49 protein-coding genes, 7 tRNA genes, 2 other RNA genes and 2 pseudogenes (2 of these 60 running past the window's edge) are annotated in these 56,765 nt (G+C 54.7%); 34 read left to right on the top strand and 26 right to left on the bottom strand.

Translation table 11 applies throughout. The features are described from left to right. Positions 1-735 carry the 3' portion of a LysR family transcriptional regulator gene (locus ROR01S_RS03285; protein ID WP_004865428.1) on the top strand. The gene continues 192 nt to the left of window position 1, outside the view, so 735 of the gene's 927 nt are visible here — the last part of the coding sequence; its start codon lies off the left edge, out of view; its stop codon occupies positions 733-735. Positions 736-791: 56 nt separating this feature from the next. Here ROR01S_RS03285 and ROR01S_RS03280 read toward each other — a convergent pair. The 6 genes from ROR01S_RS03280 to ROR01S_RS03255 form a co-directional block, all read right to left on the bottom strand. Beyond that, a non-coding RNA gene (locus tag ROR01S_RS03280) (RtT sRNA) lies at positions 792-916 on the bottom strand. A 26-nt stretch (positions 917-942) separates the two neighbouring features. Further along, positions 943-1,079: non-coding RNA, RtT sRNA (locus ROR01S_RS03275), on the bottom strand. A gap of 43 nt (positions 1,080-1,122) precedes the next feature. Further along, positions 1,123-1,198: transfer RNA gene (locus ROR01S_RS03270), tRNA-Lys, on the bottom strand. Between the two features lie 4 nt (positions 1,199-1,202). Continuing rightward, a tRNA-Val gene (locus ROR01S_RS03265) sits at positions 1,203-1,278 on the bottom strand. 46 nt (positions 1,279-1,324) lie between these two features. After that, a tRNA-Val gene (locus ROR01S_RS03260) sits at positions 1,325-1,400 on the bottom strand. 42 nt (positions 1,401-1,442) lie between these two features. Next, positions 1,443-1,518, bottom strand: a tRNA-Val gene (locus ROR01S_RS03255). Between the two features lie 259 nt (positions 1,519-1,777). On the opposite strand from ROR01S_RS03255, the gene gltX reads away from it, so the two are divergent. Then, positions 1,778-3,196 carry a glutamate--tRNA ligase gene (gene gltX / locus ROR01S_RS03250; protein ID WP_064359102.1) on the top strand — a complete coding sequence of 473 codons (1,419 nt, stop codon included), beginning with the start codon at positions 1,778-1,780 and terminating at the stop codon, positions 3,194-3,196. Between the two features lie 60 nt (positions 3,197-3,256). Here the strand turns inward: gltX and ROR01S_RS03245 are convergent, their stop codons facing one another. Both ROR01S_RS03245 and ROR01S_RS03240 read right to left on the bottom strand, forming a co-directional pair. Then, positions 3,257-3,649 (bottom strand): YfeC-like transcriptional regulator, encoded by a 393-nt coding sequence (locus ROR01S_RS03245; RefSeq protein ID WP_064356792.1) that lies wholly within the window; start codon positions 3,647-3,649, stop codon positions 3,257-3,259. Positions 3,650-3,653: 4 nt separating this feature from the next. Then, positions 3,654-4,007 carry a YfeC-like transcriptional regulator gene (locus tag ROR01S_RS03240; protein ID WP_004865414.1) on the bottom strand — a complete coding sequence of 118 codons (354 nt, stop codon included), beginning with the start codon at positions 4,005-4,007 and terminating at the stop codon, positions 3,654-3,656. A gap of 219 nt (positions 4,008-4,226) precedes the next feature. On the opposite strand from ROR01S_RS03240, the gene ROR01S_RS03235 reads away from it, so the two are divergent. The 3 genes from ROR01S_RS03235 to ROR01S_RS03225 all read left to right on the top strand — a co-directional run bounded on the left by ROR01S_RS03235 (position 4,227) and on the right by ROR01S_RS03225 (position 6,810). Continuing rightward, positions 4,227-4,302 (top strand) — tRNA-Ala (locus tag ROR01S_RS03235). Positions 4,303-4,342: 40 nt separating this feature from the next. Then, positions 4,343-4,418: transfer RNA gene (locus ROR01S_RS03230), tRNA-Ala, on the top strand. Positions 4,419-4,629: 211 nt separating this feature from the next. Beyond that, positions 4,630-6,810: a sensor domain-containing phosphodiesterase gene (locus ROR01S_RS03225; RefSeq protein ID WP_015583741.1), complete on the top strand. Its 2,181-nt coding sequence runs from the start codon at positions 4,630-4,632 to the stop codon at positions 6,808-6,810. A gap of 42 nt (positions 6,811-6,852) precedes the next feature. On the opposite strand, the gene ROR01S_RS03220 is transcribed toward ROR01S_RS03225, so the two are convergent. Further along, complete coding sequence (locus ROR01S_RS03220) at positions 6,853-8,055, bottom strand: NupC/NupG family nucleoside CNT transporter (RefSeq protein WP_004865408.1); 1,203 nt, start codon at positions 8,053-8,055, stop codon at positions 6,853-6,855. Positions 8,056-8,401: 346 nt separating this feature from the next. On the opposite strand from ROR01S_RS03220, the gene ROR01S_RS03215 reads away from it, so the two are divergent. Next, complete coding sequence (locus tag ROR01S_RS03215; protein ID WP_004865403.1) at positions 8,402-9,640, top strand: Nramp family divalent metal transporter; 1,239 nt, start codon at positions 8,402-8,404, stop codon at positions 9,638-9,640. 49 nt (positions 9,641-9,689) lie between these two features. Here the strand turns inward: ROR01S_RS03215 and ROR01S_RS03210 are convergent, their stop codons facing one another. Both ROR01S_RS03210 and mgrA read right to left on the bottom strand, forming a co-directional pair. Further along, on the bottom strand, positions 9,690-10,040 hold the full coding sequence (locus tag ROR01S_RS03210) for a DUF2502 domain-containing protein (RefSeq protein ID WP_004865399.1): 351 nt from the start codon (positions 10,038-10,040) through the stop codon (positions 9,690-9,692). 153 nt (positions 10,041-10,193) lie between these two features. Further along, a complete protein-coding gene (gene mgrA / locus ROR01S_RS03205; RefSeq protein WP_048023293.1) occupies positions 10,194-11,186 on the bottom strand; it encodes an L-glyceraldehyde 3-phosphate reductase in 993 nt (330 codons plus the stop codon). Between the two features lie 177 nt (positions 11,187-11,363). Between mgrA and ROR01S_RS03200 the strand changes: the two genes are divergently transcribed. Beyond that, a complete protein-coding gene (locus tag ROR01S_RS03200) occupies positions 11,364-13,025 on the top strand; it encodes an alpha-keto acid decarboxylase family protein (RefSeq protein WP_004865393.1) in 1,662 nt (553 codons plus the stop codon). Here the strand turns inward: ROR01S_RS03200 and ROR01S_RS03195 are convergent. Next, positions 13,022-14,257 carry an ion channel protein gene (locus tag ROR01S_RS03195; protein WP_004865391.1) on the bottom strand — a complete coding sequence of 412 codons (1,236 nt, stop codon included), beginning with the start codon at positions 14,255-14,257 and terminating at the stop codon, positions 13,022-13,024. The genes ROR01S_RS03200 and ROR01S_RS03195 overlap by 4 nt on opposite strands. Positions 14,258-14,521: 264 nt before the next feature. On the opposite strand from ROR01S_RS03195, the gene glk reads away from it, so the two are divergent. After that, a complete protein-coding gene (glk, locus tag ROR01S_RS03190; RefSeq protein WP_064359101.1) occupies positions 14,522-15,487 on the top strand; it encodes a glucokinase in 966 nt (321 codons plus the stop codon). 68 nt (positions 15,488-15,555) lie between these two features. On the opposite strand, the gene ROR01S_RS03185 is transcribed toward glk, so the two are convergent. Further along, a complete protein-coding gene (locus tag ROR01S_RS03185; protein ID WP_015583744.1) occupies positions 15,556-16,299 on the bottom strand; it encodes a LytR/AlgR family response regulator transcription factor in 744 nt (247 codons plus the stop codon). 11 nt (positions 16,300-16,310) lie between these two features. Then, entirely contained in the window at positions 16,311-18,008 is a 1,698-nt protein-coding gene (locus ROR01S_RS03180; protein ID WP_015583745.1) for a sensor histidine kinase, read from the bottom strand. Between the two features lie 381 nt (positions 18,009-18,389). Here ROR01S_RS03180 and alaC point away from each other — a divergent pair, with 381 nt between their 5' ends. Beyond that, positions 18,390-19,628 carry an alanine transaminase gene (gene alaC / locus ROR01S_RS03175; protein WP_004865380.1) on the top strand — a complete coding sequence of 413 codons (1,239 nt, stop codon included), beginning with the start codon at positions 18,390-18,392 and terminating at the stop codon, positions 19,626-19,628. 74 nt (positions 19,629-19,702) lie between these two features. Here the strand turns inward: alaC and ypdK are convergent, their stop codons facing one another. The 3 genes from ypdK to ROR01S_RS03165 form a co-directional block, all read right to left on the bottom strand. Beyond that, on the bottom strand, positions 19,703-19,774 hold the full coding sequence (ypdK, locus tag ROR01S_RS26945) for a membrane protein YpdK (RefSeq protein ID WP_099130696.1): 72 nt from the start codon (positions 19,772-19,774) through the stop codon (positions 19,703-19,705). Positions 19,775-20,151: 377 nt separating this feature from the next. After that, positions 20,152-21,348: a cyanate transporter gene (locus ROR01S_RS03170; RefSeq protein ID WP_064359100.1), complete on the bottom strand. Its 1,197-nt coding sequence runs from the start codon at positions 21,346-21,348 to the stop codon at positions 20,152-20,154. Continuing rightward, positions 21,345-21,803 carry a nucleoside deaminase gene (locus tag ROR01S_RS03165; RefSeq protein ID WP_064359099.1) on the bottom strand — a complete coding sequence of 153 codons (459 nt, stop codon included), beginning with the start codon at positions 21,801-21,803 and terminating at the stop codon, positions 21,345-21,347. The genes ROR01S_RS03170 and ROR01S_RS03165 overlap by 4 nt, the downstream gene beginning before the upstream one ends. Before the next feature lie 141 nt (positions 21,804-21,944). On the opposite strand from ROR01S_RS03165, the gene cynR reads away from it, so the two are divergent. Next, positions 21,945-22,844, top strand: a complete 900-nt coding sequence (gene cynR / locus ROR01S_RS03160; protein WP_064359098.1) for a transcriptional regulator CynR — start codon at positions 21,945-21,947, stop codon at positions 22,842-22,844. A 10-nt stretch (positions 22,845-22,854) separates the two neighbouring features. On the opposite strand, the gene ROR01S_RS03155 is transcribed toward cynR, so the two are convergent. Further along, positions 22,855-23,655 carry a MipA/OmpV family protein gene (locus tag ROR01S_RS03155; RefSeq protein WP_004865368.1) on the bottom strand — a complete coding sequence of 267 codons (801 nt, stop codon included), beginning with the start codon at positions 23,653-23,655 and terminating at the stop codon, positions 22,855-22,857. A 208-nt stretch (positions 23,656-23,863) separates the two neighbouring features. After that, positions 23,864-24,346 (bottom strand): WbuC family cupin fold metalloprotein, encoded by a 483-nt coding sequence (locus ROR01S_RS03150; protein ID WP_015583750.1) that lies wholly within the window; start codon positions 24,344-24,346, stop codon positions 23,864-23,866. Between the two features lie 455 nt (positions 24,347-24,801). On the opposite strand from ROR01S_RS03150, the pseudogene ROR01S_RS27440 reads away from it, so the two are divergent. Both ROR01S_RS27440 and ROR01S_RS03145 read left to right on the top strand, forming a co-directional pair. Further along, positions 24,802-24,945, top strand: a pseudogene (locus ROR01S_RS27440) (type VI secretion system baseplate subunit TssE); the annotation flags it as partial. Positions 24,946-25,028: 83 nt separating this feature from the next. After that, positions 25,029-26,410: pseudogene (locus ROR01S_RS03145) on the top strand (VasL domain-containing protein). Positions 26,411-26,846: 436 nt separating this feature from the next. Here ROR01S_RS03145 and ROR01S_RS03135 read toward each other — a convergent pair. Together ROR01S_RS03135 and ROR01S_RS03130 are read right to left on the bottom strand one after the other, a co-directional pair. Then, positions 26,847-26,921, bottom strand: a tRNA-Arg gene (locus ROR01S_RS03135). Between the two features lie 74 nt (positions 26,922-26,995). Further along, entirely contained in the window at positions 26,996-27,901 is a 906-nt protein-coding gene (locus ROR01S_RS03130; RefSeq protein WP_004865281.1) for a formate/nitrite transporter family protein, read from the bottom strand. 268 nt (positions 27,902-28,169) lie between these two features. Between ROR01S_RS03130 and mlaA the strand changes: the two genes are divergently transcribed. Continuing rightward, complete coding sequence (gene mlaA, locus ROR01S_RS03125) at positions 28,170-28,931, top strand: phospholipid-binding lipoprotein MlaA (protein WP_015583753.1); 762 nt, start codon at positions 28,170-28,172, stop codon at positions 28,929-28,931. A gap of 68 nt (positions 28,932-28,999) precedes the next feature. Here the strand turns inward: mlaA and fadL are convergent, their stop codons facing one another. Further along, the gene (gene fadL / locus ROR01S_RS03120; RefSeq protein WP_103073039.1) at positions 29,000-30,328 is read right to left on the bottom strand and encodes a long-chain fatty acid transporter FadL; all 1,329 of its coding nucleotides are present in this window, start codon (positions 30,326-30,328) and stop codon (positions 29,000-29,002) included. 365 nt (positions 30,329-30,693) lie between these two features. Between fadL and ROR01S_RS03115 the strand changes: the two genes are divergently transcribed. The 4 genes from ROR01S_RS03115 to sixA all read left to right on the top strand — a co-directional run bounded on the left by ROR01S_RS03115 (position 30,694) and on the right by sixA (position 35,286). Further along, positions 30,694-30,978, top strand: a complete 285-nt coding sequence (locus tag ROR01S_RS03115) for a YfcZ/YiiS family protein (protein ID WP_004865274.1) — start codon at positions 30,694-30,696, stop codon at positions 30,976-30,978. A 158-nt stretch (positions 30,979-31,136) separates the two neighbouring features. Further along, positions 31,137-32,447 (top strand): acetyl-CoA C-acyltransferase FadI, encoded by a 1,311-nt coding sequence (fadI, locus tag ROR01S_RS03110; protein ID WP_032718007.1) that lies wholly within the window; start codon positions 31,137-31,139, stop codon positions 32,445-32,447. Beyond that, positions 32,447-34,591 (top strand): fatty acid oxidation complex subunit alpha FadJ, encoded by a 2,145-nt coding sequence (gene fadJ, locus ROR01S_RS03105; protein ID WP_064359096.1) that lies wholly within the window; start codon positions 32,447-32,449, stop codon positions 34,589-34,591. The genes fadI and fadJ overlap by 1 nt, the downstream gene beginning before the upstream one ends. 209 nt (positions 34,592-34,800) lie before the next feature. After that, the gene (gene sixA / locus ROR01S_RS03100; protein ID WP_015583757.1) at positions 34,801-35,286 is read left to right on the top strand and encodes a phosphohistidine phosphatase SixA; all 486 of its coding nucleotides are present in this window, start codon (positions 34,801-34,803) and stop codon (positions 35,284-35,286) included. 20 nt (positions 35,287-35,306) lie between these two features. On the opposite strand, the gene smrB is transcribed toward sixA, so the two are convergent. Continuing rightward, positions 35,307-35,858: an endonuclease SmrB gene (gene smrB, locus ROR01S_RS03095; RefSeq protein ID WP_015583758.1), complete on the bottom strand. Its 552-nt coding sequence runs from the start codon at positions 35,856-35,858 to the stop codon at positions 35,307-35,309. Positions 35,859-36,024: 166 nt separating this feature from the next. Between smrB and prmB the strand changes: the two genes are divergently transcribed. The 6 genes from prmB to ROR01S_RS03065 are packed head-to-tail and all read left to right on the top strand — an operon-like array spanning position 36,025 to position 40,565. After that, the gene (gene prmB / locus ROR01S_RS03090; protein ID WP_015583759.1) at positions 36,025-36,957 is read left to right on the top strand and encodes a 50S ribosomal protein L3 N(5)-glutamine methyltransferase; all 933 of its coding nucleotides are present in this window, start codon (positions 36,025-36,027) and stop codon (positions 36,955-36,957) included. 30 nt (positions 36,958-36,987) lie between these two features. Continuing rightward, entirely contained in the window at positions 36,988-38,073 is a 1,086-nt protein-coding gene (gene aroC, locus ROR01S_RS03085) for a chorismate synthase (protein ID WP_004865259.1), read from the top strand. A 3-nt stretch (positions 38,074-38,076) separates the two neighbouring features. After that, positions 38,077-38,901, top strand: coding sequence for a penicillin-insensitive murein endopeptidase (gene mepA / locus ROR01S_RS03080; protein ID WP_004865256.1), 825 nt, complete (start codon positions 38,077-38,079; stop codon positions 38,899-38,901). Then, the gene (locus ROR01S_RS03075; RefSeq protein ID WP_004865251.1) at positions 38,901-39,710 is read left to right on the top strand and encodes a sulfite exporter TauE/SafE family protein; all 810 of its coding nucleotides are present in this window, start codon (positions 38,901-38,903) and stop codon (positions 39,708-39,710) included. The genes mepA and ROR01S_RS03075 overlap by 1 nt, the downstream gene beginning before the upstream one ends. Beyond that, positions 39,710-40,258: an elongation factor P hydroxylase gene (locus ROR01S_RS03070; protein ID WP_004865249.1), complete on the top strand. Its 549-nt coding sequence runs from the start codon at positions 39,710-39,712 to the stop codon at positions 40,256-40,258. The genes ROR01S_RS03075 and ROR01S_RS03070 overlap by 1 nt, the downstream gene beginning before the upstream one ends. Before the next feature lie 31 nt (positions 40,259-40,289). Next, positions 40,290-40,565: a YfcL family protein gene (locus ROR01S_RS03065; protein WP_004865246.1), complete on the top strand. Its 276-nt coding sequence runs from the start codon at positions 40,290-40,292 to the stop codon at positions 40,563-40,565. A 108-nt stretch (positions 40,566-40,673) separates the two neighbouring features. On the opposite strand, the gene mnmC is transcribed toward ROR01S_RS03065, so the two are convergent. Beyond that, the gene (gene mnmC / locus ROR01S_RS03060; protein ID WP_064359095.1) at positions 40,674-42,662 is read right to left on the bottom strand and encodes a bifunctional tRNA (5-methylaminomethyl-2-thiouridine)(34)-methyltransferase MnmC2/FAD-dependent 5-carboxymethylaminomethyl-2-thiouridine(34) oxidoreductase MnmC1; all 1,989 of its coding nucleotides are present in this window, start codon (positions 42,660-42,662) and stop codon (positions 40,674-40,676) included. Positions 42,663-42,820: 158 nt separating this feature from the next. Between mnmC and fabB the strand changes: the two genes are divergently transcribed. Then, positions 42,821-44,038 (top strand): beta-ketoacyl-ACP synthase I, encoded by a 1,218-nt coding sequence (fabB, locus tag ROR01S_RS03055; protein ID WP_004865242.1) that lies wholly within the window; start codon positions 42,821-42,823, stop codon positions 44,036-44,038. 873 nt (positions 44,039-44,911) lie between these two features. After that, positions 44,912-46,087, top strand: a complete 1,176-nt coding sequence (locus ROR01S_RS03050) for an MFS transporter (protein WP_004865239.1) — start codon at positions 44,912-44,914, stop codon at positions 46,085-46,087. A 15-nt stretch (positions 46,088-46,102) separates the two neighbouring features. Here ROR01S_RS03050 and ROR01S_RS03045 read toward each other — a convergent pair whose 3' ends face one another. Then, positions 46,103-46,822: a GntR family transcriptional regulator gene (locus ROR01S_RS03045; protein ID WP_064359094.1), complete on the bottom strand. Its 720-nt coding sequence runs from the start codon at positions 46,820-46,822 to the stop codon at positions 46,103-46,105. Between the two features lie 196 nt (positions 46,823-47,018). Between ROR01S_RS03045 and ROR01S_RS03040 the strand changes: the two genes are divergently transcribed. From ROR01S_RS03040 to ROR01S_RS03025, 4 genes are all read left to right on the top strand, one after another. Further along, on the top strand, positions 47,019-47,333 hold the full coding sequence (locus ROR01S_RS03040; protein WP_004865232.1) for a PTS sugar transporter subunit IIB: 315 nt from the start codon (positions 47,019-47,021) through the stop codon (positions 47,331-47,333). A gap of 112 nt (positions 47,334-47,445) precedes the next feature. Beyond that, on the top strand, positions 47,446-48,768 hold the full coding sequence (locus ROR01S_RS03035; RefSeq protein ID WP_015583762.1) for a PTS sugar transporter subunit IIC: 1,323 nt from the start codon (positions 47,446-47,448) through the stop codon (positions 48,766-48,768). Between the two features lie 21 nt (positions 48,769-48,789). Then, the gene (locus tag ROR01S_RS03030) at positions 48,790-49,101 is read left to right on the top strand and encodes a PTS lactose/cellobiose transporter subunit IIA (RefSeq protein ID WP_004865228.1); all 312 of its coding nucleotides are present in this window, start codon (positions 48,790-48,792) and stop codon (positions 49,099-49,101) included. 59 nt (positions 49,102-49,160) lie between these two features. Further along, positions 49,161-50,834, top strand: a complete 1,674-nt coding sequence (locus tag ROR01S_RS03025) for a carbohydrate porin (RefSeq protein WP_044350099.1) — start codon at positions 49,161-49,163, stop codon at positions 50,832-50,834. 95 nt (positions 50,835-50,929) lie between these two features. Here the strand turns inward: ROR01S_RS03025 and flk are convergent, their stop codons facing one another. Then, complete coding sequence (gene flk, locus ROR01S_RS03020; protein WP_044023501.1) at positions 50,930-51,904, bottom strand: flagella biosynthesis regulator Flk; 975 nt, start codon at positions 51,902-51,904, stop codon at positions 50,930-50,932. Positions 51,905-52,012: 108 nt separating this feature from the next. Here flk and pdxB point away from each other — a divergent pair, with 108 nt between their 5' ends. The 5 genes from pdxB to accD all read left to right on the top strand — a co-directional run. After that, entirely contained in the window at positions 52,013-53,149 is a 1,137-nt protein-coding gene (gene pdxB, locus ROR01S_RS03015) for a 4-phosphoerythronate dehydrogenase PdxB (RefSeq protein ID WP_015583766.1), read from the top strand. A 62-nt stretch (positions 53,150-53,211) separates the two neighbouring features. Next, a complete protein-coding gene (locus tag ROR01S_RS03010) occupies positions 53,212-54,225 on the top strand; it encodes an aspartate-semialdehyde dehydrogenase (RefSeq protein WP_015583767.1) in 1,014 nt (337 codons plus the stop codon). Next, positions 54,225-55,037: a tRNA pseudouridine(38-40) synthase TruA gene (truA, locus tag ROR01S_RS03005; RefSeq protein ID WP_015583768.1), complete on the top strand. Its 813-nt coding sequence runs from the start codon at positions 54,225-54,227 to the stop codon at positions 55,035-55,037. The genes ROR01S_RS03010 and truA overlap by 1 nt, the downstream gene beginning before the upstream one ends. Before the next feature lie 149 nt (positions 55,038-55,186). Next, positions 55,187-55,846, top strand: a complete 660-nt coding sequence (locus tag ROR01S_RS03000; protein ID WP_015583769.1) for a DedA family protein — start codon at positions 55,187-55,189, stop codon at positions 55,844-55,846. Between the two features lie 200 nt (positions 55,847-56,046). Then, a protein-coding gene (gene accD / locus ROR01S_RS02995) for an acetyl-CoA carboxylase, carboxyltransferase subunit beta (RefSeq protein ID WP_015583770.1) crosses the window boundary here: on the top strand, positions 56,047-56,765 show its 5' portion. It continues 196 nt past the right edge of the window; the window shows 719 of its 915 coding nt (coding positions 1-719); the start codon lies at positions 56,047-56,049; its stop codon lies beyond the right edge, outside the window.

Genomic DNA, 56,765 nt, shown 5'->3' with positions numbered 1-56,765 from the left:
CAGCTGGCCGGTCGACTTGAGCGGCTGCTGGATGAACTGAACAGCACGCTGCGTGATGCCGGACGGGTCGGACAGCAGTTAACCGGAACCGTACGGGTGGCCGCTAGCCAGACGATTTCAGCGCATCTGATCCCGCAATGTATTGCGCATAGTAACCAACGTTATCCGGAGATCGACTTTGTGCTGCACGATCGTCCGCAGCAGTGGGTGCTGGAAAGTATCCGCCAGGGGGAGGTGGATTTCGGTATTGTTATCGATCCCGGTGCGGCGACCGATCTGCAATGTGAGACGGTGCTGGCGGAACCTTTTTTGCTTTTATGTCGGGAGGATCATCCTTTTGCCGAAAGAGTATCGGTGAACTGGCAGGAGCTTCACGGCCAGCGGCTGGTATTGCAGGATTACGCCTCCGGCAGTCGGCCGCTGATTGATGCCGCGCTGGCGCGCTTTGGCATTGATGCCAATATTGTGCAGGAGATTGGGCATCCGGCTACGCTGTTTCCGATGGTGGAGTCAGGTATTGGTATCAGCATTCTACCGGCGCTGGCGCTACCGCTGCCTCAAGGCAACCATTTGCGGGTCAAGCGACTCACTCCGGTTGTTGAGCGTCAGCTGATGCTGGCGCAGCGTAAAAATCGTTCACTCTCTACCGCCGCGCAGGCGTTATGGGAAGTCGTGCGTGAAGAGGGAAATACGCTGACCGCGGGCAGAACTGACGATCCGCTGTATCAGCGGTGAAGCGTGCTTCAGTGGCGGCGAGCGTGGCATACAGAAACTAAAGTGAGGGATAGGGCTGGTGGCTCGGGCAGGATAACGCGCTTTGCTCGCCCTTCGGGCCGTCGCCGCGAGCGACTCCGTTGTCTCGCTTGGCTCGACTCGAACCTGCACGGTCGGGCATGGTGCTCAGAAACGAAAAAAGCGCCTGGAGGCGCTTTTTTCTGAATATGGTGGGTCGTGCAGGATATCACTCGTCCCATCCTGAGACTCGCCCTACGGGTCGCCGCATGCGGCGATGCAAAATTGTTCCCGACGATTTTGTCGAACCTGCGGCAGGTTCTCATCCTGCACGGTCGGGCATGATGCTCAGAAACGAAAAAAGCGCCTGAAGGCGCTTTTTTCTAAATATGGTGGGTCGTGCAGGATTCGAACCTGCGACCAATTGATTAAAAGTCAACTGCTCTACCAACTGAGCTAACGACCCGAAGTGGTGGGTGATGACGGGATCGAACCGCCGACCCCCTCCTTGTAAGGGAGGTGCTCTCCCAGCTGAGCTAATCACCCACTTCGGTACTTCACATTTTAACAAGAAATCCAGCTGGCGAGAAAGTGGTGGGTGATGACGGGATCGAACCGCCGACCCCCTCCTTGTAAGGGAGGTGCTCTCCCAGCTGAGCTAATCACCCACTTCTCAATTTCTTGCTACACGGCGGAGACTACATAAGTAGTGGTGGGTGATGACGGGTTCGAACCGCCGACCCCCTCCTTGTAAGGGAGGTGCTCTCCCAGCTGAGCTAATCACCCCCGCTGTGTGGAGTCGCATTATAGGGAGAGTTGAAAATGAGTCAACGCCTTTTCTAAATAATTTGTTTGTTCGTCGTAAAATTAGCCAAAACGATCGCAAAAGCATCCGCGGAGCATGATTTATAAACAAAAATAGCAAAGCGTGACGTTCAGACCTGAACAACATTGAGGAATCAGCCCACGGTGTTAGAATATTCACCCATAAATACCCACGGACTCTGCCGGTTGTCGGCATCTTTATTAAACGTAAGGCCATTTCATGAAAATCAAAACTCGCTTCGCGCCCAGCCCGACAGGCTATCTGCACGTTGGCGGCGCGCGTACTGCTCTCTATTCCTGGCTTTTTGCTCGTCATAACGACGGTGAGTTTGTACTGCGTATTGAAGACACCGATCTTGAACGCTCAACGCCGGAAGCAATTGAAGCCATCATGGATGGGATGAACTGGCTGAATCTGGAATGGGATGAAGGTCCGTACTTCCAGACCAAACGTTTTGACCGCTATAACGCCGTCATTGATGAAATGCTGGAAGCGGGTACCGCTTATAAATGCTATTGCTCCAAAGAACGTCTGGACGCGCTGCGTGAAGAGCAGATGGCAAACGGTGAAAAGCCGCGTTATGACGGACGCTGCCGCCACGGCCATGAACATCATGCCGATAACGAACCTTGCGTCGTACGTTTTGCTAACCCGCAGGACGGATCCGTTATTTTTGACGACCAGATCCGTGGGCCAATCGAATTCAGCAACCAGGAACTTGACGATCTGATCATCCGTCGTACCGATGGTTCGCCGACCTACAACTTCTGCGTGGTTGTGGATGACTGGGATATGGAGATCACCCACGTGATCCGCGGTGAAGATCATATCAACAACACCCCGCGTCAGATCAATATCCTGAAAGCGCTGAACGCCCCGGTCCCGGTATATGCCCACGTTTCCATGATTAATGGTGATGACGGTAAGAAACTCTCCAAACGTCACGGTGCCGTGAGCGTCATGCAGTATCGCGATGATGGCTACCTGCCGGAAGCGTTACTGAACTACCTGGTGCGTCTGGGCTGGTCCAGCGGCGATCAGGAGATCTTCAGCCGTGAAGAGATGATCAAGCTGTTCTCCCTGGGAGCGGTAAGCAAATCGGCCAGCGCATTCAACACGGATAAACTGCTGTGGCTGAACCATCACTATATTAATTCGATGGCGCCGGAATACGTAGCGACTTATCTGCAGTGGCATATTGAGCAGGAAAATATCGATACCCGTAACGGTCCGCAGCTGGCTGAACTGGTTACTCTGCTGGGTGAACGTTGCAAAACGCTGAAAGAGATGGCGGCAAGCAGCCGTTATTTCTACGAGGAGTTTTACGAGTTTGATGCGGACGCGGCGAAGAAACACCTGCGTCCGGTTGCTCGTCAGCCGCTGGAAGTCGTGCGTGACAAACTGGCCGCGATCACTGACTGGACAGCAGAAAATGTTCACCATGCTATTCAGGCGACGGCGGATGAGCTGGAAGTCGGGATGGGTAAAGTCGGGATGCCGCTGCGCGTTGCAGTGACCGGGGCAGGCCAGTCACCGGCTCTTGATGTGACTGTACATGCGATCGGTAAATCCCGCAGCGTAGAGCGTATCAATAAAGCGCTGACCTTTATTGCAGAACGCGAAAGCCAGCAATCCTGATTCAGAATTGCTCCTCGAAGCGTAACGAAGCGGCAGGGTATATCCTGCCGTTTTTTTTACCTATTTCTGACTGGCAATACCGAGACGTGACAAGAACCCACTGATTCCTTCACGGGCGAGAAGGTCCCGCAGGCGCTGCTGCTCTTCAGTCGTCATCAGATGCAGCGTTTCGGCAATCTGTCGCCAGATAACGCCAGCATCGTTAACAAAATAGTGGCTGGACGGTTCTGCCAGCTGATGCTCGGTCAGCAGATGACGGAGTGCCGGAATATTGGCCAGAAAATCGAGGACCGGCTTATCAATAATGATCAGGCGAGCGCGGCCACCCTTTACGCCGGGAATAGTCTCGGTGCGCCATTTTTGTTCTCTGACCCAGCGGTTAATCGTTTGTCTGGCCAGACCAAGGCAATCTGCCAGCTCTGCCGGCGTCATTTTATCTTTTAGTTTCATCATTATATTACTGGTCACGAATATCCAGTCGCTGGAGCAACCCGCGAATACCTTCGCGCAACAGTAGCGACATCAGCTGTTTTTGTTCCCCGGGAGTCATCTCTTTACTGAGCGTCAGCAGCAAGGGTTCAAGGTCGTTTTCTGCCGGAGAATAAGAAGGGGAGGGTTCCGCCACGCGCTGTGCGCTGCGAATAAATTCTTTGACCTGCTCATTAACGTGTACGAGACGCGCCTTACCGCCCTGCACGCCGGGACGAGGTGATGTTTGCCATCCCTCCTTACGTACCCATTTATTGATCGTCTGCCGGCTGAACCCGGTAAGATGCGCAATTTCTTCAGGTGTCATTCGTTCCTTGAGCATACTATTTCCTGAGTAAAAATGTGGGAATTAGTTGCTCATGTTATAGCATCCTTTTACGCGAAAGAGTGACATGTTTAACGTCTACCTGCGATAAGGCTCGCAATGTCAGCGAGTTGCCTGCTTTTTCAGCGATCAAATTGCGAGGCTTCATTTTGCCGTTGACACCTGACGAAGGAATTCATATTATGCCGCCCGTCAACACGACACGTTTTACGGTTCGGGGCTATAGCTCAGCTGGGAGAGCGCTTGCATGGCATGCAAGAGGTCAGCGGTTCGATCCCGCTTAGCTCCACCAAACTCTGTTCCCATCAGGTTTGGTTCGTAAAACACTTTGTGGGGCTATAGCTCAGCTGGGAGAGCGCTTGCATGGCATGCAAGAGGTCAGCGGTTCGATCCCGCTTAGCTCCACCAAATTCAGAACCCTCGCTACGGCGGGGGTTTTTTTTTGCCATCGCGAATGTAAAGCACTTTCTGGTTAAGTCAGTAAACTTACAGTCATTAGAATTCTATGTAATTTAAGATTCTTCCTCAGGTTATTTTCTTGCCTGAATTTATTATCCCCTTTAGTATTTTATTTAATATAAAACAGCATTGCCCAGCGCCGGAGTTTTTATTAACAATAATGATTGATAACTTTAACATTAATATTAGAAAAACGTTACTTGCGTTGGTCGTTTGTTTAATTTCGATCCCAATAGCCAGATTTATTTCACCTCTGACTATTGTCGACGGAAATCAGGTTTTTCTCGCCTGGCTGCCATTAAGTATGATGTACGCTGTTATCTTTATTTTTGGCCGCTACGCAATCGCCCCATTAATTATTTCTTTTGCTATTACTAATCATATCATCCTTCCCCTGACGGTCTTACAGTCGGTGCTGCTGCTATTTTGCCAGCTATTCTCAGTGCTGGTGTCCTGCGCGATTGTCAGAATGCTGATTGGCAGAACCTGGCGCAGTGGGTTGACGGCAAAACATATGGGGACGCGGATTTTCTGGGGCGGTTTTTTTGCACCGATGTTAATGAAACTGACGATGTATCTGGTTGGTGTGTTTTTTTCATTTCCGCTGGCTATCTCTAGTTATTTCAAAGGGATGCCGGCTGTATATACCATTATTGATATACAAAGCCTGATCAGCGCTGCATTAATATTTACTACCTTCTTTTATTACCCAATGCGGATGATTATCAGTCCACGTTACGCTAAATTATTCTGGCGGCGTCATTGCCAGCCGTGGTTTACCCGTGAGCGTCGGGCATTTACTCTGTACTGGTTTATGGCGCTGGCGACTATATTACTGGTGCTTTGCGCCCCCTATGAAGCTGACTATATCGCAGGCTATTTAGTCCCACTTATTTTCATTCTCTATTTTATCGGCATTAGCCGCCTGGGCCATGTATTAATTCGTATTTCCTGGTCCGTTTCGGCGTTTTTACTCGTTGCCTATAATCGAAATTTTCTGCAGGGTGTCCAGACTGAATACTCTCTTTCATTTGTGCTTTCCGTGCTGATCTCATTTACCATCTGTTTGTTTTATATGGTAGATATTTACGGTCAGAACGAACGGATTAAACTCAGATGGCGGGATCAGGCCCAGGAAGATCCATTAACCGGGCTCCCGAATCTGCGTGCGCTGGAATGCTATCTACGCCAGGATGCTGATTTCGTCATCAGCAGCTTACGGATCGCTAACCTGGATTTTCTCAGTCGTCATTACGGCATGATGATGCGGGTGCATTGCAAACAGCAAATTGCCAGCAAGCTACGGCCGCTGCTGGGGGAAAGGGATGAACTCTTCCAGCTGCCGGGGAGCGAGTTATTACTGGTTTTAGGCGGGCCAGAGCCTTCCGCGCGGCTGGGCCATATGGTGGCGATGCTGAATCACAAGAAGTTCAGCTGGCATAATCAAACGCTGGAGCTGGAATTCGGCGCGGCGTGGGCAAGACATCGCGGTATCGAAGAAGACCTGCATCCCATGCTGGGCCAACTGAGCTGGCTGTCAGAACAGGCGGGGAACGGACGGCAGGTGCTGGCGCTGGACGCCGCGCAAGAGCAGGTTTCTGACCAAACCAGCGAGCAGGTTCGGATGTTAACCCAGGTGAAGCGGGCGCTGAATGAACGCGATATTGAGCTGTATGCTCAGCCCATCCAGAATTCGGCGGGCGAGGGGTATCATGAAATCCTGACGCGGATGCGATGCGGCCAATTGATGATGACGCCGGACCAGTTTATTCCGCTGATTGTTCAGTTCAACCTGAGCCAGCGTTTTGACATGCTGGTGCTGGAGATGCTTTTCAGCACGCTGTATCAATATCCGGGACAACATTTTTCCGTTAATTTGCTGCCTTACACGTTGATGCAAAATGATAGCGCCGCGCAGATTATCGCCTTGTTTAAACGTTATCAGCTGTCACCGGAGGCCATTACCATCGAGATTACCGAAGAGCAGGCGTTCAGCGATGCGGGAGGGAGTATGCATAACATTCAGCTGCTGCGCGATTTTGGCTGCGCTATCGCCATTGATGATTTTGGTACGGGCTATGCCAACTACGAACGCCTGAAGCGCCTGCAGGCGGATATCGTAAAGATTGACGGCTGCTTTGTTCGCGATCTCGAGAGCGACCCGCTGGATGCGATTATGATTAAATCCATTATTGAAGTGGCGAAAGTTAAAAATATGACGGTGGTGGCGGAGTACGTCGAGACGGAAGAGCAAAAAGAGAAACTGCTGGCATTAGGCGTCGACTATTTGCAGGGATATTTAATCGGCAGGCCGCGGCCGCTCAGTGAGCTGCAGACGTAAAAAAGCCGGGGCAAGCCCCGGCTTTTTTATTATCTTGTCAGCTTACAGAACCAGCGCGGCAATAGACGCCGAGAGCACGCTCACCAGAGTCGAGCCGTAAACCAGCTTCAGACCAAAGCGGGAAACCACGTTACCCTGTTCTTCGTTCAGACCTTTAATCGCCCCGGCAATAATCCCGATAGAGGAGAAGTTGGCGAAGGAGACCAGGAAGATAGAGATAATGCCTTCAGCGCGCGGAGAGAGCGTGCTGGCAATTTTCTGCAGATCCATCATCGCCACAAACTCGTTCGAAACCAGTTTGGTGGCCATAATACTGCCCACCTGCAGCGCTTCCCCTGCCGGTACGCCCATCACCCAGGCAACCGGATAGAAGATGTAGCCAAGGATCCCCTGGAAGGAGATGCTGTAGCCAAACCAGCCGGTAACGGTAGCGAACAGGGCGTTCAGCGCGGAGATCAAGGCGATGAAACCGATCAGCATGGCTGCAACGATAATGGCAACTTTAAAGCCTGCCAGAATGTATTCACCCAGCATTTCAAAGAAGCTCTGACCTTCATGCAGGTTGGACATCTGCAGGTTTTCTTCGCTTTCTTCGACGCGATACGGGTTAATCAGCGACAGGACAATAAAGGTACTGAACATGTTGAGCACCAGCGCAGCTACGACATATTTAGGCTGCAGCATCGTCATGTAGGCACCGACGATAGACATGGAGACGGTCGACATCGCGGTCGCAGCCATGGTGTACATCCGGTTGCGCGACATTTTGCCCAGAATATCTTTATAGGCGATAAAGTTTTCTGACTGGCCCAGAATCAGGGAACTGACGGCGTTGAATGATTCCAGTTTGCCCATGCCGTTAATCTTGGACAGCACGGTACCAATGGCGCGAATGACGATAGGCAGGATACGAATATGCTGCAAAATCCCGATCAGCGCAGAGATAAAGACGATAGGGCAGAGAACTTTCAGGAAGAAGAAAGCCAGGCCTTTGTCATTCATATTGCCGAAAACAAAGTTTGTCCCTTCGTTTGCAAAGCCGAGAAGTTTTTCGAACATCTCGGAGAAGCCTTTCACAAAACCCAGACCGATATCAGAGTTCAGGAAGAACCATGCCAGCAAAACTTCAATGACAAGTAATTGAATAACATAACGAATACGAATTTGTTTACGGTTATGGCTGACCAGAAGGGCCAGTATAGCCACCACTACGATCGCGAGGATAAAATGCAAGACGCGGTCCATATTTGCTCCAAATATGAGGCAGGTTAAATTTCTGTGCACATTCTATGTAACAAGACCAAAGAAAACGAGATCAAATCCACACTATTGCAATGAACTGTGACTAATCACCAAATTAGTGATCAAACATACATTTTTGTTATGTAGCGTAAAGGTTTTAAAAGTTGCTTAGATTGTACTAATCTGTGATCTGGCGAGATGCAAATTCATCAATGCCACTTTTTTCGTTGTTAGCCGCTATCGTTCCCCCCTATCAAAGCAATAATGATCATCTTCCTAAATGAACTTGATAATCATTCGCATTTTGATAACATAAAACATAGCAAAGGCTATATTTCAGAGGCAGAAAATGACTAGCAGTCGCGTTGAGAATAGCAGCGGTCGCGCAGCGCGCAAGATGAAGCTCGCTTTGATGGGGCCTGCGTTCATTGCTGCCATTGGATATATCGATCCCGGCAACTTCGCCACCAATATTCAGGCGGGCGCCAGCTTCGGCTATCAGCTGCTGTGGGTAGTGGTATGGGCAAATCTGATGGCGATGCTGATTCAGGTGCTATCGGCAAAACTCGGGATTGCTACGGGTAAGAACCTGGCGGAACAGATTCGCGATCACTATCCGCGTCCGGTGGTGTGGTTTTACTGGGTGCAGGCGGAAATTATCGCCATGGCGACCGACCTCGCCGAATTTATTGGGGCAGCCATTGGCTTTAAGCTGATTCTTGGCGTGTCGTTACTGCAGGGCGCAATATTGACCGGGATTGCCACCTTCTTAATCCTGATGCTGCAGCGTCGCGGACAAAAGCCGCTGGAAAAAGCGATCGGTGGTTTACTGCTGTTTGTTGCTGCGGCCTACATTGTGGAACTGATTTTCTCGCAACCGGCGCTGGCGCCGCTGGCGAAAGGGATGATCGTCCCGAGTTTGCCGAACGGTGAAGCCGTGTTCCTTGCCGCCGGTGTGCTCGGCGCGACGATCATGCCACACGTCATCTATTTACACTCGTCGTTAACGCAGAATCTGCACGACGGTACGCGAAAAGAGCGTTATCACGCCACCCGCTGGGACGTTGCGATTGCGATGACCATTGCCGGGTTTGTCAACCTGGCGATGATGGCCACCGCCGCCGCCGCATTTCACTTTAACGGCCACACGGGGATTGCCGACCTGGATCAGGCCTATTTGACGCTGGAACCGCTGTTGAGCCACGCGGCCGCCACCATTTTTGGCCTCAGTCTGGTGGCCGCCGGGTTGTCATCGACGGTGGTGGGAACACTGGCAGGACAGGTCGTCATGCAGGGCTTTATTCGTTTCCATATTCCGCTGTGGTTTCGTCGTGCGGTAACGATGCTGCCTTCGTTTATTGTCATTATGATGGGACTGGACCCGACGAGAATTCTGGTGATGAGTCAGGTGCTGCTGAGCTTTGGCATCGCCCTGGCGCTGGTCCCGCTGCTGATTTTCACCAGTAATTCGCAGCTGATGGGCGATTTGGTCAATACCCTGTGGGTGAAACGGACGGGGTGGGTGATTGTCGGCGTTGTGGTGTTGCTTAATGGTTGGCTACTGGTCGGTACGATTTTCGGGCTGTAATCATGTCGATAGCCATGAAAAAGGGGAGCCATCTGGCTCCCCTTTTTGATTAATGATGGCCATGACCGTGGCCGCGACCGCCGCCTGGCCCTCGTCCCCAGCCGCCGCGTCGGTCATCGCGGTCGTTCCAGCCTTCGCGATAGCCACGTTCGTAGGCTTTACGTTTATCCCAGCCGCGATGCCAGCCGTTATCGTGATGACGCCAGCGGTTATCGCGCCATTCATAGTGACGACGCCAGTAATCACGGTCGCGCCAGCCGCCACCGTCCCAGTAGTTACCGTAATTATCACGATCGCCTATTTGTAATTTTACAGATGGCAGCAGGGTGATCTCTCCGGCATTTGCAACCAGTGGCGCTGTGGCCAAAAGTACCGCAGCCAGAATCAGTGACCTGAACATACTCTTCTCCTTCACGATCGGGGCCTGAGCGCCGGATGATATTGGCGCTCATTGGGCCTGTTAACGTGATAGTACGGGGCGGTAAAGCCCCGCAGCATTGGATGAACTCCTAAATCGCGGATAAGAGCACTTTTTGCTAAAGTAAAATTGAGTTTACGCCGCAAGGATGGCGTCAATTGCCGCACACTCTTCGGTGCCGAAATGGCGATTCGCCAGCATCCCCACGGCATCATCAAGCTGTGTGGTTTTGCTGGCGCCAATCAGTACTGAAGTCACTTTCTCTTCCCGTAAAACCCAGGCCAGAGCCATCTGTGAGAGCTTTTGCCCGCGGGCCGCGGCCAGCGCGTTCAGTTGACGAACCTTCTCGAGCTTCGCCTCGGTTAACTGCTCCGCTTGCAGGAAGCGGCTGCCGCTGGCGGCGCGGGAGTCTGCCGGAATACCCTGTAAATAGCGGTCGGTGAGTTGACCACCTGCCAGCGGTGAAAACGCGATGCTTCCCACCCCTTCAGCCTGCAGAAAATCGAGCAGTCCGTCCTCAACCCAGCGTTCGAGCATGGAATATTTAGGCTGATGAATCAGACACGGTGTCCCGAGGTCATTGAGGATGCGTACCGCTTCGGCAGCCTGCTCAAGCGGATAGTTGGAAAGCCCGACATACAGGGCCTTGCCCTGGCGCACGAGATGGTCCAGCGCACGCATCGTTTCCTGTAACGGTGTTTCGGGATCCGGGCGGTGATGATAGAAGATATCAACGTACTCCAGCCCCATCCGCTTCAGGCTTTGATCGAGACTGGCGACCAGGTATTTACGCGATCCCCAGTCGCCATAGGGGCCGTCCCACATGGTGTAACCGGCTTTACTGGAGATAATCAGTTCATCGCGCCAGGGTAAAAAGTCCTCCCGCAGGATGCGGCCGAAATTGCTTTCCGCCGAGCCCGGAGGCGGCCCGTAATTGTTGGCTAAATCAAAATGGGTTATGCCAAGATCAAAGGCATGTCGCAGCAGCTGACGGCTGGTTTCCACCCGCGTTTCGTCGCCAAAATTGTGCCAGAGGCCGAGTGAAATGGCCGGTAGCTTTAATCCGCTCCGGCCACAACGACGATATTCCATCGTTTGATATCGTGCCGCATTTGCCTGGTAAACCATACTTCCTCCGCAGATAGAACAGGTTGTGTATACGTTTACACTAAAGAATGTTCAGCGCGGAGTACACACTTCAAAGGCGTAAATTTTGCTTTCCACCCCGATTATTGACCGCTATCTGGACAGTTGGATCGCTTATTCAATACTCAGATCACCTGCAACGGGAAGAGGAGTATGGAGATGCAACCGACTTACACCATTGGCGATTATCTGCTGGATCGTCTCGTAGATTGCGGCATAGACCGCTTGTTTGGCGTACCTGGAGATTACAATTTACAATTCCTCGACCGCGTCATCGCGCACGAAGCGTTGGGATGGGTTGGCTGTGCGAATGAGCTGAATGCGGCCTATGCTGCCGACGGATATGCGCGCATTAAAGGCGCCGGGGCGCTGCTGACGACCTATGGCGTCGGCGAGCTGAGCGCCCTTAACGGCGTGGCCGGCAGCTATGCGGAACATATTCCGGTGCTACATATTGTCGGCGCGCCGGGCACCGGCGCCCAGCAGCGCGGAGAACTGCTGCACCATACGCTGGGAGATGGCGACTTCACGCACTTCGCGCGGATGAGCGAGCAGATCACCTGCACGCAGGCGACGTTGACGGCGGGGAATGCCTGCCACGAAATCGATCGCGTGCTGAGCGAGATGCTTACCCACCATCGCCCCGGTTATCTGATGTTACCTGCCGATGTGGCGAAAGCAAAAGCGACGCCGCCGGCTCGTCGTCTGGCGATCGAAGGGCCGCCTGCGGATGAGAATCAGCTGGCCGGGTTTCGTGAACATGCCGGGCAGATGCTGCGCAGCAGTCGGCAGGTATCATTGCTGGCGGATTTCCTCGCCCAGCGCTATGGCCTGCAGGATACGCTACGGATGTGGGTGGCGAAAACACCGATTGCCTGTGCCACGATGCTGATGGGAAAAGGGTTGTTTGATGAACAGCAGCCTGGTTTTGTCGGCACCTATAGCGGTATCGCCAGCGCGCCGCAAACGCGTGAGGCAATTGAAAACGCCGATACGATCATCTGCGTGGGTACCCGCTTCACCGACACCATCACTGCCGGATTTACCCAGCATTTACCCCTTGAACGCACGATTGAAATTCAGCCTTTTGCCGTCAGAGTGGGCGACCACTGGTTCAGCCGTATTCCGATGGATCAAGCCCTTAATGAGTTAATGATTCTGTCCGCCGGTCTGTCAGCAGAGTGGCGGTTGCCAGACTGCTCTGCGCCGGAGGTGGAAAGCGTGACGGGCGGCAGCCTTACGCAGGGAAGTTTCTGGAGTACCGTACAGGAGCAGCTGCGTCCCGGGGATATTATTCTTGCCGATCAGGGAACCGCGGCTTTCGGCGTTGCCGCGCTCAAGCTTCCCTCAGATGCCACCCTGCTGGTCCAGCCGCTGTGGGGATCGATAGGATTTACCTTACCGGCCGCCTACGGTGCCCAAACCGCAGCGCCGGGCAGGCGGGTCGTGCTGATAGTGGGCGATGGGGCAGCTCAGCTGACGATTCAGGAACTGGGGTCGATGCTACGCGATAAACAGAACCCGCTGATCCTGCTGCTTAATAACGAGGGATATACGGTTGAACGAGCGATTCACGGTCCGGAGCAGCGTTACAACGATATTGCGCTGTGGGACTGGAACCGTTTGCCGGGAGCCTTCGCCCCCAATGTCCCTTCCCGATGCTGGCGCGTGACGCGGACGGAAGAGCTTGAAGAGGCGATGGCCGACAGTATTGGCTCCGATAAGCTGACGCTGGTGGAGGTTATGCTGCCCAAAATGGATATTCCTGACTTCCTGCGCGCGGTAACCCAGGCTCTGGAAGAGAGAAACAGCCGCGTCTAGTCGTTTCGTCGCCTGGCTATCATCATCGGCTTCCCGGCCAACAGCAGCCAGGCCGGGAGCATCACGATACACAGCAGCGGTAGCAGCGTCGTATCCGGTACGACGACCGCCGCCATAAACAGGCTGAGCCAGCCATCGCGGGTGACCACCAGAGTCATGCCCAGGATGGCGCAGGAGACCGTGATAGCGGCCGGAACGGCATCGACATGGGCGTGCAGCATAAAGCCGAGCGCCACGCCGACGAAGACCGCGGGGAATATTCGCCCGCCGCGAAAACCACTGGCTGCGGCGATCACCAGCGCCGCCAGCTTCACCAGCGCAATCAGTAAAAAGTCGCCGGCCGTCAGGGTCTGGCTTAAGGCGATTTGCTGCATCTCCTCCAGGCCTTTAAACAGCGTTATATGTCCGCCAGCAGCGCCGAGAATCCCCAGCAGCAGACCGCCGAGACCCAGCGTCAGCACCGGATTTTTCAGGCGGTTCATCAACGCATGTAGCCGCGGTAAGCACCAGACGGCCACCATGCCTACGGCAATGGCGATAAGCGTGACGATAGCGCCGCTTATGATATCAACGAAATGCATTTGCGGATAAACGGGGATGGGCAACGAGAAATGAGGATGGAAGAACAGATCCGTCGTCAGGGCGCCCGCCGCTGCCGCCAGCAGGGGGGCGAACAAGCGATCCCACAGCGGCACATCGTTACTGCTGTTGAGGGTTTGCGAAAAAATTAACGCGGCGGCCACCGGGGTGCCAAACAGCGCGCCGATCGTGCCGGAGGCGGCAAGAATGGTCCAGTCCAGCGAACTGACGCGGGGAAACAGACGAGAGCCGATTGCCACCGCAAGGGCGATATTCATTACCATTATGGGATGTTCCGGCCCAAGGCTGACGCCGCCCGCGAGACCTAATACGAGTGCTGCGACCAGACCCGGCAGCGCGCCGGTACTGATGGGCGCGCCAATTAATGATTCGGTGGCCGGGTCCGGCCCGGCATGTCCTGGGCTGAAACGGACCACCAGTCCCACGGCGATGCCGGTTAGCGTGAGTACGGCGATAGTCCACACCTGCCCGCTGGCCTCGATGCCTAAACTCAACGGCACGCTGGACCAGATAACATGCTGCAATATGGCCGCAATCTTCATCGTCACAATCAATACCAGGCTGGAAGCGATACCTATAATCACGGCGGGTATCGATAACAACAGCATCGTTCTGGCGCGCGGATGCAGCATGAAACATTTCCTTTTAAAGGTCGTGAAGCACGATTTTGCCCGTGCCTCTGAGGGGCGTCGATGCAAATGATGCTGAAACGATAAACTGATGGCTATGCCTGACGATCCCGCAGTGCGTTGACAATCATTTTGCACAGATTACAACCTAAATGTGACATAGGTCGCTAAACTGTGGGCACTTATACGTTGGCCGTTGTTGTTAAGGCATCATGAATTTACAGTGTGCCAAAAGAATCATTTTGACTTTAGTGGAGCCGTAACGGAATGACAAAATTTGCTTTAGTAGGAGACGTCGGCGGAACCAATGCCCGACTGGCATTATGTGATATTGCAAGCGGGGAGATTTCCCGGGCAAAAACCTATTCCGGGCTCGATTACCCCAGTCTTGAAGCCGTTGTCCGCGTCTATCTTGACGAGCAGGGCGTTGAGGTTGAAGACGGTTGCATCGCCATCGCCTGTCCGATCACCGGTGACTGGGTGGCAATGACCAACCATACGTGGGCTTTTTCCATCGCAGAGATGAAAAAGAACCTCGGGTTCTCACATCTGGAGATCATCAACGATTTTACTGCGGTATCGATGGCGATCCCGATGCTGAAAGCTGAGCATCTGATTCAGTTTGGCGGCACGACGCCGGTAGAGGGAAAACCTATCGCCGTCTACGGCGCAGGAACCGGCCTGGGCGTTGCGCATCTGGTGCATGTCGACAAACGCTGGGTGAGTCTGCCGGGGGAAGGGGGGCACGTTGATTTTGCGCCGAACAGCGAAGAAGAGGGGATTATCCTCGAAGAGCTGCGCGCTGAGCTGGGGCATGTGTCGGCCGAGCGTGTGTTATCCGGCCCGGGGCTGGTTAATCTGTATCGGGCGATAGTGAAATCAGACGGCCGCCTGCCGGAAAACCTCCAGCCGAAAGATGTGACCGAACGCGCGCTGGCTGACACCTGTATCGATTGCCGTCGTGCGCTGTCGCTGTTCTGCGTGATAATGGGTCGCTTTGGCGGCAACCTGGCGCTGACGCTGGCTACCTTCGGCGGCGTGTATATTGCTGGCGGCATCGTCCCGCGCTTCCTGGAGTTCTTTAAAGCTTCCGGTTTCCGCGGCGGGTTTGAAGACAAGGGGCGCTTTAAAGCCTTCGTCCAGGATATTCCGGTCTACCTGATCGTGCACGATAATCCGGGCCTGCTGGGGTCCGGGGCGCATCTGCGCCAGACGCTCGGACAGATTCTCTAATCTTGTCATAGCCAGCCCGTTCCGGCGCAATCGTGCGCGGGCGGGCTACTCTCTTCGGTATACCCCTGCTACAGATGCATGAGCTGGCGAAATTCTTTGACCTTGCTGCGGCTGACCGGCACCTGAAACTCCAGATCGCGTAAGCGCAGAATATAGGTGTTGTTGAACCAGGGTTCAATCTCGCGAATTTTATTCAGGTTAACGCAGTATGAGCGGTGGCAGCGGAAGAAGTGTGCGGGCGGCAGCTTGCCGCAAAACTCCGTAATGTTCATTGGCATCACGAATGATTCCCGTCGGGTGTAGACAAAGGTCATTTTTTCGTGGGCTTCCGCATAGTAAATATCGTGAATACTGGTCACGATAATTCGCTCATCTTTAATGAGATTGATCGTGTCATTTTCCCGCTGCGGATTGGCAGCCGTCCCGGTCTGGCTGCCTGTCTGCTGCTGTAGTTGCCAGGCGCTGGCCAGCTTTTGCAGCATGTTAATGATGCGTGATTCCTGATACGGCTTCAGAATGTAGTCAAATGCTTCCAGTTCAAATGCCTCTACCGCGTGCTCTTTCCACGCGGTGATAAACACAATAAACGGTTTATGCGCGAACTGGCTGATATTCTGCGCCAGCAGAACGCCGTCCAGAGAAGGGATGTTGATGTCGAGAAAAATGGCATCAACCTTGTTGTGCTGCAGGAACTTCAGCACGTCCAGCCCGTCGTCGAACGTCCCGACAATCTCCATCTGGCTGTGGGTGTTAATTAACCACGTGAGCTCCTGCTGCGCCGGGAACTCATCTTCAACTATGATGACTTTCATTTTTTCTCCGTTCATGGCAACAGAGACACCGGAGTGGTCTGGGAAGCAAGCTTGTTAGGCACGTAGAACGCAATTTCCGTTCCCGGATTCATGCGGCGGATATGGAGTCCTTCGCCATACAGCAATTTTACCCGATGGTGGACGTTGAGCAGGCCGATCTTATTACCCGGCATTTCATCCGCCTCTACCCGCGCGACCACGGCAGGATCGATACCATTCCCGGTATCGCGAACGCTAATCCGCACCCGATTACCACACTCGTTGATGCCGAGGGTGACGACGCCTTTGCCTTTGCACGGCTGGATCCCGTGGACAATGGCATTTTCCACCAGCGGCTGAATCAGCAGGCTCGGTATCACGCAGCTGACCTCATCGTCGATGTCGTAGATGACGGTAAGCTTGTCGCCGAAGCGCGCCTGTTCGATGGCAATATAATCCTTGATTTGGTACAGCTCTCTTTTGATATCAATCTGTTCGTCGTCTTTTAATTCAATGTTATAGCGTAAATAGCGCGACAAATTAAAAATGAGCTGACGGGCGGTATCCGGATTCATGCGGATCGAGGATGAAATCGCATTGAGGGCGTTAAAGAGAAAGTGCGGGTTGATTTTGCTCTGTAGGGCGCGCAGCTCGGCCTTGTTGGCCATTTCACGCAGCTGTTCTGCCCGCGAGACCTCCAGCTGAGTAGAGATGATTTGCGACAGGCCGACGGCCATCTCCTGCAGGGACGAGGTGATGCGGTGGGCATGGCAGTAATAAATTTTCAGCGTACCGGTCACCACGCCTTTCTCCCGTAGCGGAATGACCAGCATGGAGTGAATCTCCGGCGTTCTGTAGGCCTCATCATTGTTTTTAATAATGATTTTCCCACTCTCGATAGCCTGGCGCGTGGTGGGGCTGATGTCATTATCACTATCGTGATAGTTGCTTTCGCCAAACCCGACGTAGGCCAGAACCCGATCGGTAGTGGTGATGGCCACCGCGTCGGCATTGATATCGCGGCGAATAATGTCGCACACCTGGCGCAGGGATTCGCTGTTCACATGACGGAAGAGCGGCAGCGTTTTGTTGGCGATATCCAGCGCCAGTTTTGCCTGGCGCGCGGCGCTGGCCTCCTTTTCACCCTCGACGCTCTGGACCAGTAGCACGATAAAGCCGATACAGACGCTGCCGAGGATCATCGGGATGCCGATTTTGGAGACGATATCAATGCCCAGCGAAAACGACGGTGCCCAAAAGACCACAAGGATCATGGTTAAGGTTTCGCAGAGCATCCCGGCGAGAATCCCGATCTTCCAGCGCTGAGCTTTCGGCACTTTGCGATTAATCAGCCCTGACAACAACCCGGCGACAATACTGGTGATAAAGCAGGGGATAGCGGTTACACCATCGATATCAATAAGATAGCGATGAACGCCGGCAATCACCCCAACGATAGCTCCGACCCAGGGGCCAAACAGAATTCCCCCGGACATCACCGCGATAATCCGCACGTTGACCAGAGAACCCTCTACCGGCACGCCAGACCAGGTACTGAACAGCGCAAACAGGGAAAAAATGGCGATAACCGCCAGCAGCTCTTTCGGCGTATGTGCAGATTTATGCAGTAGCTCGCGAAACAGGCGCAGACGGATAAGGAAAAAAAGGCAAATCAACATGAGTGCCGCGCGGTCAAAAACCGCCAGCAGCATTGTGAATATTTCGTGCATGGGTGCGCCGTGTCTATCGCGGGAAAGCAACATGATAAAAAACCTCGCGGCAGAAGGCCAGCCGAAGCGTCGAATAGGGAAAAGTCATACTAAAAAAAGGGGATTGATCGCCGGGCCGGTGTCAACCTGATAAGCGGAGGGTGAATGATAAAAACAGGTAAACTAATAGATATTAATATGTTGCATCTAATTTTCGTACCGGCTAAATCGAGGACCTCTGCCGCTGCATGCCATGATGCAGATGCCCGCTTTTTTCGCCGACGATTATTTTTTTCTCACCCCCTCGACAGCATCATTTTTTTCGGGTTATTTTCTAAGCTCGTCGCAAACGCGACAGCGTCGCTCGGACGGTCCGGGCGCTAACGTTACTCTGAGGAATCTATGACTGCATCCAGTCCTGAACGCCGTTTTACGCGTATCGATCGTCTGCCCCCTTACGTTTTTAATATTACTGCTGAACTGAAAATGGCTGCGCGTCGGCGCGGTGAAGATATTATCGATTTCAGCATGGGCAACCCGGACGGCGCGACGCCGCCGCATATCGTGGAAAAACTTTGCACCGTTGCCCAGCGGCCCGATACGCACGGCTACTCCACCTCCCGCGGTATTCCTCGTCTGCGCCGCGCCATTTCGCGCTGGTATCAGGATCGCTATAACGTTGAGATCGATCCGGAATCGGAAGCGATTGTTACAATTGGCTCAAAAGAGGGGCTGGCGCATCTGATGCTGGCGACGCTGGATCATGGCGACACGGTGCTGGTGCCCAATCCAAGCTACCCGATCCATATCTATGGCGCGGTTATTGCCGGGGCGCAGGTGCGTTCAGTGCCGCTGGTGGAAGGCGTTGATTTCTTCAATGAGCTGGAGCGGGCGATTCGTGAAAGCTACCCGAAACCGAAAATGATGATCCTCGGTTTCCCGTCCAATCCGACCGCGCAGTGCGTCGAACTGGAATTCTTTGAAAAAGTGGTCGCGCTGGCCAAGCGTTACGATGTGCTGGTGGTACACGATCTGGCCTATGCCGATATCGTTTATGATGGCTGGAAGGCCCCTTCGATTATGGAAGTCCCCGGCGCGCGCGATGTGGCCGTGGAGTTCTTTACCCTCTCCAAAAGCTACAACATGGCCGGCTGGCGTATCGGCTTCATGGTCGGTAATAAAACGCTGGTCAATGCCTTGGCGCGTATTAAAAGCTATCACGATTATGGCACCTTCACTCCATTGCAGGTCGCGGCAATTGCGGCCCTGGAAGGCGACCAGCAGTGCGTTCGCGATATCGCCGAGCAGTACAAGCGCCGTCGCGATGTGCTGGTTAAAGGGCTGCACGAAGCAGGCTGGATGGTCGAGTGTCCGAAGGCATCCATGTACGTTTGGGCGAAGATCCCCGAGCAGTATGCGGCGCTGGGCTCTCTGGAGTTTGCGAAAAAGCTGCTGCAGGACGCGAAAGTATGCGTTTCGCCGGGTATCGGCTTCGGCGATTACGGGGATACCCATGTGCGTTTTGCGCTTATCGAAAATCGCGATCGTATCCGCCAGGCCATTCGCGGGATCAAATCGATGTTTCGTGCCGACGGGCTGTTGCCAGCATCGGGCAAGTCAGCCGGCGAAAGCCTCGAATAAAGGCGCGAAATAAAGAAACGCAGCAACAAAAAACGGGAGCCGCTGGCTCCCGTTTTTTTTGACTCTGGCTGTGCTTAAATCATCAGGGCAAAAGTACCGGCCCAAACGATGACCATAAAAGATACGCCCATAATAAAGTATTTCACGACTCATCACTCCGCGTTCTCGGCGAAACGCCTAAATGAATTTAATCTTCATTGTTGATTCTGATCCGTCGCAGCAAAACCAGAGGATTCCGGCGGCCGCGGCAGGTCGAAATTCTGTGCTGTAACTGCTCCAGATGGCGCTAATGTACGCCTAAAAAATGAGGGAAACAAGGGGCATTTTTTTATTAATTTTTAGTTACTTACGAGTGTCGTGATTCGGCGACACATTAATTTCATTCGGTAATAAATTCCATTCTGGCGACGGCTTTTTGCCGTTGCCGCCGTGATGCGATAGCTGTTTGATTTTGGGATTTATTCTCCTGGCGATGCCAACGATGCGCTGCGGGAAACGCTCTCCCGCGGCGCAACATTCGGGCTTAATCGGCGGCGCGTTCAGGCCGGTGCCAGGCCTGCGGATAGCGTGCCGGTACAAAACGCAGGGTGACGCCCATCAGAGCAGCGACGCAGACGGCATGAAACGCCCAGTCCAGCACATAATTGCCGCTCAGGCTTCGCAGCAGACCCGACAACCACGGGGAGGCGCCGGCCAGCATAAAACCGATGCCCTGCATAAAGGCCACCAGTCGGCCTGCAATCGCCGGATGGCGGGCGTGATCGAGCGCCAGGACCAGGCACAACGGGAATGCGCCGCCTAATCCTATGCCGCCGCACACGGCCCATAGCAGCGGGAGCTGTAGCGGCAGCCAGATAAACCCGCAGAAACCAATAAGCTGCAGCACCAGCGTCAATAGTAATAGTTTGCGGCGATCGTCGTGACGTGCCAGCATCGGTATCAGCAACGCGCCGGCGGTCTGGCCTACGGTCATCATGGCCAGCAGGGTTCCGCTAAACTGAGCGCTATAGCCCAACTGCATGTAATAAGGGGGCAGCCAGGCGATCAGACTGGCGTAGCCGCCGTTAATCAGACCGAAGTACAGCCCGAGCGTCCAGGCGCGGCGGCGGCGGAAAACGGACCCGCTGACCTGAGGTGCGGCCTGATGTTGCCCGGCAGGTCGCATGCGGCTGACTGACCACCAGCCGAGCAGCGCTGCGATGGCGGGAAGAGCCCACCAGGCGAGCGCGTGATGCCAAAGGGCGCTGTGCCGCGCCAGCCACGGCGTCAACGCGGCTCCCAGGCCTCCGCCGCCCATGAGCGCCGCTGACCACAGCCCCATGACCTGCGGCGTTCGCTGGGGAAACTGACGCTTTATCACTGCCGGAATCGTCGCCTGAATAATACCGATTCCGATCCCGCCGAGCAGGGCGCTACTCAGCAGCAGCCCGCTGTGCGGCGTGAATTCACGAAGCACGGCGCCAGAGGCGATCATCATCAGGCTCAGTACCATCCCGCGACTTTCGCTGATATGGCGCTGAGTCCACGGACTTGCCAGCGCCAGGAGTCCCATCGCGATAACCGGGATCGCGGTGAGTAGCGAAACGAGGGTAAATCCCATTCCGCTGGCCTGTTGTAGCTGGGGAAGAAGCGGGCCGATGGAGGTCAAAAGCGGGCGCATATTGATGCCGATCAGTACCAGCACCAGAAGCATCAGGCCGTTGCGCGACATCGGGCTCATTTTTGCTTATCCGCCCACAGCTGATAAAGCGCGAGGCCTTCGGGCTGAGGGCTATGGTGAATCGGGAGTGATTGCGTTTCCAGCGGTTGACTTAGCTGATGGTAGATAGCGGCGGTGGAGAGCCGGAAGGGCTCGCCATCCCGGTTACTGTTGGCGAAATAAACCTCGCGGATGCCGGTCAAATAGATAGCGCTCAGGCACATCGGGCAGGGCTGACCGCTGGCATAAATGATGCACTCGCTGAGTACCTGGCTGCCCAGACGCTGTGAGACGTCGCGAATGGCGTTGAGTTCGGCATGTGCGGTCGGATCGCCGTTTTGATGCAGGGTATTGACGGCCCGGGCGACAATATCACCCCTGTGGACGATGAGCGCGCCAAACGGACGCCTGCCGTTTTCAACATTGGCTGTGGCGAGGGCGATGGCGTGCTGAAGATAACTATCGTGAACTGACATAGCGGCTCCGGAGAGGAAAGGCAGATATGTTGCGGGAAGAGGAACTTTATGGCTGTACACAGGGCAGAGTACGCATTTTATTTTATAAGTTAAAAGACTTATTTATGATTGACTCTATTGGTTTTACTTATAGGAGTGCCCATGCTGCTACGCCATCTCACCTGTTTTCTGGCGGTTGCGGAACATCGCAGTTTTACCCGAGCCGCGACGGCGCTGCATGTTTCGCAGCCGGCGCTTTCTCAACAGATCCGCCAGCTTGAAGAGCTGCTGGGCGTCCTGTTATTTGACCGCAGCGGGCGGCAGATTCGTTTGACCGATTCCGGCGAGGTCTGGCTCACTTATGCCCGCCGGGTGCTACAGGAACTGGAAGAGGGTAAACGAGCGCTGCTGGATGTAGAAGACCTGCAGCGGGGAACGCTGCGGGTGGCGATGACGCCGACGTTTACGACCTACTTTATGGGGCCGCTGGTAGCGGCTTTTTATCAGCGTTATCCGAACATCACGCTGACGATGCGTGAAATGGCCCAGCAGCGGATGGAAGCGTTATTGCTTAACGACGAGCTGGATGCCGGGATTGCTTTTGCCGATAGCGGCTCAAGGGATATTGTGGCCACGCCTTTATTCAGCGAAACGCTGGCGCTGGTGGTGGGGCGACATCATCCGCTGGCGGGTCAGCGCCGTATGAAGCTGGAGGCGCTCAATCAGCAATCGTTGATTTTATTGAGCGAGGAGTTTGCGACGCGTGGGCAAATCGACAGCTATTGCCGGCAGCACGGTATTCAGCCAACGGTGCACATGGAGGCCAACTCTATCAGCGCGGTGCTGACGGTGATTCAACATACCCAGCTTGCGACGCTGTTACCGGCCGCCATCGTACGGGACCGCGACGATCTGGTGGCGGTGACGCTCATGCCGGTGCTGCTGGAGCGAACGGCTTGCCTGCTGCAGCACAAAGAGGCCTGGCAGAGTGCCGCGGCGCGCGCGTTTAGCGCGATGGCATTACAGATCGCCGGGGAGCTTAGCGGTGGGAAAACCTTGTGATAGTGTCCGCTTACCAGGTATAGCCGACGGCCAGAATGCCATACAGTTCGCCGTTGTGCTGAACGAGGGGGCTGTCGGCGATATCTTTATCATACAGCTCGTAGTTGGCGGCGAACATGCCAACCCAGTGGGGGCTGAAACGGTAGCTGGTAATAATCGCCGCCATTGGTGAGACGGTGGTACCGGTATCCCACTGCGGGCGCTGGCTGGTGGCTTCGCTGGCCGAGACGCCGCCAAAATAGTAGTTGGCCATATTGCTACTGCGGATCATCAGTCCCATCCCCGGCATGATCAGCAGATTATCTTTGATGACGGGAAAATCTGCCCACAAAAGCAGCTCCTGGCCATTGCTGCGCCCCGTCACGTCGGAGCTGATACGGGCGCTCAGCAGCGCATAGGGGGTAATCAGCGTGGTGCCGATACCGGCTTCAAACTCGCCTTTTCGCTGCTCCATACCCTTGAACGCGCTATTATCGCTGGGATCTAAGTTGCCAAATCGCCAGCGGCCATAGCCGTAAAAAGCCACTTTGTCGTCGATATGAAAATAGTAGCGGGCGCGATCGCCGAGATAGATCAACCGATCGCCGAAGTAGAGTCCGCCGGGAATAAAGTAAGTTTCATTATTCTGCTTCTCGTAGCGCGCCGTTCCGCTAATCGTTGCGGCTCCCAACACCAGTCCTTTTGGGACCGGACTGTTCGGATTCGATGCGGAGAAGATATCGATGGAACCCAGGTCAACCTCGGCGCTGGCGGGCGAACAACACAGCATCATGGAGCAGAGAGTGGCAGCAGGGTAGCGAAATGGTTTCATCCGGATTCCAAATATGGTGAGGGATTATGGCGCTAATACGCGCAGATGCTTTGCAGATAAAATATTGTCAATGTGAATATATACCAGCGCGGGTCAGTCAGTAGGCGAGTTTTTTATTTTTTCTAAATTTATAATGACCGTTTTTTATGGGCTATAAAGGTCTTAATCCGCCGCGTCCCGGCAGCGGACTGTTTTTTAACCGGTCTGGTCAGAGTGAGCGAATGTGCCCGCCGTCGCCAACCTGAGCCTGACGATACCATTCCATCAGTTCAAACGTTCCTTCTTCACCTTCCGCAGGTGCCCAGGTGACATAATCCCCGGCAGCAACCGGCTGATAGCCGCCGTGTTTGACCTCAAAAATAACGCCGCCGGCGTCCAGCGACAGAACCGCATGCCAGGTCCCGGCATCCATCTCTAGCGCCGTACACTCTTCACCTAATACGATGCGGCGAGTGACGTAACCGAGATCATCAAAAGTCAGTACCACAAAGCGCCCGCTGAGAGCTAACAGCAGTTCAAAGGTGTGAGGATGACGGTGAGGGCGAATGTAGGTGCCCGGTTCCATCGCGATCGCCAGACGTTGTACGGGATCGGTTAATTCCGGGTGAAAATTACGATGTGCACGCAAACGAGGTGAGCGCGCTGCCGCATCGCTCTGCTGTTGCATGTCGCTGAAAGTGATGTATTTCATTTAGCCGCCTGACGTGAGGTCCGAGATTGCGAATGGTTTCGCTACCGTGAATGAGCTTTGCACTGTTTTGCAGAAAGCCAGTCGCCGCATTGTATCCATTTCCCCTGAGTGGCGCGCACTGTTTTTCGGTTCATCAAGCGTCGTCTCACGTGGCAAATTCAACCCGCCATGCCATTGACCTTTTGGCGACTTCCTGGATCATGGTGGACCGTAGCTTGCTCCTTTTTATATATATGACACCTTCCATAAATTCTGATGATTATTATCTTATGTCAGCGGTGAAAAAATAAAATGCATTCATTTTATGAATTAACTATCTTACTAAGATATGGCTGGTTTTATATAACTCGTCTTTTTAAAGTGAGATTTCTTCTCATTGCCTGAGGATTATTCTTATTTTAATGTCGTTGTTGTTTTAAATTTTTAGAGTAATTGAGTGATTTAATCTGGAAATCCCCGGTGAACTGCGCTATGCCATTGATGCCGAACTCAAAGGTATTGGCCTGGTGCGCTATCGCACGGAGTTTATGCCCGAAGGACGAGTGTTACTCCAACACCTTAAATACCAGCAATATCTCGACACGACCACCCGCATGTAAGGCCGGATAGCACCATGTCAGTAAAATTCGCCGTGCCTCAAAAATCCTCCATAGCTTCAGACACGTCAGATGGATATCCGGTTATGAATGACATGACTCCACATAAAATTAAAACCGGCGGCGATCCGCGTACCTTGCCAGATTATGCCGCCCTGCGTGATGAACTGAGTAAGCTGAGCCATCCGGCGCGCCCGGATGTGAACTGGCAATATGCCGAAAAGCTCTGCCTTTCATTATTTGAACAAAACAGTGTTGAACTGCAAACGGCTGCCTGGTATACGCTTGCGCGGACGCATCTGGCCGCATTGGCTGGTTTGAATGACGGACTGGCAATACTGGAGGCCCTGATAAGCCATCAGTGGGGCGCGCTCTGGCCTCACCTGTACATGCCCGCATGGAAATCCTCAGTGGTCTGAGTCAGCGTCTGCAGCAACGGATGCGCACGCTCCTGCTGAATTACAGCGACCTCAGCCAGCTATATCGGGCAGAGCAGTTGCTTACCGGTCTCTGCGTCGTGCTACAGCGCCTGGAACTTAAACACCTGAGTCAGTTTGATGCCTTGCGTACGCTGATGCACAACCATGCCGCCCGGCTGGAAAACTGTGATGACACCGCCGGTTGCGCTGGTGTGACCATTGAGCCCGGTATCGTGCTGTCTGCGACGGTAATGAATGGCAACGAGCACCCTTGCCGGTTGCCCACCTGAAGGGGAGATCGCGTCGGATAGTACAGGGAAGTGGGTGTATGTCGCGCAATCAGAACCCGAGGAGAATATCGACGTACAGGCGGCAATACCCGCGCCGGTAAAAAAACGAAATCCTTCGCCGCCGGGCTGTGCACCATGCTGGTGGTCAGCGTCGCGACGGTATGGGGTTGGCATATCTTGCTGCGGCCTGACCCACTTCAGACTCAGCTCGTCGCCTCACTTGCGCCGTTACCTGCAGCACTCACACCTGCACAGCTGGATGTGCTGCGCCAGCGATCCTCATTATCACCTGTGGTTATCACACAAACCCAGCAGCAGCTTGCCCGACTGGACAAGCTTCCTCCTGACTGGAATATCGCCTGGAGCAGGCAGCTTCTGGAACAGGCTCAGACGCTTTGGCCGGAGCAGGCTAAATCTCTGACACAACAGTGGCAGCAGCAGCTTAGCGCTGCCTCATTGCCGGTAGAAAATCTCAATGGCTGGTATCAGGGAATGACGACGCTACAGAAACTGAGTAACAATCTGAACGGGCTTGATGAGCAAAAGGGTAAATATATGACGGTCAGTGAGCTGAAATCAGTGGTCTTTTCCGCCATGCAGTCCTTTAATCAATCCATACCCGCTGAAGAGCAACCGCGGGTATTATCACAAACACCTGTTGGCAAATCGTTACCGGTTGCGGACAGGACTCAACTGGAGATGCATCCGAAGCAATTGGCTGCCCGTTATGCTGAAATAAAACAGAAGGCATCGAAATAAAATTTTTATTATTCATTAAATTAATTCAATTTTCGTGCGAGACAATCTGCTGGGGACTGACTCTTTCCTGACATCGATTTCCTTCTATTCCGGTCTACACCGCCCGACAGTTTGCAAGTCTGTAAGTATGAGCAACAGAGAGTTCATGCGCGGGCACTTTGAGCCGTTATGTTAATCGTGAGATAGATTCCTGCGACGTCAGCGAGTTCACCGGCGTTGTCTCCAGGTTTTGCCGTCTCGACCTGACGTGCATTCAGCAGCTTCAGGGACTCACTATTTATTGAACAGGATAAACTCACATTAAGGCCCGCAAACGCGCATTGTTTTACGCTCAAACCGGTAGACATCAGTTGATGAACCATAGCCACCGTCGAAGGTTGATTCCTGAGTACGAGGGAAGGCGATGGAATCTGAAAGAGGTCAGGAGAGGTATATATGGTGTCCCCTGCAGGAATCGAACCTGCAACTAGCCCTTAGGAGGGGCTCGTTATATCCATTTAACTAAGGGGACGAAGCGGCGGGAGTATAGCGTTTTTTTCCTTGTTCGTTAAGCATCTATGGGTTGACTGCTTAAACTCTCGCCACTTAAGGGTGTTTTTTCGCCTTGAGCCGCTCCTTTTTGTCGTTGCTCATGTCGTTACGGATCTGCGCGTGGCTGAGCAGCGCAAAAATAAAAGTGCCGCCGCAAATGTTGCCAGCCAGCGTCGGCAGTGCGAAAGGCCAGATGAAGTCTTGCCAGGGCAGCGAGCCGTTGAAGACCAGGTAGAAAATCTCAACGCTGCCGACAACGATATGGGTGGTATCGGCGAGCGCAATCAGCCAGGTCATCATAATGATCACCACGATTTTGGCCGCGCCGGCGGCGGGAAACATCCATACCATGGTCGCCACCAGCCAGCCGGAAATAATCGCATTGGCAAACATTTCAGACGGCGTATTTTCCATGACCTTTAAACTGATCTCCTGGAACGCGCCGCGGGTGGCATCGTCAAAAATCGGCATCATATTAAAGGCCCAGGCCGCAATTGCCGTACCGACCAGGTTACCTATAAGCACCACGCCCCAGAGCCGTAGCAGGAGGCCAATATTCCCGGGCGTCGGCTTATGCATGATAGGTAATACCGCGGTGACGGTATTCTCGGTAAACAGCTGCTGGCGAGCCATGATGACAATAACAAACCCGAAGGTATAGCCCAGATTCTCCAGTAAATAACCACCGGGAAGTTCGCTCAGGTGAACATGGAAAATCCCTTTCGCCACCATCGAGGCCCCCATCGACAGGCCGGCGGCTACCGCTGACCACAGAAGAGCAAGGGCATCGCGCTCCAGCTCTTTTTCTCCCTCCTGACGGATCTCTTCATGGGTGGCCATCGCACGTGAGGGCAGGCGCTTCTCGTTGACCTCAATCGGTTCGCCATCCTGTTTTTCATCGCTTTCAACCTCCACCTCTTCACTATGAGGACGTTCGTGAGGTTTGGGATCTGTCGTCATGGCATTTCCTCCTGCATTTTTTCGTTCTCATAAGCGTAGAGATGTTTCACCCGACCGGCCCGGGATAACCTCCTAAATTTTTCCTAATGGCAAGAATAGCAATACGGATATTGCAAAATATGTATAGAATCAGGGCGCAACAATTATGCCAAAGAAGGCTATGCTGAAAGCAGGCACCAGATTGCAATTTGCTTCGGGCGATATCGTAATGGAGGCAGCAGTCCCCGGATAACCCACAGCAATAGCCAAAATTAACAGGGAGACACCTATGAATTTTCGCCTGTCGGCGCTTGCGCTTGGCGCCACATTGCTGGTGGGATGTGCCAGTTCCAGCTCTGGCGATCTGCCGCAGGGGCGTTCAGACCCGCTTGAAGGGTTTAACCGTACGATGTTCGACTTCAACTTTAACGTGGTGGATCCGTACGTGCTGCGTCCGGTTGCCGTCGCCTGGCGTGATTATGTCCCGCAGCCGGCGCGCAACGGGCTGAGTAACTTCACCAGCAACCTTGAAGAACCGGCGGTGATGGCGAACTACTTCCTGCAGGGCGATCCCTATAAAGGTATGGTGCACTTTACCCGCTTCTTCCTTAACACCCTTCTCGGGATGGGCGGTCTGATTGATGTCGCTGGGATGGCCAACCCGAAACTGCAGCGTGTTGAACCGCACCGCTTTGGTAGTACCCTGGGTCATTATGGCGTGGGTTACGGCCCTTATGTACAACTGCCGTTCTATGGCAGCTTTACGCTGCGTGATGAAGGCGGTGACATGGCTGATGGTCTGTATCCGGTGCTTTCCTGGCTGACCTGGCCGATGTCCATCGGTAAGTGGGCGGTTGAAGGGGTTGAGACTCGCGCTCAGCTGCTGGACTCCGATGGCCTGCTGCGCCAGTCTTCCGACCCGTATATCATGGTTCGCGAAGCCTACTTCCAGCGTCATGACTTTATTGCCAACGGCGGTAAACTGACGCCGGTCGAGAACCCTAACGCTCAGGCGATTCAGGGCGATCTGAAAGATATCGACTCGCAGTAAACGCGATTAAATATGACAATAAAAAAGGGTGAACTTGCGTTCACCCTTTTTTTATACTGCCAGACCGATCAGAAGCGGTAGTTGAAGTTCGCGCCGTACAGCCAGGCGGTACCTTCAGAACGGAAGGTATAAGGACCTTCTTTAATTTCTACGTGCTGACCGTGCATGTATGAAACCCCCACGTCAACAGAGGCATCTTTGTTGAAGGCATAGGTGGTACCCGCGCTCAGCCACAGACGATCCTGATCCGGGATGGAGATAGAACGGGTGCTTGCCGGTACCGGGCTATCATCGAAGGCGATACCGGTACGGAAGGTCCAGTTATCGTCATAGTAATAGGTGGTACCCAGCGCGATGCGGTAGGCATCTTTAAAGCTCTCATCTTTATAGAACAGCGTCTCACCGTTGCTACCCGTGGCTTTCAGCTCCTGGAACTGACTCCAGCTGGTGTAGGTCAGGCTATAGTGGACCGCCCACTGCGGTGCAACGCGGTTATAGCCGGACAGCTCCCACATTTCAGGCAGGTTCAGCGTCAGAGAACCATCGGTCGTTTGACCGTTGGTGCCTGCCGGAAGCCCGAAGTTACCGAGGATCTGGTTGTACGCGGAAGGTAAGCTGCTTTTGTAATTACCGTCAAAGTCGATTTTCACTTCGGAACGATAGGTGAAGCCGTAGCGGTTATTCTTATCCAGTTCATAAAGAATACCGGCGTTCCAGCCAAAGCCCCATGCGTTACCGTTGAGGTGAGCAATTTGCGTATCGGCAGGAATTTTCGATACCGGGCCGGCCAGCTGCGGCGGCAGTGCGCCTGAGCCCGCAACGATTTGCCCCAAATCGCCTGCATAGCGTTCAATCTTCGCCTTCGCATACACCGCATCAAACCCTAAGCCAAAGCTCCAGTGGCTGTCCAGGCGATAGGCGCCGCTCAGGTTGAAGTTGGCGGTGGTCAGGTCCGTTTTTCCGCCCATGCTGCCGGCGGCATAATCATCGGCGTACTCGGTCGCCAGACCGTAGTTGGAGGTGATAGAGGCCCCCCAACCAAACCGATCGTTAATCGGCGATACAAAGTGGAAGTTAGGCACCCATGCGGTTGGCGCAATATTATCGGCGTTCAGGCTTTTGCCTGTTGGAGACTGGCCGGAAATATTGACGTTAGGGTCGACAAAGACCGCGCCCGCAGACATCGTTGGGCGATCGAACATCATGATCAATGCTGGGTTACGGCTGGCATTGCCCGCGTCGTCAGCAATTGCACCTTCACCGGAATAGGCGCGGCCCAGACCTGATGAAGAGAATTCATTTAACTGAAAGCCTGCTGACCAGGCCTGTGTTGAAACAAGTGCTACAGCCACTGCGAGGGCAGATTGGGTAAAGCGGGTTTTCTGGCTCATGCCCATAACCTCATTGAGTTATTTTTATTTAAACTATGTTACATGCCGTAACAGAAGCGCGAAGTGTAGGGTCTGCTTTACGACAGAGAAATCAGACCAGTGCGCTGAGTATAGGTCTGACCAGATGAGATGTTGCAAGTTTGTTTATGAGATTTTTCAGTTGTGATACGAAAAAAGCGATCCAGTTAGCAAAATTGGCCTCGTTCGTATTATCTAAACAGGGCATTTTTTGTTTTGGATCATTTTTAAGTGTGATTTCGGTCACTTAGGACTTTTGTCGCCATTAACGACTGGAGGCCGGGAGGCGCCGCGCGTAAAATAACCTCATTAATTGTCTGGCACCTTGAGTGCATATACAGAGGAAATCTACGATGAGTAAATGTAGTGCTGATGAAACCCCGGTTTGCTGCTGTATGGATGTTGGCACCATTATGGACAACACCGATTGCACCGCCTCTTACAGCCGGGTTTTTGCCAATCGCGCCGAAGCGGAACAAACTCTCGCCGCGTTGACTGAGAGAGCACGTGGCGTGGAATCTGAACCGTGCAAAATTACCCCGACCTTTACCGACGTTGAAGGCGGTGTGCAGCTGGATATCGATTTTGTCTTCTGCTGTGAAGCCGAAACGCTGATTTTCCAGCTCGCTCTGCGTTAATTTCTCCTCAACGCCCCTCTCGTCAGGGGCGTTATCTCCTCCCTTCTATGTGTTTTGGCTCCCACTTTTTCTCTTCGCCGATTGGCTTAATGTAAAAAATTAGTTAAAACTGTTATCAGGTCAGACCACTTGGTTTTATCGGTTAACAGGGGAAAGTCATGAGTCAGGCATTACCGCTTGTCACCCGTCAAGGCGATCGCATTGCCATTGTCAGCGGTTTACGTACGCCGTTTGCCCGTCAGGCCACGGTATTTCACGGTGTTCCCGCCGTTGATTTGGGAAAAATGGTTATCAGCGAAATGCTGGCTCGTAGCGATATTCCCCCGGAAATGATTGAGCAGCTGGTATTTGGCCAGGTGGTGCAGATGCCAGAAGCGCCAAATATTGCGCGCGAAATTGTGCTTGGCGCCGGCATGAGCGTACACACCGATGCCTACAGCGTAAGTCGCGCCTGCGCCACCAGTTTTCAGGCCGTCGCCAACGTCGCGGAGAGCCTGATGGCGGGAACGATCCGCGCAGGTATTGCCGGCGGGGCAGACTCTTCATCCGTTCTGCCGATCGGCGTCAGTAAAAAGCTGGCCCGTACGCTGGTGGATGCCAATAAAGCGCGCACTCTCGGACAGCGCCTGAAGCTCTTCTCCCGTTTACGCCTTCGCGATCTTTTACCGGTCCCGCCTGCGGTTGCCGAGTATTCGACCGGGCTGCGGATGGGGGATACCGCTGAGCAAATGGCAAAAACATGGGGTATTACCCGTGAACAGCAGGACGCGCTGGCACACCGCTCGCACCAGCTAGCGGCGAAAGCCTGGGAAGAGGGGAAGCTGGCTTCTGAAGTGATGACTGCGTATGCGCCGCCGTTTCGTGAACCGCTGGAAAACGACAACAATATTCGTAAAAATTCAACCCTGGCTGATTACCAAAAGTTACGTCCGGCTTTTGACCGCAAGCATGGCACGGTCACTGCGGCAAACAGTACGCCGCTAACCGACGGTGCCGCGGCGGTGATCATGATGACCGAGTCTCAGGCCAAAGCGCTGGGCTTAACCCCGCTTGGCTACCTGCGCAGCTACGCCTTTACCGCCATCGATGTCCGCCAGGATATGCTGTTAGGGCCGGCGTGGTCAACGCCGCTGGCGCTCGAAAGGGCGGGGCTGACCCTGGCTGACTTAACGCTTATCGACATGCATGAGGCCTTTGCCGCGCAGACGCTGGCGAATCTTCAGTGCCTGGCCAGCGACCGCTTTGCTCGCGACGTGCTCGGGCGCTCGCAGGCGACCGGGGAAGTCGACGAAAGTAAATTCAATGTCCTCGGTGGTTCAATTGCCTACGGGCATCCTTTTGCAGCCACCGGCGCGAGGATGATTACCCAGACGCTACATGAACTGCGGCGCAGGGGGGGCGGATTTGGCCTGGTGACCGCCTGTGCGGCGGGTGGTCTCGGCGCAGCGATGATTCTGGAGGCGGAATAATGGACATGGCATCGGCATTTACCCTCGATATTCGTCCGGACAACGTTGCCGTCATCACGATCGATTCGCCCGGTGAAAAGATGAATACCCTGAAGGCCGAATTTGGCCAGCAGGTGCGGGCGATCGTTCGCCAGATTCGTGATAATAAAACCCTCCGCGGCGTGGTGCTGATTTCCGCAAAACCGGACAATTTTATCGCCGGCGCGGATATCAATATGATTGCCCGCTGCGCCACCGCTCAGGAAGCGGAAGCGCTCGCCCGCCAGGGGCAACAAATTATGGCGGAGATCCATGGCCTGGCGATTCCGGTCATTGCCGCTATCCACGGCGCCTGCCTGGGCGGCGGCCTTGAGCTGGCGTTGGCCTGCCATGGACGGGTATGCAGCGATGACGAGAAAACGCGTCTGGGTCTGCCTGAGGTCCAGCTGGGGCTGCTGCCGGGATCCGGCGGTACTCAGAGATTACCCCGACTGATCGGTGTCAGCGGCGCCCTGGAGATGATTTTGACCGGCAAGCAGCTTCGCGCGCGCCAGGCGTTAAAAGCGGGCCTGGTGGATGAGGTGGTTCCGCAATCAATTCTGCTGCAGACGGCGGTGGAACTGGCGCTGAAAGGGCGGCCGGCGAGCCGCAGTATGCCGATCCGTGAGCGGGTGCTGGCCGGACCGCTGGGCCGTAATCTGCTGTTTCGGCTGGTGGGGAAAAAGACCCGACAGAAAACCCAGGGCAACTATCCTGCCGCCGAGCGCATTCTGCAGGTGATTGAAAATGGATTAGCTCACGGCTGTAGCAGCGGCTATGCCGAGGAAGCACGTGCCTTTGGTGAGCTGGCGATGACCCCGCAATCTCAGGCATTGCGATCGATATTCTTTGCCAGCACGGATTTGAAGAAAGATCGTGGTGCCGATGCGCAGGCCGGGCCACTGAATCGCGTCGGCATTCTCGGTGGCGGTCTGATGGGCGGCGGAATTGCGTATGTTACCGCCTGCAAAGGCGGGCTTCCGGTGCGTATCAAAGATATTCAGGCTCGGGGGATTAACCATGCGCTGAAATACAGCTGGGATCTGCTGGACAAGCAGGTGCGCCGCCGCTATCTGCGCGCCAGTGAACGGGATCGTCAGCTGACGTTGATTTCCGGCACCACGGATTATCAGGGATTTGCCCATCGCGATGTGGTGATCGAGGCCGTCTTCGAGGATTTAGCTCTTAAACAGCGGATGGTGGCCGAGATCGAAGCACACTGTAGCCCGCAGACGATCTTTGCCTCCAATACCTCTTCGCTCCCTATCGGCGACATTGCGGCGCAGGCCAGTCGACCGGGGCAGGTGATTGGCCTGCACTTCTTCAGCCCGGTCGAGAAAATGCCGCTGGTTGAAGTGATCCCCCATCAGCATACCGATCCGCAGACGATTGCGACGGTAGTCAAGCTGGCCAAAATGCAGGGGAAAACGCCGATCGTCGTGGCGGATAAAGCGGGTTTCTACGTCAACCGTATTCTGGCGCCTTACATCAACGAAGCGATGCGCTTACTCGTGGAAGGTGAGCCCCTTGATCATATCGATAAATCATTGGTGAAATTCGGTTTTCCTGTTGGGCCGATTCAACTGCTGGATGAAGTCGGAATTGATACCGGGACCAAAATTCTGCCGGTACTGGAAGCCGCGTGGGGAGAGCGTTTTAGCCCGCCGGCAAACATCATTGATGCGATCTTGAATGACGATCGCAAAGGTAGAAAAAATAGCCGCGGTTTCTATCTTTATGAGACAAAAGGGCGTACAAGCAAAAAACGACCCGATGCTACGGTCTATTCGCTGCTGGGCGTTTCTGCCCCGCAGGCGCGCTTATCCGGCCAGCAGATAGCTGAGCGTTGCGTCATGATGATGCTTAACGAAGCCGCGCGCTGCTTCGATGAGCAGGTCATCCGCGGCGCCCGCGATGGCGACATTGGCGCGGTGTTCGGTATTGGCTTCCCGCCGTTTCTTGGCGGCCCGTTCCGTTATATGGATCAACTCGGGGCGGGTGAAGTTGTTGCCATCTTGCAACGTCTGGCCGCTCAGTACGGCCCACGGTTTACCCCATGCGAGAATTTATTGCGTATGGCCGGGCAGGGGGCAACCTTTTGGCCCACTGCTGAACGGACGACCTAAGTTCTGGTCAAAGAAGATAAATCCGGCGATGAATGACGTGGTCTGTTGGCTGTTTTGTAAACAATCATTGACTATACTTACGCCATTGAGGTAAAAAACAGCGTTTCATTCGTTGGATGAATCAGGCACAATGCCCGGCCACCGGGTCGACTGCGTGCTATCCACGCAGGTAAGACTGCGGTGCTTCTGGTTAACAAAAGCGGTGCAATATGCAAGTTTTTATCATGCGTCACGGCGACGCTGCCCTCGATGCAGCCAGTGACTCGGTTCGTCCCTTAACCGTTTGTGGTTGTGATGAGTCCCGTCAGATGGCAACCTGGCTGAAAGGTCAAAAAGTGGATATTGAACGGGTTCTTGTCAGTCCTTACCTGCGTGCTGAACAGACGCTGGATGTGGTAAGAGAGTGCATGGACCTGCCTGAAAATGTCGACGTGATGCCGGAGCTCACGCCGTGTGGCGATGTTGGCATGGTCAGTGCCTGGCTTCAGACGCTGAACAATGAAGGTGTTTCAACGGTGCTGGTTGTTTCGCACCTGCCGCTGGTGGGGTACCTCGTCTCAGAGCTGTGCCCGGGAGAAACTCCCCCGATGTTCACCACTTCGGCTATTGCCTGTGTCACCCTTGATGCAGATGGCAAGGGCGAGTTCAACTGGCAGATGAGCCCCTGCAACCTGAAGATGGCGAAGGCTATCTGACTCCCCCCGGAGCGTCCGTATTACGGAAGCTCCGGCGGCTGCCACTCTTCAACTTCAATCAGCACCAGCAGTGCGGCGTCTCCGCCGTACTCTTTTGGCGCCTGATGAAAAGCCATGATGTGCGGATGTTGCGCAAGCCAGAGCGGCGTTTGCTGCTTGAGGATGTGTTTCCCGTGCCCGTGCATCACGCAGGCGCAAAAGACATGTTCGCGACGGCAGGCGGCGATCAGCGCCCCCAGCTCCTGCTTCGCCTGCTGCTGGGTCAACCCGTGCAGATCGAGAAACAGCTCCGGCGAATAATCCCCGCGGCGCAGTTTTTTCAGTTCAAAGTGGCTCACGTCCGGGCGAACATATTTGACTGCTCCTTCGGTATTCAGCAGCGGCTGAAACTCATCGGAAAAATAGTGGCTGTTATCGGCCTGCTCCTGAAGTAAGCGCTTTGGCGGTACTTCGGTGATTTTCTTGCGCAGCGGGCGGTGCACGATGGTGTCCTGCTTAATCTGACGCGTGCCGGTCATTAACTGGCGGAACAACGCCTGATCCTCGTCGCTTAGCGATGTTTTCTTTTTCATTGCCCACTCTCATCATTTCTTTTCGCTAGTTTACCCGACTCGGCCTCTGTTCAGGCAAGCAAAACGTATTTTTCCCCGTCCGCCTGACGTAAGAATGCTGATTTATCGCCGTCTTCGTGGCAAACTAGCCGCCGAATTTACAGTAGAGCGTGTCCTGGAGGATGGCGTGGATAAAATTTTTGTTGATGAAGCGGTCAATGAGCTGCATACCATTCAGGACATGCTGCGTTGGGCGGTCAGTCGTTTCAGCGCGGCGAATATCTGGTACGGACATGGCACGGACAACCCGTGGGATGAGGCGCTACAGCTGGTATTGCCCTCGCTCTACCTGCCGCTGGATATTCCGGAGGATATGCACTCTGCGCGTCTGACTTCCAGCGAAAAACACCGCATTGTTGAGCGCGTGATTCGCCGGATCAACGAACGTATTCCGGTTGCCTATTTGACCAATAAAGCCTGGTTCTGCGGCCATGAATTTTTCGTGGACGAACGTGTGCTGGTGCCGCGTTCCCCGATCGGCGAGCTTATCAATAATCACTTCGCCGGCCTGATTGACCATCAACCGCAGCACATTCTGGATATGTGCACCGGCAGCGGCTGCATTGCGATCGCCTGCGCTTACTCTTTCCCGGAAGCGGAAGTGGACGCGGTGGATATCTCCGTTGATGCGCTGGCCGTTGCCGAGCAGAACGTTGAAGCGCACGGCCTGATCCATCAGGTGACGCCGATTCGTTCCGACCTGTTCCGCGACCTGCCGAAAGTGCAGTACGACCTGATCGTCACCAACCCGCCGTACGTTGATGAAGAAGATATGTCCGATCTGCCGGGCGAATATCGTCATGAGCCGGTACTGGGTCTGGCTTCCGGCAGCGATGGTCTGAAGCTGACGCGTCGCATCCTCGGTAATGCGCCGGATTATCTCAGCGACGACGGTATTCTGATTTGTGAAGTCGGTAACAGCATGGTACATCTGATTGAGCAGTATCCGGACGTGCCGTTTACCTGGCTTGAGTTTGAAAATGGCGGGGATGGCGTCTTCATGCTGACCAAACCGCAGCTGATCGCCGCCCGCGCGCATTTCGGCATTTATAAAGACTAAAAAACAACACGCAAACATGACGGAGCCGTGATGGCAGGAAACACAATTGGACAACTCTTTCGCGTCACAACCTTCGGCGAATCGCACGGTCTGGCGCTGGGCTGCATTGTTGACGGAGTGCCGCCGGGCATTCCGCTGACTGAAGCCGATCTGCAGCACGATCTGGATCGTCGTCGTCCGGGGACCTCACGCTACACCACGCAGCGTCGTGAACCGGATCAGGTGAAGATCCTCTCCGGCGTATTCGAAGGCGTGACGACCGGGACCAGCATTGGTCTGCTGATTGAGAATACCGATCAGCGTTCTCAGGACTATGGCGCGATTAAAGACGTTTTCCGTCCAGGGCATGCTGACTATACCTACGAGCAGAAATACGGCCTGCGCGATTATCGCGGCGGCGGACGTTCCTCAGCGCGTGAAACCGCGATGCGGGTGGCGGCCGGGGCGATTGCCAAGAAATACCTCGCGGAAAAATTCGGCATTGTGATTCGCGGCTGTTTGACCCAGATGGGCGATATTCCTCTGGCAATCAAAGACTGGGAACAGGTTGAACAAAACCCGTTCTTCTGCCCGGACCCGGATAAAATTGAAGCGCTTGATGAACTGATGCGCGGTCTGAAGAAAGAGGGCGACTCCATCGGAGCAAAAGTGACCGTGGTCGCTGATGGCGTGCCACCGGGACTCGGTGAGCCGGTATTCGACCGTCTGGATGCCGACATTGCCCATGCGCTGATGAGCATCAATGCGGTGAAGGGCGTGGAAATTGGCGATGGTTTTGAGGTGGTGAAACTGCGCGGTAGCCAAAATCGCGATGAAATCACTAAAAATGGTTTCCAGAGCAACCATGCGGGCGGCATTCTTGGCGGTATCAGCAGCGGTCAGCAGATCGTCGCGAATATCGCGCTGAAGCCGACCTCCAGCATCACCGTACCGGGTCATACGATTAACCGTCACGGTGAAGAAGTCGAGATGATCACCAAAGGGCGCCACGATCCTTGCGTGGGCATCCGTGCGGTGCCGATCGCGGAAGCAATGCTGGCGATCGTGCTAATGGATCACTTTATGCGTCAACGCGCGCAAAATGGCGACGTGACGACATCAATTCCACGCTGGTAATCGATGAAAAAAACCGTTATCGCTCTGCTGGCGCTGGTCGCCAGCTCTGCCTGCCTTGCGGCGACGCCGTGGCAAAAAATCACCCAGCCGATTAGCGGCAGCGCGCAGTCAATTGGCGCATTTGCCAACGGCTGTATCGTCGGCGCGCAGGCGCTGCCGCTGAGCGCGACCAGCTATCAGGTCATGCGCACCGACCAGCGCCGCTACTTCGGCCATCCGGACCTGATCCAGTTTATTCAGCGTCTGGGCAATCAGGTGCAGAGTCAGGGAATGGGGACGCTGCTGATTGGCGATATGGGGATGCCAGCGGGCGGACGCTTTAACGGCGGTCATGCCAGTCACCAGAGCGGGCTGGATGTTGATATTTTCCTTCAGCTCCCGCAGACGCGCTGGAGTTCAGCGCAGCTCCTGAAACCACAGGCGCTGGATCTGGTGGCTCGCGACGGCAAGCGCGTGGTGCCGTCGCTGTGGAGCCCGCAAATCAGCCATCTGATTAAGCTGGCGGCAGAAGATAACGACGTCACGCGCATCTTTGTTAATCCGGCAATCAAGCAGCAGCTCTGTCTGGATGCTGGCAACGATCGCGGGTGGCTGCGCAAAGTCCGGCCATGGTTCCAGCATCGTGCACATATGCACGTTCGTCTGCGCTGCCCGGCGGGCAGCCTGGAGTGCGAAGAACAGGCGCCACCGCCACCGGGCGATGGCTGCGGTGCCGAGCTACAAAGCTGGTTTGAACCCCCAAAACCCGGAACAACCTCTCCTGTGAAGAAGACGCCGCCTCCGCTGCCGCCTTCCTGCCAGGCGCTACTGGATGAGCATGTGCTGTAATGGAAAGCTTTATTGAGCTGTTTATGGTGTCGCCGACGGTACTGGTGGCGCTTTTTTTCGTGGCTGTTCTGGCGGGATTTATTGATTCCCTGGCGGGCGGCGGCGGGCTGTTGACGGTTCCGGCGCTGATGGCGGCAGGGCTGCCTCCGGCGCAGGCGCTGGCGACCAACAAGCTGCAGGCCTGCGGGGGATCGCTTTCCGCGTCGCTCTATTTTATCCGCCGCAAGGTGGTGAACCTGGCGGATCAGAAGCTCAATATCCTGATGACGTTTATCGGCTCAACCACCGGTGCGCTGCTGGTGCAGCACGTCCAGTCCGATATTCTGCGCCAGATCCTGCCGGTGCTGGTGATCGGCATTGGCCTGTACTTCCTGCTGATGCCAAAATTAGGCGAAGCAGACCGTCAGCGTCGGCTGTACGGCCTGCCGTTTGCCCTGATCGCCGGCGGCTGCGTAGGTTTTTATGATGGTTTCTTCGGTCCAGGCGCGGGCTCTTTCTATGCGTTGGCTTTCGTCACTCTTGCCGGGTTTAACCTCGCCAAATCCACCGCTCACGCCAAAGTGCTGAACGCGACCTCTAACGTCGGTGGGCTATTGCTGTTTATCATTGGCGGCAAAGTGATTTGGGCGACCGGTTTCGTGATGATGGCGGGGCAGTTTATTGGCGCCCGCGCCGGCTCACGTCTGGTTCTGAGTAAAGGACAATCGTTGATTCGTCCGATGATTGTGGTTGTCTCCGCCGTGATGAGCGCGAAACTTCTTTATGACAGCCACGGTGCTGAAATTCTTCAGTGGTTGGGAATTCATTAATGCAACAGCAACACCATTATCAGCAGCTGATCGCTATTTTTGACGGCTGCTTTGCCGATGATTTTAATACCCGTCTGATTAAAGGCGATGACGAACCGATCTATCTTCCGGCAGATAGCGACGTGCCGTATAACCGCATTGTGTTTGCCCATGGCTTTTACGCCAGCGGCCTGCATGAGATTTCCCACTGGTGCATCGCGGGCAAAGCGCGTCGCGAGCAGGTTGATTTCGGCTACTGGTACTGCCCGGATGGCCGTGATGCCATGACCCAGTGTCAGTTTGAAGATGTTGAGGTGAAACCGCAGGCGCTGGACTGGCTGTTTTGCGTGGCGGCAGGTTTTCCGTTCAACGTGAGCTGTGACAATCTGGAGGGCGACTTCGAGCCTGACCGCATTGCCTTTCAGCGGCGGGTTCATGCACAGGTTATGACCTTGCTGGAGCAAGGGATCCCTGAACGTCCGGCGCGGTTTATCCGCGCGTTACAAGAATATTATCAGACGCCGCCACTGACGGCAGAACAATTCCCGTGGCCGGAAGACCTGCAATAAAGCCACGTTTGACACTAGAAGAGGAAAGACAATGCTCGCGGAGTTTGAATCACGCATTCTGGCGTTGATTGATGAAATGGTAGACCACGCCAGTGATGATGAACTGTTTGCCAGCGGCTATCTGCGCGGCCACCTGACGCTGGCGGTAGCCGAGCTGGAAGGAGGGGACGATCACTCTGCGAAAGCCATCAACGATCGGGTGATTCGCAGCCTGGAGAAAGCGATCGGCGCAGGCGAACTGTCGCCGCCGGACCAGATTCTGGTGCAGGGAATGTGGAATAATTTGTATCAGCGGGCAAAGCAATAATCCCCTGACTGCCTGGCCTGAAAAACAGGCCAGGCCGCGTGACGCCGGGTATCGCCCTGATGTCGCGCGGCTTTTTGTCCCAACCGACGGCGATCGCCGCCGTTCGGCTTATTTCACCGCTTTTCCCTTCAGCAGCTTCCTCACCCATAATCGATTCGGATTCAGCGCCGCCAGCGTCTCTCGGTCCAGCGGCAGCGGTTCGTGGCTCATCTGCGCCGCCAGTATTTCCGCCGTCAGCGGGGCGGAGCATAGCCCGCGCGAACCCAGCGCCCCCAGCACGAACAGATTGCGGTAAACCGGTGCCGTCGGCGCCTGCGTCTGGTGTTCGGCCAGCGTCGCGTACTGCGATAACGTGGCGTCATAATCCGGTACATTGCCCACCATCGGTAGGTGATCGCGGGTGGCGCAGCGCACGCCGCAGCGGGCGTCATTTCCGCGGGTATCTACCTCCTGCACCCATGCTGCCTGCGGGAAGCAGTCGATCAGCCGTTGGCGGTTTTGCTGTTGATCATCGGCGCTAAAGGTCGCCTCCGTCTGTCCGCGGTGGTAGCTGGCCCCGATGCAGTGCTGCTGATAACGTGGGTTTTGTGGCGTCAGGTAGCCGTCGTAGCACAATACCTGGCGCAAAGCGGACAGCGCAGGCGTGGTCGGAATATGGCTCACCTGTCCTGCCACCGGATACGCCGGCAGCCGCGCAGTCTGAGGGAAGTCGGTCAGATGATGGCCGTTTGCCAGCACCACCACCTCATGACGCAGCTGCTCATTGAGCTGCCAGCCGTCATGGTCAGCAGCCAGCGTTGTGACCTTAACCTGATATCGGGTGCGCAGGCCCCGGGTTGCCGCCAGCGCAAAAAGTTCTGCCGTCAGCTGCTGCGGATAGAGCCAGCCCCCGGAGGGATAGGTGATTCCACCGCAGCCGGTTTCGACGCCGGCGATCTGCGCGACGGTTTGCGCGCTGACGGCCGCAGCAATCTCTTCCGGCAGGTCGAGTGCCAGCATCTGCGCGATTTTCTGTGCGCTCTTTTCGTCCCAGGCAAGCTGGGTGACGCCGCACCACTGATGGTCGAACATGATCGGAAGGGCGTCATACAGGCGGCGGGCGAAGGTAAATGCCGCCGGGAAGAAGCGGGCCAGCGCCGGATCGTGCTGGCTAAGCAGAGGATAGAGCGCTCCCTGGCGGTTACCGGATGCGCCTTCAGCCGGGGCGTTATCCGCGCAGTACAAGGTGACTTGCCAGCCGCGGCGGAGCAGCGCGAGCGCAAGCAGGGCGCTGGCGATACCGCCGCCGACAATCGCCGCATCGCGTTGCTGGCTACCGGTTCGTGCAAACCAGGGCGTGCGGGCGGGGATATTCAGCGTCCGGGTCATTTCACCGATCAGCATTTCGCGTTTGCGGCCGAACCCTTTATGTTTCTGCATGGTAAAGCCTGCTTCCTGCAGGCCGCGACGGACAAAACCGGCGGAGGTAAAGGTGGCCAGCGTGCCGCCCGGTCTGGCCAGGCGGGCCATTGCCCCGAACAGCTCCGGTGTCCACATATCCGGATTTTTCGCCGGTGCGAAACCATCAAGAAACCAGGCGTCGACCTGCTGATTCAGCGAATCATCGAGCTCGTGGGTCAGCGTGTTGATATCCCCGAACCACAAATCCAGCGTGATGCGTCCGTCATCCAGCAGCAGACGATGGCAGCCAGCGATCGCCAGCGGCCACTGCGCCTGTAATTGTTCTGCCCACTGCGCCAGTTCCGGCCAGTGCTGATGAGCCCGTCGTAGATCGGCGGAGGTCAGCGGAAATTTTTCGAAACTGATGAAATGTAACCTTTGCAGGGTAGCTTCAGGATTATCGCGGCGAAAAACATCAAACGCCTGCCAAAGTGTCAGGAAGTTGAGACCGGTGCCGAACCCGCTCTCGGCGACCACAAACAGCGGGTGTGGATGGGCCGGGAAGCGTGCATCGAGGCGGTTGCCGCCGAGGAAAACGTAGCGCGTCTCTTCCAGACCATTGTCATTGGAAAAGTACACGTCATCGAAATCTCGGGAAACAGGTGTACCCTCAGCGTTGAATTCCAGGTTGGCAGGTTGTATGGCGTTTTGTTTCACGTAAGTTACTCGAATCTCAAGGCGTAGAACGATCTTAACGATGTGTGCCGGGGGGCGCAAATTTATACACAAAATGGCTGATCGGACTTGTTCGGCGTACAAGTGTACGCTATTGTGCGACTCGAAACTTAAAATAGTGTGACTTACAGAGGTATTGAATGAAACGTGCAGTGATTACTGGCCTGGGCATCGTTTCCAGCATCGGTAACAACCAGCAGGAAGTCCTGGAATCTCTGCGTGAAGGGCGCTCGGGGATCACTTTCTCTCAAGAATTCAAAGATTCTGGTATGCGCAGCCACGTGTGGGGTAACGTTAAACTGGACACCACAGGTCTTATCGACCGCAAAGTGGTCCGTTTCATGAACGATGCCTCTATCTATGCTTATCTCTCTATGCAGCAGGCTGTAGCCGATGCTGGACTGAAAGAAGAAGTTTATCAGAACAACCCTCGCGTGGGCCTGATTGCCGGTTCCGGCGGTTCTTCAAAATCTCAGGTGTTTGGCGCAGATGCGATGCGTAGCCCACGCGGCCTGAAAGCAGTTGGTCCTTACGTTGTGACCAAAGCGATGGCTTCTGCGGTATCCGCTTGCCTCGCCACTCCGTTCAAAATCCACGGTGTGAACTATTCTATCAGCTCCGCTTGCGCGACTTCAGCTCACTGTATCGGCAGCGCGGTTGAACAAATTCAGCTTGGCAAACAGGACATCGTTTTTGCTGGCGGCGGCGAAGAGCTGTGCTGGGAAATGGCCTGTGAATTCGACGCCATGGGCGCACTGTCCACCAAATACAACGAAACGCCGGATAAAGCATCCCGCACTTATGATGCGCACCGCGACGGTTTTGTTATCGCCGGCGGCGGCGGTATGGTTGTGGTTGAGGAACTGGAGCATGCTCTGGCGCGCGGCGCGCACATCTATGCCGAAGTGGTCGGCTACGGCGCAACGTCTGACGGTGCGGACATGGTTGCTCCGTCTGGTGAAGGCGCAGTACGTTGTATGAAACAGGCAATGGCCGGTGTAGACACGCCGATTGACTACCTGAACTCCCACGGAACCTCGACTCCGGTCGGTGACGTGAAAGAACTGGGTGCCATTCGCGAAGTCTTCGGCGACCACAGCCCGGCTATCTCTGCGACCAAAGCGATGACCGGCCACTCTTTGGGCGCCGCGGGCGTGCAGGAAGCGATCTACTCTCTGCTGATGCTGGAACATGGCTTTATTGCGCCAAGCATTAACATCGAAGAGATGGATGAGCAGGCGGCGGGTCTGAACATCGTCACCAAACCGACTGAACAAGCGCTGACGACCGTGATGTCCAACAGCTTCGGTTTCGGCGGCACCAACGCCACGCTGGTGATGCGTAAACACACGGCATAATCGGCTGGTTATCCAACCGGTATGTCAAAAGGTAGCCTGCGGGCTAATGCGGGTCACTGAAAGGTGACCCGCATTTTTTTTGCTTATTCCATGCTGACCATTCCGCCGCTGAAAAACCTTTTGCAAGGATATCGCAACGTGACGGCCACGGGACGAGAACGCCGGTGCGCATCCAGGACCGGTCTTCAGGGTAAAAACACCAGGAGCGTTTTTGAACAACGTTAGCGTGGCCCCGGAGGGGGAATCCCATGGATGGGACGAATAAGGCGGCCAGAGGGCAGGTCGAGACAGGGGGGGGAGTCCGGCCCGGTCCGCCAGATGAAGCCGGAGTGGAGCATACCGCGCAGCGGCCGTTTTCAGCGCAATGCCGGGGGGCATGGGGGCGAGCGAAACGCCCGCCATGCCGTTCACCCGCAGCGGGTGTGAGAACAGTGGCGGATGCATCGTGCACGGAACATACCGCAAAAGTGAACGGAATATCCCACGGAACACATACTTCAGAGTACGAAACCCCTCTCGCGCAAACCAGCGTAAAAACGGCATCCCTGGCTCAACCGCGGCCTAAAGGAGAGAGACTCCTGCAGAGTGTTGAAAATCTGACAGCGCCGCATCAAAAACGGTAATCTCTTTGAGATGACGGATACTTATACCTTCGCCGGATCGTTCAACCGATCCTGAAACCATCGGCATTAGCCTGCGGGATCCCTTTTTGTCGGCTTGACAGAGCCGGACCTCTACAGGCAAACTGCTGCGAAACATTATCCCCCCGGTAATGCGTAAGCGTTTAACGTCAACCAACGCGCCTTAACCCTGATAATCAGGTGGAGGGGGCGTGGCTACTACCTCGCCTTACTCTGCGAACTGGAGTAAAGCATGTCCGCAGCGACTGAAACAACAAATACCTCGTCAGCGAATATTCCATTATTTCGTATTACCTTTGCCGTTTTTCTGACCTATATGACCGTCGGCCTGCCGCTACCCGTGATCCCGCTCTTTGTCCACCATGAGCTGGGCTTCGGCAATACGCTAGTCGGCGTAGCGGTGGGCATTCAGTTTCTGGCGACGGTGCTGACCCGTGGCTACGCCGGTCGTCTGGCCGATCAACATGGCGCCAAGCGTTCGGTGCTGCAGGGTATGCTTGCCTGCGCATTAGCCGGGGCGGCGTGGCTGCTGGCCGCGTTACTGCCGGTTTCCGTGCTGGTCAAATTTGCGCTGCTGGTACTGGGGCGTTTGATCCTCGGATTTGGTGAAAGCCAGCTGTTGACCGGAAACCTGAGCTGGGGACTGGGGCTGGTTGGCCCCGCGCGTTCAGGCAAGGTCATGTCCTGGAACGGGATGGCGATGTACGGCTCATTGGCCGTGGGCGCGCCGCTGGGACTGATGATCTACTCGCATTTTGGCGTTGTGGTTCTCGCCTGCGTTACGATGGGACTACCGCTGCTGGCGCTGGCAATCAATGGTACGGTCAGTAAAGTTCCGGCGCACGGCGGCGAACGGCCATCGCTATGGAGCGTCGTCGGTATGATCTGGCGTCCGGGCATCGGTCTGGGGCTGCAAGGGGTGGGGTTTGCCGTGATTGGTACCTTTGTCTCACTCTATTTCGCCAGCCGCGGCTGGGCGATGGCGGGCTTCACGCTGACCGCGTTTGGCGGCGCCTTTGTGCTGATGCGTATCCTGTTTGGCTGGATGCCGGATCGCTTTGGCGGCATAAAAGTGGCGATGGTGTCGCTGCTGATCGAGGCCATTGGCCTGACGCTGCTGTGGCTGGCGCCAGATGCCTGGGTTGCCCTGGCCGGTGCGGCGTTGACCGGTTGCGGCTGCTCGCTCATCTTCCCGTCCCTTGGCGTTGAAGTTGTCAAACGCGTACCGGCTCAGGTTCGCGGTACCGCGCTCGGCGGCTATGCGGCCTTTCAGGATATTTCATACGGTGTCACCGGCCCGCTTGCCGGGCTGCTCGCCACGTCGCTGGGCTACTCTTCTGTTTTTCTGGCGGGGGCAATATGCGCGGTTCTGGGCATTTTCATGACGCTGTTCTCCCTACGTCAATAATGTGATTCCCGGTCTTCAGCGAGGGAGACCGGGGGCTTTCCGTGGAAGGTAATACTTCACCTGAAACTCAAACATGTTGGTATAGAGAATGGAATAGTCGATCGGCTGATGCTGCTCATCAATCGCCTGGGTTTGCATTTTGATGATCGGATCTTTGGTACTGATATGCAGCAGCGTGGCCAGTTCCGGGGAGGGGAGTATCGGCACAATGGATTCGTAGCAACCGTCAATTCGTATCCCGCATTCGTTTTCTATATACGAGAACTTCGACTTTTTCATATGGGCGATGGTCAGGTCAGGAAAGCGCGTTGCCGAGAGCCAGGTTTCTTCTAATTGCATCGCAATGTTATCGATAAAACGCAATCTTTTAGCATAATATACAAGTTCACCGTGCTGTAACTGCAAACCTTTCGCGATTTCTTGCGGGGCGGTTTGCAATTCAAATTTGAGAATTTGACTAGAGGGCGTTTTGCCTTCGTTGCGGGCAATTTCGGTAAAACTGTCTAAATGCGTCACCGATGCCTGGAAATGTTTATTTCTAATCCAGGTCCCCGAACCGTGTCGCCGCTCGATTAAACCCTCCTCCTCCAGAGCCTTTAGCGCCTTACGTAGTGTATTTCGCGAAACATCATAAAGTTCTGCTAATTCTTTTTCTGATGGCAGAAGATCGCCAATGCTATAGAGCGGACTATTAATTTTGTTTTTCAGTAAATTAACTACATTTTTATAAACCACTTTTGAACCTCAATAATCCCTTTTAAAACATTGGGTTGTTGTTATGCATCGTTAAATTTACGCCAACACGTTCATTTTTTTCCTGGTTTCTGAACAACTTTTCTCTTGCTAACTGTGATCGCAACTGCGGATAAGAAAATTAACAATTATTACAGTGCTCGTCAATTGAGACTGATGAACAGGAAAGGGAAGGAAAATGAAAAATATATTGTTAGTTTGTGCTGCCGGGATGTCCACCAGTATGTTAGTGAAACGCATGCAGGAGCATGCTGCGGCGTCAGGGATTGCGGTAAATATCAATGCGCTGGCCATTTCTGAAGCCAAAGAAAAAATCAAAAAAAACGCAGTGGATGTGGTTTTATTAGGGCCGCAGGTTCGTTTCCAGAAAAGTGAAATAGAAGAGGTGGCTCACGGTAAAATGCCGGTTGCGGTTATTGATATGAAATATTACGGGCAAATGGATGGCCCGGCGGTGTTAGACAGTGCGCTTACCTTACTGGCCAATAAATAATTCTTTGTCTATTACCCCGGTTAACGCCTGAATTTCAGCGTCGTGCCGCCGGATACCTCTGCTCCAGTGCTGGGGCGCTATCGCAGATTATCGATAAAAATAAGGGTTCATCATGAGTTTTATGAATGCCTTTGAACGCGGCATGGAGAAAATCCTTGTCCCCGTGGCTATAAAACTAAATTCTCAGATTCACGTATCGGCGATTCGGGATGCATTTATTTTATCCTTCCCAATCGTGATGGCCAGTTCGCTGATTATCTTAATTAACTTTGCAATATTGTCTCCTGATGGTTTTATTGCCAGCATTTTACATTTGGGAACAATATTCCCGAATCTTGCTGATGCACAGCAAATTTTTACCCCGGTGATGAATGGCTCAGTCAATATTATGGCAATATTGATTACCTTTCTCGTCGCGCGCAATATCGCGATTAGCTTCCAGCAGGACGATCTGCTGTGCGGACTAACGGCGATTGGCGCCTTTTTTGTGGTCTATACACCTTATACCATCATCGATGGTCAGGCTTATCTGACGACAAAATATCTCGGGCCGCAGGGGCTGTTTGTAGCCATTATCGTTGCGCTGATCTCCAGCGAGGTCTTTTGCCGGCTGGCGCGTAACCCGAAAGTGGCCATTACGATGCCGGCAGCGGTACCGCCGGCGGTGGCGCGCTCGTTCAAGGTGCTGCTGCCGATCTTCTTTGTGATGATTTTCTTTTCCATCATGAACTACCTGCTGACCCGCATCTCGCCGAATGGCCTTAACGATCTGATCTATACGCTGATTCAGGCGCCGCTGAAGGATATGGGGACCAACATTATCACCGTTCTGATTCTGGGGCTGGTGGCAAACTTCCTGTGGGTGCTGGGGATCCACGGGCCGAATACCGTTGCGGCGATTCGGGAAACTATTTTCTCGGAAGCGAATCTGGAAAACCTCTCCTATGCGGCCTCACACGGCACCACATGGGGGGCGCCTTATCCGATAACCTGGACCGGCATCAACGATGCGTTCGCCAACTGCGGCGGCTCGGGGATGACGCTGGGGCTGCTGCTGGCCATCTTCATCGCTTCGCGGCGTAAGGATTATCGCGATCTGGCGAAAATGGCCTTCGTACCGGGTTTGTTCAATATCAACGAACCGGTGATGTTTGGTTTACCGATCGTCCTGAATCCGATTCTGGTGATTCCGTTTATCCTGGTTCCTTTCATTAACTCGTTGATTGGTTACTTCTTTATTAGCATGGAGTTTATTCCGCCGATTGCCTATGCGGTTCCGTGGACCACGCCAGGTCCGCTGATTGCCTTCTTTGGGACCGGCGGTAACTGGTTAGCGCTCTTTGTCGGCATTCTGTGCCTCGCTGTTTCAACGCTGATCTATTTACCGTTTGTGATTGCGGCGAACAAGGTGAATACCGCAGCGGCCGCTGAGTAATAAAAACGTGGGGAAATAAATATGTTTGCTGATGAAAGCACGGTGATGGAACTGCTTATCCATGCCGGACAGGCCCGCTCGGATGCAATGGAGGCCATCGCCGCCTCGCGCCGCCGGGAATGGGAGACCGTTGAGACGCTAATGGCCAGCTCAGAAATGGCCTGCCGGGAGGCGCACAAGATACAAACGGCGCTGATTGGTCTGGATGAAGGCTGCGGGAAAATGACCGTCAATCTCATTCTGGTTCACGCGCAGGACCATTTAATGACCGCGATGCTGTGCCAGGACTTAGCCAAAGAAATTATTGCGCTGCGACAAGAAATCTCTGCCTGACTTTCCCTGCCTTCAGTCATCCGGCTGAAGGCGTATTATAAAAATATGCAAGGTACTCTATGTATTCAAGTCAATTGAAGGTTAGCTTATTGTCTCTATCGGTACTTCTGGCTATTTCGTCACCCGCTGTTTTAGCAGCGAAATTAACGATTGAACAACGTCTTGAATTGCTGGAATCAGAATTATCAGCCAATAAAAAAGAATTGCAAAAAACACAATCACAATTATCGACATATAAAGATAAAGTGGCCGTGTTGCAAAAAAGTATAAAAGAGAATGAACAAAGAAATGTCACCGCGGGTTACCCGACGGCGACCTCTCCGGTGGCAGAAAATATCGCCAATGAAAATAATGAAATCAGCCAACGGGCGGCGCCGGCAGAAGTCAAAGCGACACAGCAGGTGGCGGTCATTAATACCGACGGCAAGAAGGCGAAAGTTGAGAGCGTGACCATGAAGGATCTCAGCAAATTCGTCAAAGAGGATATTGGCTTCAGCTATCAGGGTTATCTACGTTCCGGCTGGGGCACCTCAAATCACGGGTCGTCGCAGACCTATGCGGCGGGTTCGCTGGGCCGTTTTGGTAATGAAATGAGCGGCTGGTTTGATTTGACCTTAAATCAGCGGGTTTATAACCAGGATGGGAAAACCGCCAACGCCGTCGTGACCTACGATGGTAATGTTGGTGAGCAGTATAACGATGCCTGGTTTGGCGACACCAATAACGAAAATATTCTTCAGTTCAGCGATATCTATCTCACCACCAAAGGATTCCTGCCGTTTGCGCCGGAGGCTGATTTTTGGGTAGGTAAACACAAGCTGCCGGAGTATGAAATCCAGATGCTTGACTGGAAATCGTTGACCACCGATGTTGCAGCCGGTGTCGGGATCCAGAACTGGGCGCTGGGCGTCGGGCAGCTTGACGCGTCTCTCAGCCGCAATGATGTGGATGTTTATTCGCGTGATTTCACGCAGACCACACAAATGAACACCAATTCGGTGGATCTGCGCTATCGCAACATTCCGCTGTGGAAAAACGGCTCGCTGTCGTTGATGGGCAAATATGCTTTTGCAAACAAGAATGATGAACAGGAGAAAAACGAGGAGAACAATAGCTACTTTACGCTCAAGGATAGCTGGATGGCCACCGGGATCATCCGTCAGGAGCTGGCGCGTAAGGGCTTTAATGAATTTACGCTCCAGGTGGCGAATAACTCTTATGCCAGCAGTTTCTCGAACTTCTCCGGCGCCAGTAACTCCATGGCTCACGGGCGCTACTACTATGGCGATCATACTAACGGCGTCGCTTTACGTTTGATTTCACAGGGCGAAATGTACCTGGCCGATCGCGTGATTATGGCCAATGCGCTGGTCTGGTCGCACGGGAACGATATCTACAGTTACGAAAGCGGCGCGCATAGCGATTTTGACAGCTTCCGCGCGGTGATTCGTCCGGCGTGGATTTGGGATACCTGGAATCAGACCGGGGTGGAGTTAGGCTGGTTTGCGCAGAAAAACAAAACGGAGCAAGGCAAGGATTTGAAAGAATCGGCGTATAAAACGACGCTCTATCATGCGCTGAAAGTCGGGCCGAGTCTGTTAGGTTCGCGACCGGAAATTCGTTTCTACGGGACCTATATCAATATTCTGGATAACGACCTGTCACAGTACCGGTTCAACGACGACAGCAAAGATGAATTGATGCTGGGCGTGCAGGCTGAGGTGTGGTGGTAATTGCCTCATCAAGACACCAACGCCCGCATCGTGCGGGCGTTTGAGTATAAAGATAACCGCCACCGATACCCTGTCTGCCGGCCAGCAACGCGGAATTACATCACCAGCCAGAGCAGAGCGATAAGCAGTATCAATACCAGAACAATCACTCCCGGCTTTTTGAGCCGCCCGACGAGCGAAGAGGGTTCCGGCGGCAGCGCGGGAATGGCCAGCGTTTCTTGCGCCCGGGCGACACGAAGCACAAAGACCTTATTCAGCAGCGTCAGAATCTGCGTTGCGCTCAACGCCGTTTGCGGCGTGACGTGCCAGTTGTGCTGGGCGAAATCGACGATCTTTTGCCACTCCTGCGCTTCCAGCGGCTGCTTCAGCGCCGCCTGCAGAGAGGTCAGGGTCGGGGCTGACTGCGCGCTGAGCGTCTGCCGCGCCTGTAGCCAGTAGGAGAGGGGAGTGAAGTGGGTAGCCGGAATCAGCTCACCGGTTTTTACACCGCACAGCTCCAGCATTGACTGCCAGATCAGTTTCCCGGGTTCGCCGGTTGCGGCGGCAAGACGGCTTACCTGCTGATTAAGCGTGTTGTGCTCCGCGGGCAACAGCGGGCGCAGAGTCGGCTGGCGCTGCTGCGGCTGAGGGATCGACAGCTGGCCGTTTTGCAGGAGCTGCAGCATATTTTGCAACTGCTCCTGCGTCAGCGCATGCAGCGTCGTTTGCCCATAATGCTGGCGAATATAATCGCTCACTGCCTGACGGTTGTTCCCCTGACTCAGCAACTCGCTCAACTGCGCCAGAATCTGGCGCTGATGGTGATTTTGCTGCGCCACGGTTACGCGTTGATTCAGGTTGTTTTCGGCAGCGCTAAAGTGGCACGCCAGCAGCGGCGCATCGCCTTTGAGCCCCAGATCGTGCTTGATTCCCGCCCACACTTCCGCGTTCTGCTGCGAAGTTAACGCGACCAGGCGCGTAATCAGTCGCTCGAGAACGGTACGTTGTTGCATGGTTAGCGCGGGCTCTCCGGCGACGGAAGCGCCGGTTCCCGGGGGACGATCGGACATACCTGAAACGGGTTGTGTCATATTAATCCTTTCCGTATTGCTGTACAGAGGCCCGGTGATGATGTTCCTGGCGGCGAGATTATGGCACACTTCCCCGGTTTACTCTCGTTCTCAGACAGGTACTGAACCGTGAAAATCCTCGTTGATGAAAATATGCCCTATGCCCGCGAGCTTTTTAGTCGCCTGGGCGAAGTCGAGGCGGTCCCCGGCCGTCCCGTCCCCGTCGACGCGCTGACCGGCGCCGATGCGTTGATGGTTCGCTCGGTCACGAAAGTCAATGAAGCGCTGCTCGCCGGCAAGGCAATTAAATTCGTGGGCACCGCGACAGCCGGTACCGATCATGTCGATCAGACGTGGCTGCAGCAGGCCGGAATTGGCTTTTCTGCCGCGCCCGGTTGCAATGCGATAGCGGTCGTAGAATATGTTTTCTCGGCGCTGCTGATGCTGGCTGAGCGCGACGGTTTCGCGCTGACCGATCGTACCGTCGGCATCGTCGGCGTTGGCAACGTCGGTAGGCGCCTGCAAAAGCGTCTGGAAGCGCTGGGGATCAAAACGCTGCTGTGCGATCCGCCGCGTGCCGACCGGGGCGATGAAGGCGACTTCCGTACCCTGGATGAGCTGGTAGAGGAAGCGGACGTTCTGACGTTCCACACGCCTTTATATAAAGAAGGTCGTTACAAAACCCTGCATCTGGCGGATGAGGCGCTGATTCGCCGTCTGAAACCGGGAAGCGTGCTGATCAATGCCTGCCGCGGACCGGTGGTGGATAACGGCGCGCTGCTGGCCTGTCTGCAAAGCGGGCAGGCGTTGAGCGTCGTGCTTGATGTCTGGGAACCTGAGCCGGATTTGAACCTTGCGCTGCTGGATCGCGTAGATATTGGCACCGCGCACATCGCGGGCTACACCCTCGAAGGCAAAGCGCGCGGGACGACGCAGGTGTTTGAAGCCTACAGCGCCTTTATCGGCCATCCGCAACAGGTGGCGCTGGACACGTTGCTGCCCGCCCCGGAGTTTGGCCGCATTACCCTGCACGGCGCGCTCGATCAGCCAACGCTGAAACGATTGGTGCATTTGGTGTATGATGTGCGCCGCGATGATGCGCCGCTGCGAAAAGTGGCCGGCGTGCCGGGTGAGTTTGACAAGCTGCGCAAAAATTATCAGGAACGCCGCGAATGGTCATCACTGTACGTGCAGTGCAGCGATGTGCAGGCGGCGACGCTGCTGCGTCAGCTCGGTTTTAATGCCGTACATCACCCCATTCGTTAATGTCTTCTTAATGACCCTGTTGGATACTCCGGCAGGGTCGCTTTTCTCTGGAGTAAACCACCATGTCTGAAGGCTGGAATATTGCCGTACTGGGCGCAACGGGCGCCGTCGGCGAAGCCCTGCTCGACACCCTTGCTGAACGTCAGTTCCCGGTGGGTGATATCTATGCGCTGGCGCGCAATGAGAGCGCGGGAGAGCATCTGCGTTTTAGCGGTAAGTCGGTGATCGTGCAGGATGCTGCCGTATTTGACTGGACCCAGGTACAGCTGGCCTTTTTTGCCGCTGGCGTTGAAGCGACGGCGGCCTATGTTGATGAGGCGACCAATGCCGGTTGTCTGGTTATCGATCTCAGCGGTCTGTTTGCGCTGGAGCCGGACGTACCGCTGGTTGTGCCGGAAGTGAACCCGTTTGTACTGGCCGATTATCGCAATCGCAACGTCATCGCCGTCGCCAACAGCCTGACCAGCCAGCTGCTGACGGCGCTGAAACCGCTGATCGATGAAGGCGGCCTGTCGCGTATCAGCGTGACCAGCCTGATCTCCGCTTCCGCATACGGTAAAAAAGCCGTTGATGCGCTGGCGGGGCAGAGCGCGAAGCTGCTCAACGGTATGCCAATCGATGATGAAGATTTCTTTGGCCGTCAGCTGGCGTTTAACATGCTGCCGCTGCTGCCGGATCGTGAAGGTAGCGTGCGCGAAGAGCGCCGTATTGTCGATGAAGTTCGTAAGATCCTCCAGGATGAAGGATTGATGGTTTCAGCCAGCGTCGTGCAGTCGCCGGTGTTCTACGGTCATGCGCAGATGGTGAACTTCGAAGCGATGCGTCCGCTGGCGGCAGAAGAGGCTCGCGATGCCTTCACTCGCGGCGAAGATATTGAGCTCTCCGCCGAGCGCGAATTCCCGACTCAGGTCGGCGATGCTTCAGGTACTGCGCAACTCTCCGTCGGCTGTGTACGCAATGATTACGGCATGCCGGAACAGATTCAGTTCTGGTCCGTTGCCGATAACGTCCGCTTCGGCGGCGCGCTGATGGCGGTGAAAATCGCGGAGAAACTGGTGCAGGAGTATTTGTACTGATGTCTGAGATGGAGCAGCAGCCGGTCTATAAAATCGCGCTGGGCATCGAGTACGACGGCAGCAAATATTACGGCTGGCAGCGGCAAAACGAAGTTCGCAGCGTGCAGGAGAAGCTGGAAAAGGCGCTCTCGCAGGTGGCAAATGAACCGATTAACGTATTCTGCGCCGGTCGCACCGACGCCGGTGTTCATGGCACCGGCCAGGTTGTGCATTTTGAGACCCACGCGCTGCGCAAAGACGCGGCCTGGACGCTGGGGGTCAATGCGAATTTGCCGGGCGATATCGCCGTCCGTTGGGTGAAACATGTCCCGGACGATTTTCACGCCCGCTTCAGCGCCACCGCGCGTCGCTACCGTTACGTCATCTATAATCACCGTCTGCGTCCGGCGGTGTTAAGCCAGGGCGTCACCCATTATCATCAGCCTCTGGATGCGGAGCGGATGCAGCGCGCCGCCCAGTGTTTGCTGGGTGAAAATGATTTCACCTCATTTCGCGCGGTGCAGTGTCAGTCGCGCACGCCGTGGCGAAATATTAACCATATTAGCGTCACGCGGTATGGCGCGTATGTGGTGGTGGATATCAAAGCGAATGCCTTTGTACATCATATGGTAAGGAACATTGTCGGCAGCCTGATGGAAGTAGGGGCCGGGAACCAGCCAGAGAGCTGGATAGCAGAACTTCTGGCGGCGAAAGACAGGAAGCTGGCCGCCGCGACGGCAAAAGCAGAAGGGTTGTATCTGGTGTCGGTAGATTATCCGGCCCGCTACGATCTGCCGGTGATGCCGATGGGCCCGCTGTTTCTGGCGGACTAACATTAACGCTTTATCCTTCAGGCTGCCCGCTTGTTGGCCGCATCTGAGCGTTCCGGTCGGGGAATTATTTCTACGACCGGAAACGAGCGGTTTGTTGTCGCACGGCATCCTGGCCGATTTTGTGTCGTGTCATTAAGGACTCATACAATATGGACCTGATTCGTTTTTTAATTGATTTCATCCTGCATATTGATGTTCATCTGGCTGAGCTGGTTGCCAGTTATGGCGTCTGGGTATACGCCATTCTGTTTTTGATTCTGTTCTGTGAAACGGGTCTGGTGGTGACGCCATTCCTGCCCGGCGATTCGCTGCTGTTCGTGGCCGGCGCGCTGTCGGCGCTGCCGACGAACGATCTGAACGTGCATCTGATGGTGGCATTGATGGTCATTGCGGCCATTGTCGGCGATGCGCTGAACTACACTATCGGACGGCTGTTTGGCGAAAAGCTCTTCAGTAATCCTGATTCGAAGATTTTCCGACGTAGCTACCTGGATAAAACCCATTCGTTCTATGAGCGTCACGGCGGCAAAACGATTATTCTTGCGCGTTTTGTGCCGATCGTCAGAACCTTCGCACCGTTTGTGGCGGGAATGGGCCATATGTCCTATCGTCATTTTGCCGCGTATAACGTGGTTGGCGCGCTGCTGTGGGTTCTGCTGTTTACCTATGCAGGCTACCTGTTTGGCGATTTGCCGATCGTTCAGGAAAACCTGAAGCTGCTGATTGTCGCCATTATTGTTCTGTCGGTGCTGCCTGGGGTCATTGAAATTATTCGCCACAAGCGCGCGGCGGCGAAGCAGACGAAATAACCCTCCTGCTTTTATCTGCGTCGGGCAGCAGCCTGCTGCCCGAAGAGGGAAGTGTGAGCGGTACGACCACTTTTTTATCCCATGTTACGGGATGTTATGATTTAATGTGCAACATTCATGGTCTGTAAGGGTCAAAAATGGCATTATGCGCCCCTTACGACAAAACTGGCATCGACCAGGTTCAGGCAGAAAGGTTATCAATGAGCTGGATTGAACGAATTAAAAGCAATATCACTCCCACCCGCAAGGCAAGCATTCCTGAGGGTGTATGGACTAAGTGCGACAGCTGCGGGCAGGTTCTGTACCGCGCAGAGCTGGAGCGCAACCTGGAGGTTTGCCCTAAGTGCGATCACCACATGCGTATGTCGGCGCGTAATCGCCTGCATAGCCTGTTGGACGAAGGTTCCCTGGTGGAGCTGGGAAGCGAGCTCGAGCCGAAAGATGTGCTGAAGTTCCGCGATTCGAAAAAATACAAAGACCGTCTGGCGTCCGCTCAAAAAGAGACCGGTGAAAAAGATGCGCTGGTGGTCATGAAGGGCACTCTGCACGAGATGCCGGTTGTCGCAGCAGCATTCGAATTCTCCTTTATGGGCGGCTCGATGGGCTCGGTGGTTGGCGCTCGCTTCGTGCGCGCGGTAGAACAGGCGCTGGAAGATAATTGCCCGCTGATTTGCTTCTCCGCTTCCGGCGGCGCGCGTATGCAGGAAGCGCTGATGTCGCTGATGCAGATGGCGAAAACCTCAGCCGCGCTGGCGAAAATGCAGGAGCGCGGTTTACCGTATATCTCCGTACTGACCGACCCGACCATGGGCGGCGTATCGGCGAGCTTCGCCATGCTGGGCGATCTCAATATCGCGGAACCGAAAGCGCTGATCGGCTTTGCGGGGCCTCGCGTTATCGAGCAGACCGTACGTGAGAA

Origin of the sequence: Klebsiella ornithinolytica NBRC 105727 = ATCC 31898 (assembly GCF_001598295.1) — a bacterium.
GTDB lineage: Bacteria > Pseudomonadota > Gammaproteobacteria > Enterobacterales > Enterobacteriaceae > Klebsiella > Klebsiella ornithinolytica.
Note: the sequence above shows the minus strand (reverse complement) of the source record. Positions and strands in the feature narration are given on the sequence as shown.

What these genes read in the sequence shown, in the direction of transcription:
- ROR01S_RS03065 (WP_004865246.1), top strand. Translation starts at nt 40,290, where the DNA reads ATGCTCGCGGAGTTTGAATCACGCATTCTGGCGTTGATTGATGAAATG.
- sixA (WP_015583757.1), top strand. Translation starts at nt 34,801, where the DNA reads ATGCAAGTTTTTATCATGCGTCACGGCGACGCTGCCCTCGATGCAGCC.
- ROR01S_RS03155 (WP_004865368.1), bottom strand. Translation starts at nt 23,655, where the DNA reads ATGAAACCATTTCGCTACCCTGCTGCCACTCTCTGCTCCATGATGCTG.
- ROR01S_RS03075 (WP_004865251.1), top strand. Translation starts at nt 38,901, where the DNA reads ATGGAAAGCTTTATTGAGCTGTTTATGGTGTCGCCGACGGTACTGGTG.
- smrB (WP_015583758.1), bottom strand. Translation starts at nt 35,858, where the DNA reads ATGAAAAAGAAAACATCGCTAAGCGACGAGGATCAGGCGTTGTTCCGC.
- ROR01S_RS03150 (WP_015583750.1), bottom strand. Translation starts at nt 24,346, where the DNA reads ATGAAATACATCACTTTCAGCGACATGCAACAGCAGAGCGATGCGGCA.
- ROR01S_RS03050 (WP_004865239.1), top strand. Translation starts at nt 44,912, where the DNA reads ATGTCCGCAGCGACTGAAACAACAAATACCTCGTCAGCGAATATTCCA.
- ROR01S_RS03240 (WP_004865414.1), bottom strand. Translation starts at nt 4,007, where the DNA reads ATGCTCAAGGAACGAATGACACCTGAAGAAATTGCGCATCTTACCGGG.
- ROR01S_RS03070 (WP_004865249.1), top strand. Translation starts at nt 39,710, where the DNA reads ATGCAACAGCAACACCATTATCAGCAGCTGATCGCTATTTTTGACGGC.
- fadJ (WP_064359096.1), top strand. Translation starts at nt 32,447, where the DNA reads ATGGACATGGCATCGGCATTTACCCTCGATATTCGTCCGGACAACGTT.
- ROR01S_RS03130 (WP_004865281.1), bottom strand. Translation starts at nt 27,901, where the DNA reads ATGACGACAGATCCCAAACCTCACGAACGTCCTCATAGTGAAGAGGTG.
- ROR01S_RS03245 (WP_064356792.1), bottom strand. Translation starts at nt 3,649, where the DNA reads ATGATGAAACTAAAAGATAAAATGACGCCGGCAGAGCTGGCAGATTGC.
- ROR01S_RS03115 (WP_004865274.1), top strand. Translation starts at nt 30,694, where the DNA reads ATGAGTAAATGTAGTGCTGATGAAACCCCGGTTTGCTGCTGTATGGAT.
- ROR01S_RS03225 (WP_015583741.1), top strand. Translation starts at nt 4,630, where the DNA reads ATGATTGATAACTTTAACATTAATATTAGAAAAACGTTACTTGCGTTG.
- ROR01S_RS03215 (WP_004865403.1), top strand. Translation starts at nt 8,402, where the DNA reads ATGACTAGCAGTCGCGTTGAGAATAGCAGCGGTCGCGCAGCGCGCAAG.
- flk (WP_044023501.1), bottom strand. Translation starts at nt 51,904, where the DNA reads ATGACACAACCCGTTTCAGGTATGTCCGATCGTCCCCCGGGAACCGGC.
- ROR01S_RS03025 (WP_044350099.1), top strand. Translation starts at nt 49,161, where the DNA reads ATGTATTCAAGTCAATTGAAGGTTAGCTTATTGTCTCTATCGGTACTT.
- ROR01S_RS03185 (WP_015583744.1), bottom strand. Translation starts at nt 16,299, where the DNA reads ATGAAAGTCATCATAGTTGAAGATGAGTTCCCGGCGCAGCAGGAGCTC.
- mgrA (WP_048023293.1), bottom strand. Translation starts at nt 11,186, where the DNA reads ATGGTTTACCAGGCAAATGCGGCACGATATCAAACGATGGAATATCGT.
- ROR01S_RS03040 (WP_004865232.1), top strand. Translation starts at nt 47,019, where the DNA reads ATGAAAAATATATTGTTAGTTTGTGCTGCCGGGATGTCCACCAGTATG.
- fabB (WP_004865242.1), top strand. Translation starts at nt 42,821, where the DNA reads ATGAAACGTGCAGTGATTACTGGCCTGGGCATCGTTTCCAGCATCGGT.
- ROR01S_RS03010 (WP_015583767.1), top strand. Translation starts at nt 53,212, where the DNA reads ATGTCTGAAGGCTGGAATATTGCCGTACTGGGCGCAACGGGCGCCGTC.
- truA (WP_015583768.1), top strand. Translation starts at nt 54,225, where the DNA reads ATGTCTGAGATGGAGCAGCAGCCGGTCTATAAAATCGCGCTGGGCATC.
- fadL (WP_103073039.1), bottom strand. Translation starts at nt 30,328, where the DNA reads ATGGGCATGAGCCAGAAAACCCGCTTTACCCAATCTGCCCTCGCAGTG.
- gltX (WP_064359102.1), top strand. Translation starts at nt 1,778, where the DNA reads ATGAAAATCAAAACTCGCTTCGCGCCCAGCCCGACAGGCTATCTGCAC.
- alaC (WP_004865380.1), top strand. Translation starts at nt 18,390, where the DNA reads ATGACTGCATCCAGTCCTGAACGCCGTTTTACGCGTATCGATCGTCTG.
- mepA (WP_004865256.1), top strand. Translation starts at nt 38,077, where the DNA reads ATGAAAAAAACCGTTATCGCTCTGCTGGCGCTGGTCGCCAGCTCTGCC.
- ROR01S_RS03195 (WP_004865391.1), bottom strand. Translation starts at nt 14,257, where the DNA reads ATGCTGCATCCGCGCGCCAGAACGATGCTGTTGTTATCGATACCCGCC.
- cynR (WP_064359098.1), top strand. Translation starts at nt 21,945, where the DNA reads ATGCTGCTACGCCATCTCACCTGTTTTCTGGCGGTTGCGGAACATCGC.
- ROR01S_RS03220 (WP_004865408.1), bottom strand. Translation starts at nt 8,055, where the DNA reads ATGGACCGCGTCTTGCATTTTATCCTCGCGATCGTAGTGGTGGCTATA.
- fadI (WP_032718007.1), top strand. Translation starts at nt 31,137, where the DNA reads ATGAGTCAGGCATTACCGCTTGTCACCCGTCAAGGCGATCGCATTGCC.
- ROR01S_RS03000 (WP_015583769.1), top strand. Translation starts at nt 55,187, where the DNA reads ATGGACCTGATTCGTTTTTTAATTGATTTCATCCTGCATATTGATGTT.
- glk (WP_064359101.1), top strand. Translation starts at nt 14,522, where the DNA reads ATGACAAAATTTGCTTTAGTAGGAGACGTCGGCGGAACCAATGCCCGA.
- ROR01S_RS03200 (WP_004865393.1), top strand. Translation starts at nt 11,364, where the DNA reads ATGCAACCGACTTACACCATTGGCGATTATCTGCTGGATCGTCTCGTA.
- ROR01S_RS03210 (WP_004865399.1), bottom strand. Translation starts at nt 10,040, where the DNA reads ATGTTCAGGTCACTGATTCTGGCTGCGGTACTTTTGGCCACAGCGCCA.
- ROR01S_RS03030 (WP_004865228.1), top strand. Translation starts at nt 48,790, where the DNA reads ATGTTTGCTGATGAAAGCACGGTGATGGAACTGCTTATCCATGCCGGA.
- ROR01S_RS03165 (WP_064359099.1), bottom strand. Translation starts at nt 21,803, where the DNA reads ATGTCAGTTCACGATAGTTATCTTCAGCACGCCATCGCCCTCGCCACA.
- mlaA (WP_015583753.1), top strand. Translation starts at nt 28,170, where the DNA reads ATGAATTTTCGCCTGTCGGCGCTTGCGCTTGGCGCCACATTGCTGGTG.
- ROR01S_RS03170 (WP_064359100.1), bottom strand. Translation starts at nt 21,348, where the DNA reads ATGAGCCCGATGTCGCGCAACGGCCTGATGCTTCTGGTGCTGGTACTG.
- aroC (WP_004865259.1), top strand. Translation starts at nt 36,988, where the DNA reads ATGGCAGGAAACACAATTGGACAACTCTTTCGCGTCACAACCTTCGGC.
- ROR01S_RS03180 (WP_015583745.1), bottom strand. Translation starts at nt 18,008, where the DNA reads ATGCACGAAATATTCACAATGCTGCTGGCGGTTTTTGACCGCGCGGCA.
- ROR01S_RS03035 (WP_015583762.1), top strand. Translation starts at nt 47,446, where the DNA reads ATGAGTTTTATGAATGCCTTTGAACGCGGCATGGAGAAAATCCTTGTC.